The sequence below is a fragment of the Bacteroides sp. AF25-38AC genome (assembly GCF_003602995.1).
Taxonomy (GTDB): Bacteria; Bacteroidota; Bacteroidia; order Bacteroidales; family Bacteroidaceae; genus Bacteroides; species Bacteroides uniformis.
In genome coordinates this window covers 1-57,671 of record NZ_QTMD01000003.1, presented here as the reverse complement: position 1 = coordinate 57,671, position 57,671 = coordinate 1, and the positions used below count along the sequence as shown (strand labels likewise).

At 48.1% G+C, this 57,671-nt stretch carries 38 protein-coding genes and 1 pseudogene (1 of these 39 running past the window's edge); 21 read left to right on the top strand and 18 right to left on the bottom strand.

Annotated features, from left to right (window positions below):
- From DWY55_RS03085 to DWY55_RS03070, 4 genes are all read left to right on the top strand, one after another.
- A protein-coding gene (locus tag DWY55_RS03085) for a DUF2851 family protein (protein WP_005826054.1) crosses the window boundary here: on the top strand, positions 1-133 show its 3' end. Its footprint begins 1,142 nt before the window's first position; the window shows 133 of its 1,275 coding nt (coding positions 1,143-1,275); its start codon lies off the left edge, out of view; it ends in the stop codon at positions 131-133.
- Positions 134-210: 77 nt separating this feature from the next.
- Complete coding sequence (locus DWY55_RS03080) at positions 211-723, top strand: hypothetical protein (protein WP_005826053.1); 513 nt, start codon at positions 211-213, stop codon at positions 721-723.
- A 114-nt stretch (positions 724-837) separates the two neighbouring features.
- Complete coding sequence (locus DWY55_RS03075; protein WP_005826049.1) at positions 838-1,527, top strand: DUF6250 domain-containing protein; 690 nt, start codon at positions 838-840, stop codon at positions 1,525-1,527.
- A gap of 6 nt (positions 1,528-1,533) precedes the next feature.
- Complete coding sequence (locus DWY55_RS03070; protein WP_117878307.1) at positions 1,534-4,620, top strand: chondroitinase family polysaccharide lyase; 3,087 nt, start codon at positions 1,534-1,536, stop codon at positions 4,618-4,620.
- A 208-nt stretch (positions 4,621-4,828) separates the two neighbouring features.
- On the opposite strand, the gene DWY55_RS03065 is transcribed toward DWY55_RS03070, so the two are convergent.
- Both DWY55_RS03065 and DWY55_RS03060 read right to left on the bottom strand, forming a co-directional pair.
- Positions 4,829-5,797 (bottom strand): tRNA-dihydrouridine synthase family protein, encoded by a 969-nt coding sequence (locus DWY55_RS03065; RefSeq protein WP_005826046.1) that lies wholly within the window; start codon positions 5,795-5,797, stop codon positions 4,829-4,831.
- A 2-nt stretch (positions 5,798-5,799) separates the two neighbouring features.
- Entirely contained in the window at positions 5,800-6,933 is a 1,134-nt protein-coding gene (locus DWY55_RS03060) for a glycoside hydrolase family protein (RefSeq protein ID WP_008662105.1), read from the bottom strand.
- A gap of 194 nt (positions 6,934-7,127) precedes the next feature.
- Between DWY55_RS03060 and DWY55_RS03055 the strand changes: the two genes are divergently transcribed.
- Together DWY55_RS03055 and DWY55_RS03050 are read left to right on the top strand one after the other, a co-directional pair.
- Entirely contained in the window at positions 7,128-9,608 is a 2,481-nt protein-coding gene (locus tag DWY55_RS03055; RefSeq protein WP_117878305.1) for a polysaccharide lyase family 8 super-sandwich domain-containing protein, read from the top strand.
- An 8-nt stretch (positions 9,609-9,616) separates the two neighbouring features.
- Positions 9,617-12,262 (top strand): glycoside hydrolase family 2, encoded by a 2,646-nt coding sequence (locus DWY55_RS03050; RefSeq protein ID WP_005826042.1) that lies wholly within the window; start codon positions 9,617-9,619, stop codon positions 12,260-12,262.
- A 405-nt stretch (positions 12,263-12,667) separates the two neighbouring features.
- On the opposite strand, the gene DWY55_RS03045 is transcribed toward DWY55_RS03050, so the two are convergent.
- From DWY55_RS03045 to DWY55_RS03030, 4 genes are all read right to left on the bottom strand, one after another.
- Positions 12,668-14,158: a RagB/SusD family nutrient uptake outer membrane protein gene (locus DWY55_RS03045; RefSeq protein ID WP_034522898.1), complete on the bottom strand. Its 1,491-nt coding sequence runs from the start codon at positions 14,156-14,158 to the stop codon at positions 12,668-12,670.
- Between the two features lie 26 nt (positions 14,159-14,184).
- Positions 14,185-17,265 carry a SusC/RagA family TonB-linked outer membrane protein gene (locus DWY55_RS03040; RefSeq protein ID WP_005826038.1) on the bottom strand — a complete coding sequence of 1,027 codons (3,081 nt, stop codon included), beginning with the start codon at positions 17,263-17,265 and terminating at the stop codon, positions 14,185-14,187.
- A 170-nt stretch (positions 17,266-17,435) separates the two neighbouring features.
- Complete coding sequence (locus DWY55_RS03035; protein WP_034525476.1) at positions 17,436-18,995, bottom strand: sulfatase family protein; 1,560 nt, start codon at positions 18,993-18,995, stop codon at positions 17,436-17,438.
- A 129-nt stretch (positions 18,996-19,124) separates the two neighbouring features.
- Positions 19,125-23,198, bottom strand: a complete 4,074-nt coding sequence (locus tag DWY55_RS03030) for a hybrid sensor histidine kinase/response regulator transcription factor (RefSeq protein ID WP_035447654.1) — start codon at positions 23,196-23,198, stop codon at positions 19,125-19,127.
- A 189-nt stretch (positions 23,199-23,387) separates the two neighbouring features.
- Here DWY55_RS03030 and DWY55_RS03025 point away from each other — a divergent pair, with 189 nt between their 5' ends.
- Positions 23,388-24,470, top strand: coding sequence for a phosphotransferase enzyme family protein (locus DWY55_RS03025; protein WP_005826031.1), 1,083 nt, complete (start codon positions 23,388-23,390; stop codon positions 24,468-24,470).
- A complete protein-coding gene (locus DWY55_RS03020) occupies positions 24,461-25,195 on the top strand; it encodes a carbohydrate-binding family 9-like protein (RefSeq protein WP_005826029.1) in 735 nt (244 codons plus the stop codon). Before DWY55_RS03025 ends, DWY55_RS03020 begins: the two co-directional genes overlap by 10 nt.
- 563 nt (positions 25,196-25,758) lie before the next feature.
- Here the strand turns inward: DWY55_RS03020 and lpxA are convergent.
- The 4 genes from lpxA to DWY55_RS02995 all read right to left on the bottom strand — a co-directional run bounded on the left by lpxA (position 25,759) and on the right by DWY55_RS02995 (position 32,680).
- Positions 25,759-26,526 carry an acyl-ACP--UDP-N-acetylglucosamine O-acyltransferase gene (gene lpxA, locus DWY55_RS03010; protein ID WP_005833833.1) on the bottom strand — a complete coding sequence of 256 codons (768 nt, stop codon included), beginning with the start codon at positions 26,524-26,526 and terminating at the stop codon, positions 25,759-25,761.
- 99 nt (positions 26,527-26,625) lie between these two features.
- Positions 26,626-28,011, bottom strand: a complete 1,386-nt coding sequence (locus DWY55_RS03005) for a TolC family protein (protein ID WP_057097415.1) — start codon at positions 28,009-28,011, stop codon at positions 26,626-26,628.
- A 19-nt stretch (positions 28,012-28,030) separates the two neighbouring features.
- Complete coding sequence (locus tag DWY55_RS03000; protein WP_057254019.1) at positions 28,031-31,450, bottom strand: efflux RND transporter permease subunit; 3,420 nt, start codon at positions 31,448-31,450, stop codon at positions 28,031-28,033.
- A gap of 54 nt (positions 31,451-31,504) precedes the next feature.
- A complete protein-coding gene (locus tag DWY55_RS02995) occupies positions 31,505-32,680 on the bottom strand; it encodes an efflux RND transporter periplasmic adaptor subunit (RefSeq protein WP_057254017.1) in 1,176 nt (391 codons plus the stop codon).
- Positions 32,681-32,988: 308 nt separating this feature from the next.
- Between DWY55_RS02995 and DWY55_RS02990 the strand changes: the two genes are divergently transcribed.
- Together DWY55_RS02990 and DWY55_RS02985 are read left to right on the top strand one after the other, a co-directional pair.
- Positions 32,989-34,944, top strand: coding sequence for an Ig-like domain-containing domain (locus tag DWY55_RS02990; RefSeq protein ID WP_005833829.1), 1,956 nt, complete (start codon positions 32,989-32,991; stop codon positions 34,942-34,944).
- On the top strand, positions 34,859-35,773 hold the full coding sequence (locus DWY55_RS02985; protein ID WP_080545834.1) for a DUF3108 domain-containing protein: 915 nt from the start codon (positions 34,859-34,861) through the stop codon (positions 35,771-35,773). The genes DWY55_RS02990 and DWY55_RS02985 overlap by 86 nt, the downstream gene beginning before the upstream one ends.
- Here DWY55_RS02985 and DWY55_RS02980 read toward each other — a convergent pair.
- Positions 35,718-36,161, bottom strand: coding sequence for a PaaI family thioesterase (locus tag DWY55_RS02980; RefSeq protein ID WP_005826009.1), 444 nt, complete (start codon positions 36,159-36,161; stop codon positions 35,718-35,720). The genes DWY55_RS02985 and DWY55_RS02980 overlap by 56 nt on opposite strands.
- Before the next feature lie 178 nt (positions 36,162-36,339).
- On the opposite strand from DWY55_RS02980, the gene DWY55_RS02975 reads away from it, so the two are divergent.
- The 3 genes from DWY55_RS02975 to DWY55_RS02965 all read left to right on the top strand — a co-directional run bounded on the left by DWY55_RS02975 (position 36,340) and on the right by DWY55_RS02965 (position 41,256).
- Positions 36,340-37,539, top strand: coding sequence for a glycoside hydrolase family 88 protein (locus DWY55_RS02975; RefSeq protein WP_005826007.1), 1,200 nt, complete (start codon positions 36,340-36,342; stop codon positions 37,537-37,539).
- Positions 37,536-39,080, top strand: coding sequence for a sulfatase (locus tag DWY55_RS02970; RefSeq protein ID WP_016272089.1), 1,545 nt, complete (start codon positions 37,536-37,538; stop codon positions 39,078-39,080). Before DWY55_RS02975 ends, DWY55_RS02970 begins: the two co-directional genes overlap by 4 nt.
- Before the next feature lie 145 nt (positions 39,081-39,225).
- On the top strand, positions 39,226-41,256 hold the full coding sequence (locus tag DWY55_RS02965; RefSeq protein WP_057254042.1) for a patatin-like phospholipase family protein: 2,031 nt from the start codon (positions 39,226-39,228) through the stop codon (positions 41,254-41,256).
- Positions 41,257-41,412: 156 nt separating this feature from the next.
- Here DWY55_RS02965 and cysS read toward each other — a convergent pair whose 3' ends face one another.
- Positions 41,413-42,888 carry a cysteine--tRNA ligase gene (cysS, locus tag DWY55_RS02960; protein WP_008662079.1) on the bottom strand — a complete coding sequence of 492 codons (1,476 nt, stop codon included), beginning with the start codon at positions 42,886-42,888 and terminating at the stop codon, positions 41,413-41,415.
- Between the two features lie 125 nt (positions 42,889-43,013).
- Between cysS and mnmA the strand changes: the two genes are divergently transcribed.
- Together mnmA and DWY55_RS02950 are read left to right on the top strand one after the other, a co-directional pair.
- Entirely contained in the window at positions 43,014-44,066 is a 1,053-nt protein-coding gene (gene mnmA / locus DWY55_RS02955) for a tRNA 2-thiouridine(34) synthase MnmA (RefSeq protein WP_034532616.1), read from the top strand.
- Between the two features lie 99 nt (positions 44,067-44,165).
- Positions 44,166-45,047: a DUF3078 domain-containing protein gene (locus DWY55_RS02950; protein WP_005825995.1), complete on the top strand. Its 882-nt coding sequence runs from the start codon at positions 44,166-44,168 to the stop codon at positions 45,045-45,047.
- 145 nt (positions 45,048-45,192) lie between these two features.
- On the opposite strand, the gene DWY55_RS02945 is transcribed toward DWY55_RS02950, so the two are convergent.
- Positions 45,193-46,704: a GH3 auxin-responsive promoter family protein gene (locus DWY55_RS02945; protein ID WP_005825993.1), complete on the bottom strand. Its 1,512-nt coding sequence runs from the start codon at positions 46,702-46,704 to the stop codon at positions 45,193-45,195.
- Positions 46,705-46,826: 122 nt separating this feature from the next.
- On the opposite strand from DWY55_RS02945, the gene DWY55_RS02940 reads away from it, so the two are divergent.
- Positions 46,827-47,837 (top strand): ATP-dependent 6-phosphofructokinase, encoded by a 1,011-nt coding sequence (locus DWY55_RS02940; RefSeq protein WP_005833813.1) that lies wholly within the window; start codon positions 46,827-46,829, stop codon positions 47,835-47,837.
- Here DWY55_RS02940 and rnc read toward each other — a convergent pair.
- Genes rnc through DWY55_RS02925 form a run of 3 tightly spaced genes read right to left on the bottom strand, consistent with a single transcriptional unit; the run spans position 47,796 to position 50,205 of the window.
- A complete protein-coding gene (rnc, locus tag DWY55_RS02935) occupies positions 47,796-48,674 on the bottom strand; it encodes a ribonuclease III (protein ID WP_172679983.1) in 879 nt (292 codons plus the stop codon). The two genes, DWY55_RS02940 and rnc, sit on opposite strands and share 42 nt — an antisense overlap.
- A gap of 7 nt (positions 48,675-48,681) precedes the next feature.
- A complete protein-coding gene (gene fabF / locus DWY55_RS02930; protein WP_005825984.1) occupies positions 48,682-49,947 on the bottom strand; it encodes a beta-ketoacyl-ACP synthase II in 1,266 nt (421 codons plus the stop codon).
- 21 nt (positions 49,948-49,968) lie between these two features.
- Entirely contained in the window at positions 49,969-50,205 is a 237-nt protein-coding gene (locus tag DWY55_RS02925; protein WP_004291965.1) for an acyl carrier protein, read from the bottom strand.
- Positions 50,206-50,354: 149 nt separating this feature from the next.
- Here DWY55_RS02925 and purN point away from each other — a divergent pair, with 149 nt between their 5' ends.
- The gene (gene purN, locus DWY55_RS02920) at positions 50,355-50,942 is read left to right on the top strand and encodes a phosphoribosylglycinamide formyltransferase (RefSeq protein WP_008662068.1); all 588 of its coding nucleotides are present in this window, start codon (positions 50,355-50,357) and stop codon (positions 50,940-50,942) included.
- On the opposite strand, the gene DWY55_RS02915 is transcribed toward purN, so the two are convergent.
- Together DWY55_RS02915 and pdxB are read right to left on the bottom strand one after the other, a co-directional pair.
- A complete protein-coding gene (locus DWY55_RS02915) occupies positions 50,933-52,786 on the bottom strand; it encodes a sulfatase-like hydrolase/transferase (RefSeq protein WP_008662067.1) in 1,854 nt (617 codons plus the stop codon). The genes purN and DWY55_RS02915 overlap by 10 nt on opposite strands.
- A gap of 116 nt (positions 52,787-52,902) precedes the next feature.
- Complete coding sequence (gene pdxB / locus DWY55_RS02910) at positions 52,903-53,946, bottom strand: 4-phosphoerythronate dehydrogenase PdxB (RefSeq protein WP_005825977.1); 1,044 nt, start codon at positions 53,944-53,946, stop codon at positions 52,903-52,905.
- Positions 53,947-54,575: 629 nt separating this feature from the next.
- Between pdxB and DWY55_RS02900 the strand changes: the two genes are divergently transcribed.
- The 4 genes and pseudogenes from DWY55_RS02900 to DWY55_RS02885 all read left to right on the top strand — a co-directional run.
- Positions 54,576-55,721 carry a glycosyltransferase family 4 protein gene (locus DWY55_RS02900; RefSeq protein WP_005825968.1) on the top strand — a complete coding sequence of 382 codons (1,146 nt, stop codon included), beginning with the start codon at positions 54,576-54,578 and terminating at the stop codon, positions 55,719-55,721.
- A 3-nt stretch (positions 55,722-55,724) separates the two neighbouring features.
- Positions 55,725-56,762: a pyridoxal phosphate-dependent aminotransferase gene (locus DWY55_RS02895; RefSeq protein ID WP_005825966.1), complete on the top strand. Its 1,038-nt coding sequence runs from the start codon at positions 55,725-55,727 to the stop codon at positions 56,760-56,762.
- Positions 56,759-57,490, top strand: a complete 732-nt coding sequence (locus DWY55_RS02890) for an NTP transferase domain-containing protein (protein ID WP_005825963.1) — start codon at positions 56,759-56,761, stop codon at positions 57,488-57,490. The genes DWY55_RS02895 and DWY55_RS02890 overlap by 4 nt, the downstream gene beginning before the upstream one ends.
- Positions 57,491-57,507: 17 nt before the next feature.
- Positions 57,508-57,618 (top strand): annotated as a pseudogene (locus tag DWY55_RS02885) (LicD family protein); the annotation flags it as partial.
- Between the last annotated feature and the right edge of the window lie 53 nt (positions 57,619-57,671).

Sequence of the window (57,671 nt, the reverse complement as noted above, 5' to 3'; positions counted from 1 at the left end):
TTGGGATGGTGCCGGTTTGCCGGTATCTACCGCTGCCGATTCGCAGGCTCTGCTTCAACTTCAAAAGGAATATTGTGACAAGAAAGACTGCTTGCGTTGCCGGTTTGGTTACGAGTATCTGAAACATAGATGATAATAATTATCGCCCCATAGCCTTAGCATTTTATTACTTTTATATTATCTTTGCGCATTGAAAAATAATCCGAGTATATGAAGGCTATCCGCTTTGTTTTTTGTCTGTTTGCGGCACTCATGCTGACGACTCTCAATGGTCTGGCTGCCGAAGAGGAGGATTTCAAGACATTTCTCCAGAAATTCACGTCCAGTGCTTCATTCCAGTATTCCCGAATCAAGTTTCCTTTGAAGTCTCCCATCGCCCTCTTGAAGGATGACGGTGAGACGGAACAGACTTTTCCCTTCACCCGCGAGAAGTGGGCATTGCTAGACGAAGAAACGCTGAAGGAAGGACGTACTACCGAAGAGGAGGGAGGTACCTATATTTCTCACTTCACTGTCAATGAGCCTGCCCATAAAGAGTTCGAAGCAGGCTATGATGAATCAGAACCTTCCCTTCGTGTGGTCTTTGAACTGACGGATGGCAAGTGGTATGTCACCGACTGCTATAACGACTGGTACAACTTCGATCTCCCTATCAATGAACTGGAAGAAACTATTCAGGCGGTACAAGAGGAAAACAAGGCTTTCGAAGAACTTCATCCTTGATGAAGTGGGGGCAGAAATCCGCCTCAATCATTATTTTATCCTTCTTCTGTACGATTTATGCCCCTCTTTTTCCAAAAAGAGGGGTTTCTTTGTACCGTACTAATACATTGAAATATGCGGTTACAACTTCTTTTGATGCAACTTCTCTTATGTGTCCTCCCCGGTATGGAGATGGGCGCTTCCTGCCGGCTTACCGCCTGGGTCGTGGAGGATTCTTCCGGAAAAGTGGAAATTACATGTATCGGCGATACGATGGATATTGTATCTCCGGACGGGCTGTCCCTTTGGTATAAGGAACGGTTGACGGGAAACTATGAGATTACCTACCGGGTACAAGTGGTGGTTGAGAATGGTAGCTACGACCGTCTCAGTGACTTGAATTGTTTTTGGGGGGCCGATGACCCCCGGCATCCGGATGACTTCTTTGCCCGCAGTGCATGGCGCAACGGCGAGTTCAAGAATTACAATACGCTGGACCTTTACTATGTGGGCTACGGCGGTAATGATAATGGAACTACGCGTTTCCGTGAATACCATGGAGAGTATTATGGAGTGGACGATGCAAAGATTAAACCCATCTTGAAAGAGTATACCGATGCCGCCCACCTTTTGAAGCCCAACCATTGGTATGAAGTTAAAATCCGTGTGGAGAATGGAGCCACCACTTATGCCATGGATGGTGAAGAGCTTTTCAGCTTACCGGTTGCCGATGGCAAAGGAGACGGCTATTTCGCCTTACGGTTGTGGCAGAACCACGTACGTTTTGCAGATTTCCAAGTAGCAAATATCGATAACCTTAAATAAACAGACATGATGCAATTCAGTAAATGGAAAATAGGAGCGGTAGCGCTCGTTTGCATGTTGCTGCCGGGCAGTGTACATGCACAAATCGTGAAGAATGAGCGCTTGCTTTCTTTTGAGGAGAAGCAGGTTCCGGCGTTTGTCACTACGGCAGCTGGTTCGCAGTTGGGCATTAGCGACGAACATTATAGGGATGGCGACCACAGTTTGAGCTGGACTTTCGAGCCGGGTGCCGCACTGTCTATCAAAAAAGACTTGAAGTTTGAGAAGAAAGACCCGACGGGGAAAGACACCTATCTTTCGGCTTTCATCGTATGGGTGTACAATGAGCAGGCCCAGGACAAGCAGATTCGGTTCGAGTTCCTGAAGGATGGCAAGGTATGCACCTCTTTTCCTTTTGGCATCAACTTTACCGGTTGGCGCGGAGCATGGGTATGTTATGAACGCGATATGCAAGGCACCCCGGAAGAAGGGATGGACGAAATCCGCATTGTAGCCCCCGACGTGAAAGGGAAACTCTTTTTCGACCATCTGATTACTGCCAGCAAGGTAGATGCCCGCCAGCAGACTGCCGACTTGCAGGTACCGTTTGTAAATAAGGGAACCACCAACCACTGGCTGGTTATCTACGAACACTCCTTGTGGAAACCGGACATCCCTCTGACAGACGTGACCGAGGCGCAGAAGCAGGATATACGGGTTATGGAGAAGCGTTTCCGCGGCATGCTCTACACACCTTCCGCGCTTTCGGACAAGGAGATGCAGTCCATCCGTGAGAAGTATGATTTTTATCGGATTACCTACAAGAACGGCAAGGTAGCAGGACGTCCTATCTATTTCGTACGTCACTCCGAGGCATACGAACGTATGGTACCCGATTGGGACAAAGATATGTTCTCCAGACTGGGGATAGAGATAAGCGACTATTTCAACCTGATGAAACGCGTCGCCATCGCCTACAACAATGCGGAAGATGCGGCGCTGAAACACGAGTTGAAGCAGAAATTCATCGCCATGTACGATAACGCCACCGACCAGGGTATTGCCTACGGCAGTTGCTGGGGGAATATCCACCATTACGGATATAGTATGCGCGGTCTGTTTGTGGCTTATTTCTTGATGAAGGACGTGTTGCGTGAGGTAGGTAAGCTGGAAGAGGCGGTACGTACGCTCAACTGGTATGCCATCACCAATGAGGTATATCCCGAACCTGCCGTCAACGGTATTGATATAGATACGTTCAACACCAAGTTGCAAGGCCGCATAGCCAGCATTCTGATTATGGAGGATACACCGGAGAAACTGCAATACCTGCGTTCCTTCTCCCGTTGGCTGGACAAAGGCTGTCTTCCTGCGCCGGGATTGGCCGGTTCTTTCAAGCCGGACGGTGCCTGCTTCCATCATTGCAACAATTATCCTGCTTATGCAGTGGGCGGTCTGGACGGTGCCACTAATATGATTTACTTGCTGAGTGGTACCGAGTTCCGCCTGTCCGAGCAGGCACACGAGACGGTGAAGAAAGTGCTTCTCACCATGCGTTTCTATTGCAACCTGAAGCAATGGTCTCTCTCCATGTCCGGACGCCATCCCAACGGGGGAGGAAGTCTGATACCTATCCAATATGCCACGATGGCCATTGCCGGTACGCCGGATGGCAAGCAGAAGTATGACCCCGAAATGGCCGCTGCCTATTTGCGCCTGGTTGCCTATACAGAAGCTCCGGACAAGAATGCGCCCGACTATCTGCCGAAGGCTTCCACTCGCCACGAATTGGAGATGAAGAAGTTGCTTGAAGCCCAAGGCTTCCGTCCGGAACCCGACCCGCAAGGCAATCTGGCTTTGGGTTACGGTTGTGTATCCGTACAGCGTCGCAGCAACTGGGCTGCCGTAGTACGCGGACATTCCCGTTACCTCTGGGCTGCCGAGCACTATCTCCCCGCCAATTTCTATGGCCGTTATCTGGCACATGGCAGCATGCAGATTCTTACCGGAAAAACCGATGAAATGGTTACTTTTGCCACCAGTGGCTGGCAGGAGGCCGGTTTCGACTGGAATCGTATTCCGGGTGTCACGAGCATTCATTTGCCTTTCGACCAGCTGCGTGCCCGGGTATTGAATGTCGATACCTTCTCCGGCATGGAGGAGATGCTCTATTCCGACGAAGCTTTTGCCGGCGGTTTGTCCCAAGCACATCTGAACGGTAACTTCGGTATGGTGCTGCATGAACATGATAAGTATAACGGTTCTCACCGTGCCCGCAAGTCGTTCCATTTCTTCGACGGCACCATTGTATGCCTCGGTACGGACATCGAAAACCTAAATACCGAATATCCAACGGAAACCACCGTGTTCCAGCTTGCCGCCACCACTCCCGAAACCCGCCGGTACTGGGAGTCCTGTCAGAGTGACGGGCAGACTTATATAGATCCCAACGGCGTAGGTTATTACATTTCCAAAGCCTCCCGCCCTGATGCCCGCTACGAGAAGAACTTCCCGCAAGTGACCGTGGGCGAGCGTAGCACCAAGCCCACTTCCGGCGACTGGGTGTCCTTGACATTACAGCATGGCAAAGCCCCGAAAGGCGCTTCCTACGAATATGCCGTGCTACCCCACACGGATGCCGCCGCTTTGGAGGCATTCGCCAAGAAACCCACTTACAAGATTCTCCAACAAGACCGCAACGCCCACATTGTGCGTTCTCCGGCAGACGGTCTTACTTCTTACGTCTTGTTTGAGACTCCGCAAGCTCTGCCCGACGGCGGATTGTTGCAGAAAGCCGATACATCGTGCCTTGTCATGATACGCGAATATAAGGACAAGCTTCTGCTGACTGTTTCCCAGCCCGACTTGGCCTTGTATCGTGGTCCGAGTGACGAGGCTTTCGATAAAGACGGAAAACGTATTGAGCGCAGTATCTATTCACGCCCGTGGACTGACAATGAGAGTCAGGAGATTCCCGTAACCGTTACTTTGAAGGGACAGTGGAAGGTTGCCGAGACGCCCTATTGCAAGGTGTTGTCGGCAGACAAGAATCAGACTGTGCTGCGCTTTACTTGCCGGGATGCTGCAAGCTTAGAGGTAGAGCTAAAGAGGTAGGGAGAGTATAGGTTAGACATTGATACTGAATACCCACAACACCCGGATGTTTTACCCCATAACATCCGGGTGTTGTGCTATAAAACATGGGGATGTTTTGGGGTAATACATCCCCATGTTTTGGGTGAATACATCCGGGTGTTGTGGGTATTCGGTATAGGAGTCTTAGCCTTTCTCTCCTATAGAGAAAGATACTGGAAACGGTTGTTTAATATGTTCCGAGCAGATTGCTTACTGCTGACTGATAGTTTGCCAGTTTGCTGGTCTTATGAATGGTCTTTCTCGCTTTGCGGTCTCCGTCCGGCAATAGGTACTCCCAGAAACTTTTCATTTTCATTAATAGCTGTGCCTCACCGCCTTGCAGTAGCTCTTGATAGGCGTTGAAGACCTCGGTGTGTAGTTGTCCCACTTTTTTCGCCATTTCATCGGAAGAAATCGGGGTTCCTTGCTTGTATTCCAGCGCCAGGGCAGGATTGGCGAGTAGCCCGCGGCCGATGACGATACCTGCCAATCGGGGGAACCGTGTGGTGATAGAACGGATATCATTCGCGGTATGCAGGTCTCCGTTGTAGAACAGAGGGTGGGTGCACTCTTTGTAGAAAGCTTCAAATCCCTCCAGGTCTACCTCTCCTTTGTATTGCTGCTTGCCCAGACGCGGGTGCAGGATGATGTGTGCGAGGGGGAGTTCGTTGAACAGCGGTAGCAGGGCAAGACACTCCTCTGCCTGCTCCCAGCCCAGACGCAGCTTCACGGAGAAACGGATGTCGGGATGTCGGTCGATGGCTTCGGAGAGCAGCGCCTTCACTTCTTCGGGATAGGGCAGCATGCCGCAGCCATTGTGGCGCCGGGCCAGCATCGGAAAAGGACAACCCAGATTGATGTCCGCTTCCTGGTATCCTTTTTCGATGAAAAGGGACATTATGTGCTCCAGCTTGTCCGCATCCGGAGCAATGAGCTGGGGGATGAGGTGCAGGTCCGGGTTGTTGTCCGGCTCAATGTCACGGGCATCTTTCCGCCGGATTTCTCCGTGCTCCATGCGTACGAAAGGAGAGTAATAGGTCTCTATGCCGCCGAATATGCGTGCATGCGCCCGCCGGTAGACGGCATCGGTGTAGCCTTGCAGCGGGGCGAAGTGGATGGGTAATATGTTCTCGTTCATGGCTGCAAAGATACACATTTTTACTTCCGATCTTTGATGGGAATCACCATATTCCAAGAACGGGATGCATTTTCGAATCCTCCGGGCCCGTCCATCGTGGCAAAGAAGATGTAGGCAGGCTTTCCGTCCTCGAAGAGGATGAAGGGGCGTTCCAGTTGTCCTTGCTTCTCCACGCTGCCGTCTTCCCACTCCACAGTGAGCGAGTAGGCTTTCGGGTCTTTGTCCACCGTCCATTGGATGCCGTCTTTGGAATGTGCCATGACGCCTCCGCCCCGTTCGCCAGTAAACTTGGCTACATGGTCTTTGAAGATGGCATGATAACCGTTTGCATCTTTCCAGAGGAAAGGGTCTTCCGCTTCGCCCTGACCGTCTACTTCAAAGATGGGACAGTCATTGTTCAGCACTCGATAAGGGCCTTCTATGGTAGGAGCATAAGCCATTCCGAGGCTCATGGCCGAGTGCAGGTAACCGTTCGTGTAATGTCGCCCCTTGAATATCATCATCACCGAACCGTCTTCTTGAATGATAGGCGAGGGATTTGAGGTCAGAAAACTGTAGAAAGTATTGGGCTTGGTCTTCAAGATGGGCTCGTCCAAGCGTTTCCACGGACCGTAGGGCGAGTCGGCAACGGCCAGTCCCACGCGTTTGTTGGCGCGGGCAACGGTACACCAGGGGCTTTTCAGGGTGAGTTGTTCGTAAGTAGGGTCGGCAAAGGGGTGGGTGGAACCCATATAGATAAGGTAGTATTTCCCGTTCTGCCTCAAAATGCGTGGATTGTGTGTGGAGCGTCCGTCCCAGTATTGCGCACCACGGGCAGGGAGGGCCACTTCGCTGAACCGATAAGGTCCCTGCGGTATCTCGGATACGGCATGTACAATCTCCGAGGCTACCATCCATCCCGGATGGAACGGCAAGCTTTTGGGAAAGCGGGAAACGAACATATGGTACTTGCCGTCATCTCCTTTCACTACCGAACTTCCCCAGGCCCAATAGCCTTCGCACTCGAAAGCTGGTGTACGTGGAGCTTTGTCCAAGTGATGAAACAGTGGGTTTTCCGACTTCTGTTTCAGTTCTACCAGATTGTCCAGCTTCTGGGCAGAAGACGTTATAGCTATGAAAGCGGCAAAGAGAAAAAGCAGATGATGTCTTTTCATGGGGAGTGTTGTTAATAAGGTTATTATGATGAAACAAAGATAGCCAATCTTTTTATGCCTGTTGCCGCACTCAGCCAGTTCCGTACGAAAACTGCATCTGTTTTGTATGATTGCCGTCATTTCTTCCCTCTGCCTTTCATTATATTTGCTGAAAATATAATCGGACATTATACAATAACCAATACGATTCTAATATGCAGAGAAACCTTATTCTGACCATTCTCGGCCTTTGCTTGGCCGCAACCGCTTTTCCGCAGGAGAAGGAAACGCAGTTTGCTTTCAATAATTATCACCGTTACTACAACGAAGCCCGGCAGCGGGGGGATGCAGAGAAGGAGAAGTCCATCAAGGCTTTCCGCGCTTCCTTTGCGCAGCATCCTTACCGTTATCATTCCCTGGACACCCGGTTGAGTGCGCAGGAGTGTCTGGCACAACTCACTGCCGACGGTATCTTTTCTGGTTTAAGGGAGCAGGAAGAGCAATTCCGCAAAGAGAATGCCTTTCAGAAGCCTTACTCCAACCCGCAGGCCGAAATAGGCTTGTTCGTGGCGGATGCCTTCAACCGTATCTGGAAAGTAGCGGATGCCTATCGTAAAGGTGAACTGACAGAAGAGCAGGCCTTGTCCGGTAAAGTGCTGAAGGCAATCTTGCATTACGGCGATATCGAGGCAGGACGCCCCAATGACGGTCCCCGTTTCCATGCATCTTGCTTTGCCATACCTACGGCAGCGGTCAATACTTATTTCTGCTATCTGAAACAGATGGACGATGCTGAAGGTGGGAAAGGCGGCACATTGCTGCAAGAGGCGTGCGATATGTTGAAAACCATTGCCTTACAAGCTTGGACCCAACCTCTCCGCCACGACGAAACCGATGAGAATGTAGTTTCCATTTCCCGTTTCCGCAACCATGTGTGGTGGGTGGGCGGCAATGCATTGGCCTATCGTTCCCTATTGCCCGTGGCCGCCATGTACCGTTCCATTCCTATGATAGACTTGCTGGCGGAAGTTTGCCAGCGCGGTATCAGTATGACCTCCCAAACTACGTATTCCGATGCTTTCTGGACTGAGGGATTCACTGCCGACGGGGCAGGTTGGGGACATGGAAAGCAATGCCTGATTTGGGGCTATCCCATTGACGGGACTTCCAATGCACTTAAAATGCTGAATATGCTGAAAGGCTCTCCCTGGGCCAAGAATCTGGGCCGGGATAATGTGCAGGCACTTCTTAATTTCCTGCGTGGTGGTGCCTGGTATTATTATAAGGGATATCGCCTTCCTTGCCTGGACCGTGGCTCGTATGTATATAATCCCACAGAGCTTTCCATCCCTTATGCCGGAATGCTGGATAACCTTATCGGCAACTGGATGGACTCTTTCACCCCCGAAGAGCAGCGGGAACTGTTGCAATTGCAGCAAGAGGTGAAGAAGAATCGCATCACGATGGAGACGTATGCTCCGGGCGTCTATTCCGGTACCCGTTGGTTCTTCAACAACGACGACTTGATAAAGAAGACCCCCGACTATCATATCACGATTAATATGGCCTCTGTCCGTTGTGACGGACTGGAGAGTGCCGCCAGTTTTGCTGATGCCTACAATTTCTATCCGACGGATGGAATGACGTTGTTCCAGCGCAGCGGCGATGAGTATTTCCGGATTATGGGCGGTTGGGATGTCACCGCTTCCCCGGGTGTGACTGCACGCGAAGGCATGGACAAACTGGTTCCCGTAGAGAATTGGCGTGGTTATTGCAGCAGGAGTAATTTTGCTGCCGGTGCTACGGATGGCGGGAGTAATGCCGTTGCAGGATATATCTTCGAAAAGATGAACGCTTCTGCGAAAGAGGGTGTGAACGACAAGGGGAACAGTGAGGGTTTGAACGAGGTTCTTTATGGCTTCAAGGCATATAAGTCTTATTTCATTCTGGGAGATTACATGGTAGCTTTGGGTGCGGGCGTAACCAATAAGCGTCCTGAACTGGATGGGGAGATTCGCACCACCATCGACCAGACGGCTTGGACGGATGAAGTTTTCTCGATGAAAAGGGGAAAAATGGAGCTTGTCGCTTCCGGCACTCACTCGCTTTTGTCGGCAGATGGTACTCCCCTCTGGCTGGTGCAGAAAGGTAAGTTTGCCTATCGGATACTTCCTGAGTATACCCGTGAAGCATTTGTTACTTGCGAGACTCGTCCCACAGATTGGGTGAAGCGGAACAAGGTGAATGAAAAGAAACAAGGCTTGCCCTCAGAAGCCAGAATCCTCCGTCTGTGGGCAAATCATGGACAGCGTCCGGTTGATGATACCTATGGCTATGTGGTTTATGCAGGCCGGCAGATACCGTCGGATGAACTGCCGTTCCGGGTATTGCAGAACGATACCCTGGTGCAGGCGGTCTGCTCTATGGATGGAAAGGTGGTGGAAGCTGTCTTGTATCCCGGCAATAAAGGTTTGCAGGCAGAAGGTTTGTCTCTTTCCGCTTCTGCCCCGTGTGCGGTGCTGATAAGGGAAGAAGCAGGGGAGATTGTGGTTTCTGTCACCGATGCTTGCATGAATGCGGCTCTGAAAGGGATTCGGATTGTTCTCAATGGAAGGGAAATCAAAGTACCTATGCCGCAGGGGATGCTTTGTGGAAAACCGGCGGTAATACGTGTGGATAGAATGACAAATCAATGATATAGATTATGAAAAAGATTCTTTTATTAATTATTTTCTGGGCTTGCATCGGTGTACTGCAAGCACAAGAACACTTTTCTGCTGCCAGTTTTTATCCGGTGCCCAATTCCGGCCGCGAGGTATTGGACTTTAATCCCGGATGGCGTTTTCATCGGGGGGATATTCCTTTAAAAGCTGATCCTTTGCAACTGGATGACAGCAAGTGGGAGCTGGTAAACCTACCGCATACCGTACAGCTGGTTCCTTCCGAGGCGAGCGGTTCTCGCAATTATCAGGGGCCGGCCTGGTATTCCAAGCGTTTCACTGTCGATACTCGGTATCAAGGTAAGCGGTTGTCCCTCTATTTTGAGGCGGTTATGGGTAAAAGCAGCTTTTATATCAATGGTTACAAAGTAAAGGAGCACTTCGGTGGTTTTCTCCCGGTGAGTATAGATTTGACTGCTGTTGGTGTGCGTCCAGGTGATGAGGTAACCGTTGCCGTATGTGCTGATAACAGTGATGACCCTTCTTTCCCGCCGGGGCGCAAACAGTATACGATGGATTTTTGTGTATTTGGTGGCATCTACCGTGATTGTTATCTTATCTGTACCGGTGACGTGCATGTAAGCGATGCCAATGAGGCTGGCCAGGTGGCTGGGGGAGGCGTGTTTGTCAGCTATGAGGATGTGTCGGACCAAAAGGCTCGGGTGAATGTCAAGACTCATATCGTCAATGATAGAGAGAGTGGTTGCCGGGTGGTAGTGGAGTCAACCCTGCTGGATGCTGTTGGCAAGCAGGTGGCCAGTACAAGGAAAAGTCTCAGCTTGTCTGCCGGAAGTGATGGACACGTCATGCAGCAGCTCACTGTCAGAAATCCGTCTTTGTGGCATCCCGATACTCCGAATCTGTATCGGCTCCGCACCTCTGTCTATCTTAACGGCAAGCTGTGCGACGCTGTTGTTTCCCGTATCGGTATCCGAAGCATTGAGTTTCGCGGTGCCGACGGTCTCTATATCAATGGTAAGCCGTTCGGAGACAAGCTGATGGGGGTAAACCGCCATCAGGACTATGCTTATATCGGGAATGCCGTACCCAACAACCTGCATTGGCTGGACGTGAAGAAAATGCGTGATGCTGGTTTCCGGATTATACGCTCGGCACACTATCCCCAAGACCCTGCATTTATGGATGCCTGCGATGAACTGGGCATGTTCATTATTGTAGCCACTCCCGGCTGGCAGTACTGGAATCCGGAACCGGTGTTTGAAGAACGTATCCTTTCCGACATCCGTAATATGGTCCGTCGAGACCGTAATCATCCGTCTGTCCTTCTGTGGGAACCGGTACTTAATGAGACGGCTTTTCCGGAGTCTTTCGCACAGAATGCCTATCGGGCTACTCATGAAGAGTATCCGGCTCCGGGTTGCTATGCTGCCATTGATGACAAGAGCAAAGGAGCAATGGGATATGATGTAGTTTATACAGCCCCCAAGAACGAGGCGTTTTACCGGAATGCAGGCAAATCCTGCTTTACCCGGGAGTATGGTGACTGTGTGGATGACTGGAATTCCCACAATTCTTACAGCCGTGTGGCACGTGAATGGGGTGAAGAGCCACAGATTCGCCAGGCCCAGCACTATGCCCGCAAGGATTATGGCGGCTCTCTTACGGTTGATCAGTTCTACAAATCTCCTCGGGGGCATATAGGAGGTGCCTTGTGGCATTCGTTTGACCACCAGCGTGGTTATCATCCTGACCCTTTCTGGGGAGGACTGATGGATATGTTCCGTCAGCCAAAGTATTCCTATTACATGATGATGAGCCAGCGTGATCCGCACCTGCACTTGGAGCAGGCTGATAGTGGGCCGATGGTGTATATAGCTAATGCCATGACTCCTTTTTCCCCCGAGGATATAGTGGTTTATACCAACTGTGATAGTGTACGTGTCATTGTGAACGAAAAAGACACCCTTGTGCAAGTGCCGTTGCTGGAGGAGAAGGGGATTCGTCATCCTCCCGTTGTTTTTAAGGGTGCTTATAGCTTTGTGGATGTCCGGGCACTTCATCGGGCCGGGAAACCGGAACAATGTAGTATTGTGGCTGAGGGATTCCTGGATGGCAAGATTGTTGCTAGGACCAAGAATATGCCTTCCAAACGTAATGAACAGCTTGTACTGACTGTTGATTCTGGACTGCCCCTGCGTGCCAATGGTTCGGATATGGTCACGGTGATTGCTTCCATTACCGATAAGGATGGCTATGTAAAGCGCCTTTCTCAAGAAACCGTTATTTTTGAGGTGGAAGGAGAAGGAGAGTTGGTCGGTGGAAGAGAGGTAGAAGCCAATCCCCGTGTCAGTCGTTGGGGGACTGCACCTGCACTGATCCGTACAACAACGAAAGCAGGTACTATCAAAATAAAAGCACGTCTTTTGCATCCAGGTATACAGTTCCATCCCCAGGCAGTGATTGAAATAGCTACTTTGCCTGCGGAACGTGTAGCCTTGTATAGAGAGCTTCCGGTTCCGCAAAAGACGGAAATCTTTGGAAAAACTGAAGTCGGAGAGATTGACTTCAATGAAATAGAGCGCCTTGCCAGGGAAGAGCAGGAACGTATCAATGAAATGAAGCAGGTGGAACAGCAGCAACGCCACTTTGAAAGTACGGAAAAGAAATAGCATTTACTGGTATTTTTGTTTCTACACAAAAAAATAAAAACATCTGTCACGCTATCACGCAAAGGAGTATATATGTGATTATAAATTTATTAGGGTGTGATAGGTGTTTTTTCATACCTATCTATCACGCTCTAATGAGAGTATTGGAAATAGAGTGATATCGTTGTTTTATCTATTAGGGATAGTCTTATATTGTTAGTTTTCAGCATGAAGCTTTTAGTTTCCAGCTGGATGTCTTTTCCCTGATTTAGTTGGATGTTGTTTGGGTAGTATTACATTGTATTGATAAATAAAAGGGAGGAACCTCACGGCCCCTCCCTTTCGTACATATCAAATTGATTAAGGTCTATTTGATTTCTTGATAAATAAGGTTAGAAGTTTTGTGTTATTACGTTTTTATCAGTATTAGTAGCCTGCATTATTAGTCCACTGTGTCAGACGGATTTGCTGATAAGGTATGGGGAAGTAATAATGGTTGTTGCTTTGGAAAAGCGAACCATTCCAAGTCTCGGCTCTAACTTCACTTACCTTTTCCAGACGAACAAGTTCGAACCAACGTTTCATTTCTGCAAAGAATTCCCAACCGCGTTCGTTGAATACAGCTGTTGTGAAAGCTGTAGGATCAGTAGTTGTGGTCAGCTGGTCTTGTGCATAACCGGCACGTTTCTGTACTTTCTGAATGGCATCCAAAGCTTGTGCGTTTACACTGTTTGTGGCACGGGTGGAAGCTTCTGCGTACATCAGCAGGACATCGGCGTAACGGTAGATACAAGTGATACCATTAGCTTGGGCACTCTTACCGGGTGCGCCGTTGTCATAGTCATAATACTTGGAAATGGCGGGAAGCTTATCGGCACTTTCTTTATAAGTGACATGACCGTTTTTAGTTTCCCATTCTGTCATATAATTCCACTCTTTACGTGCATCATCCGGATAATTTAGAAAGAAGCTTTCGTTTGCATAGTAGTCAGACCAACCGGCATTGGGGGCAAAATCGCTGGGGTAGTAAGACTTTCCATAGTTACTTGCCGTCTTCATCTTCGCATTATGGTGGATGGCAAACATTACTTCATTGGGTTGTGCTTTATTGGCTTCTTTCCACAATTCTGCATATTCTTCGGTCAGGTACAAACCAGAGTTGTCTATGATGTCTTTAGCTGCAGCCGCTGCCAGTGAGTAATACTCTTGTCCTCTTTTCAAAGGCCAACCGGCCATTGTCATGTAAGCGTCTGCCAGACAAGCTTCGGCTGCCCATTTGGAAGGAGTAGAGCTGAAGCCGCTGCGACTTTTTGCCGGTAATATTTCTACTGCTTTTTTCAAGCTAGGAATAATCGCTTGATCATAGATTTCTGCAACAGCAGTTCTCGGCATGTACGTTGAAGCGTCTGTTTCTGCTAGAATTAGGGGTACATCACCATACATGCGTACCAAATAAAAATAAGAAAGTCCACGGAGGAAGTAAGCTTCTCCTAATACTTCTTCAAACTTCTTGGCTTGGTCTGCATTTTCCGGTAATACCGTCTTATTAATAAGTGTATTGGAGTGGTTGATAACGGCAAAAAATAGTGACCAAGTAGTATCGAAATCTGCAGTGTTGGCTGTGATATTGGGAGATAGTCTATAGTAATTGGCCAATTCATTATTTGCTTTTGCCGCACGATAAGTAATATCATCTGCACATACATTTATGCGTTGTAAACGGCAGTTAAAACCATAGTTCCCATTCCATAAATCGTTATAAAGTCCTGTTGCAGCTTGTTGAAGACCTGTTAGGTCCATGCTGGCAATGTAATCTTCATCAGTAATGAAAGACTGTGGCTCTTGGGTCAGGTCTACACAAGAAGTTGTCAGGAACATACTGCAGGCTATTGTTGCTATATATGCTAATTTTTTCATATTATTCTTGTTTAAAAGGTAAATCATTAGAATGCAAAATTTAAACCAATCAGATAATTACGGCTGTTAGGATATGAGCCCCAATCAACACCTTGTATCAGTGGGCTTCCCATTGTTGCTTCAGGATCCAGACCGGAATAGTTGGTGATATGGAACGGATTCTGGATGGAAACATAAAGTCGGAGATTGCTGATACCAAGTGATTTGCAGGCTAATTCGGGCAAAGTGTAACCCAAGGTGATACTTTTCATCTTGATAAAGCTTCCATTTTCTACAAAACGACTGCTGAATACTTTGTTTTCTGTGCCTCCTTGTACGAAACCCGGTACATCTGTATTTGTATTGGTTGGCGTCCAACGGTTCAAGAAGTCACGCATTGGAGTTACTGCAGCCATGTTCTGACCGGAAACTGTATTGAATCCCATTTGATGAGTTGCATTGTATATATCAAAGCCATGGAAACCTACCATAAAGAATGAGAAATCAAAATTCTTGTAATTGAAGCTATTGTTCCAACCCCAGTTAAATGTCGGTTGACCACAGCCGATGATACCTTGGTCTGCATCATTCAGTACTCCGTCTTTATTGGTATCTACATATTTAGAGTTACCAGCTACGACTTTATAGACTTCACCGTTTGTTTTGCCATTTGTTTGACCGTTGGCGTCTACGAATGGAGCGTTCACTTCATCTTCCTGCCAGATACCTCCGAAAGTATATCCCCAGAATGTACCTAATTTTTCACCTTCAATCATCTGGAATAATTGATTTTGGAAACTTCCGGCTTGCTGTTGGCGATGGTTAGCTGTAGGTATGCTGTTGAAAGTTCCTTTATTATGCGATAAAGTAACGTCGGTATGCCAGCTGAAGCCTTTACCGGTAAATGGGTCTGCACTGATTGTGAACTCTATACCAGTATTCTTGATTTCGCCAGAGTTCATCAACAATGAGGGAAATCCCATGTGTGTTGGTTGTGCCAGATCCAACAAAATATCTTTGGATAATTTGCTATACCAATCGGCAGTCAAGCGTATGCGACCGTTGAGTATACCAAAATCAACACCTGCATTGAACTGGTCGTTACGTTCCCATTTTAGGTAAGGAGCAGCAGGGCGGTCTACTTTATAAGAGGTGGAGCCATCACTATTTCTTATTGGAGTACGTTTGGAATAGGGGCGGTAAGCTTCTACAGCTTGGTTACCTACAGAACCATAACCGAGGCGAAGTTTCAATTGGTCGATAAAGCTGTTGTCTTTCAAAAAACTTTCTTGTTTCAAGTCCCAAGCCAAAGCTGCAGATGGGAAATAGCTCCATTTATCAACAAGACGTGAAGAACCATCTGCGCGAATAGATGCAGTAACCATGTAACGGTTCATAAATACGTAGTTTACACGTAACATACCTGACATTAATGTATTGATAACACGGTCGGAGCTATTGGTAGCAAGCTCTGCATTTGACCATGCCAAGTTGTTTATACCGATCCTATCAATATAATCCAAACCATAAGCAGTACCGGTATGATTGAAATTATTATCATAAGACTGTTCGAAAACAGCAGTTGCGTTGACACGATGATTAGCATTAAATTCTTTTACATAACTTAATGTGTTGGTGTTTAACCAGGAAGTGTTCCAGTAACTACGTGCTTGACCTTGCGATAAATTGCTATTCTTGAAAGCATAGTAACTTTTGTCATTTTGTACGGAAGTGTTTAGTCTATTGTCAAGCAGAACTCCCAGTTGTGAGCGGAAGCTCAAACCGTCCATGATGTCAAACTGGACATAACCTTGTATACGATTATTTATTGTCTTGTTGGCATTGTCTGCTTCCCAAATATGCCCCATTGGATTGTAAGTTGAACTACCCTCAAAAAATGAATTATTGTAGTTTCCATCTTCATCTTGCGGTTCAATAGTACTGGGAAAGTACATTGCTTGTTGGATTAAACCATCATATTCATTGACACGTGGAGTACTTGTTTCTCTGTAGTGACCATAGATGTTCATACCAGCTTTCAGCCACTTCTTGATTTTGGTATCTACTTTCAAACGCCAGCTGTAGATTTGGCTACTTGACTCCTTGATGATACCTTCATCGTTTTGATAGCGGAGAGATGCCAGGAAAGTAGTCTTTTCGCCACCACCTGCAATAGACATTTCATAGTTCTGTGTAACGGCAGGGCTGCGGAAGATTTCTCTTGAGTAATCATAACCTGCTTTGCCAGACTTGAAGGCTGCTAATTGCTCTGCACTATAATAGTGATTGTCGCCGTATCCAAAATATTCCTTACCATAGTCATTAACCAGGTTGGCATATTCATAGGTAGAAAGATTATCAGCATACTTGGCTACAGTCTTGATGTTGGCAAATGCATTAAAAGATACGGTCAATTTGTCTTGGGATGGGTTTTTGGTAGTAACCAAGATTACACCGTTTGCACCGCGAGAACCGTAAACAGCTGTTGCAGATGCGTCTTTCAATACTTCGATAGATTGAATATCGGAAGGATTCAACGACTGAAGGGAACCACCGATGAAACCGTCGATAACAACCAAAGGACCGGTTTCTGCTGTGATAGAGTTGATACCACGTACACGGATGGTATTGTCTTCAGTAGGATTACCGGAACCAGAGAGAACTGATACACCGGCCATACGTCCCTGCAATGCATCGGATACATTACCGGTCGGGGTATTCTTCAATGCATCTGCTGCTTTTACAGAAGCAACTGCACCGGTCAGGTCACTCTTACGTTGAACGCCGTAACCCACTACGACAACTTCCTGCAGCAATTGGCTGTCTTCTGCCAGTTTTACGTCGATTTTGGTCTTTCCGCCTACGGCAATCTTTTGTGTCTGATATCCGATATAGGAGAATACGAGAGTTGCGTTTGCCGGAACATTGGGAAGGGTGTAGTTTCCGTCAATGTCTGTGATACATCCGTTACTTGTTCCTTCCACCTGGATAGAAGCACCAATCACCGGACCTAAGTTGTCAGTCACTGTACCTGTTACTGTGAGATTCTGTGCATTGGCCTGCGTGGCAAATAGGACAGAAAGCAACATAATACCTAATGCTTTAAAGAAGCTGGATTTCTGTTTCATAAATATTAATTTAATTAGTTATTAATAAAGGTTGTTTCTTTGTTTTGTACTCACTTCAGAGTTGAATCACATCGCAAATGTAGGGGATGGAATATACAAATGCATTAGTTAATAGTTCGCAAAAAGTACGAATTCGTACAAAACTTGCGAACTATACCACTCTTGTACTTTTATTCTCTTTCACTTTGGTTCTTTGCTTCCTTCACCTCTTCCAGTAGGGCAGAGAGCGTTTTTACCTTGTCCGGATGGGCTTCTGCCACATTGTCTTTTTCGGACGGATCAATGGAAAGATTGTACAGTTGAGGCTGCGGGGCGTTGCCCATTTCTATTTTCGTCCAATACTCCAGTGCCGGCTTGTCGCTGGGCTCTATGTATTTCCAGTCTCCCTGGATAATGGAGAGTGTATTGTCCAGATTCTGTTGTACAATATAGTCACATCCGGCAGTGTCGGTTCCCAGGAAGTTGTTGAGCTGGTCGCGGCTGTCGGGAGCGATGCCTGCTTCCAGCGGATGGTCCAGCAGGGCGGCGAGTGAAGCGTATACATCAATCATGGAGAAGGGGGCTTGTTGTTTGCCGGGCTTGATGCCATTGGGCCAGCGTACAATGAAGGGAATGCGGGTACCGGCATCGAAAGCGCTGTACTTCCCACCGCGGTAGTGCTTCATGGGAGTATGGCCGTTCAGCAGTTCGCGTGCCTGGTCCTGATAGCCGTCGTCTATGACGGGACCGTTGTCACTGCAGAATACAAAAATGGTGTTGTCGGCAATGCCGAGGCTGTCCAAAGTGTGCATGATTTCACCCACGGTCCAGTCCAGCTGGAGGATGACGTCGCCACGTACGCCCAAACCACTCTTGCCGGCGAAACGCGGATGTGGCACGCGGGGAACATGTACATCTTGCGTACCCATATAAAGGAAGAAAGGTTCGTCTTTATGGGCTGTGATGAAGTTCTTGGCTTTGTCTGTAATCACGTCGGCAATGTCTTCGTCTGTCCAAAGGGCGGATTTGCCGCCGGTCATCCAGCCGATGCGGGGGATGCCGTTGATGATGGTGTTATTGTGCCCCTGGCTGGGTTTCATCTTGACGAGTTCGGGGTTTTCGAGACCGGTGGGCCAGTCACCGACCTTGTGGTCGTAGCTCACAGTGATAGGGTCGTTGGGGTCGAGGCCTACTACATGTCCGTTCTCTACAAAGACGCAGGGAACGCGGTCGACGGTAGCGGGGATGATGTATTCATAGTCAAAGCCGATGTCTTGGGTGTTCGGTTTGATGGAGTGGTTGAAGTCTGTACCGCCTTTAGGGCCCAGGCCGAGGTGCCACTTGCCCACTGCTGCAGTGGCGTAGCCTTCTTCCTTGAACATATCGGCCATAGTGACGCAGGCGGTATCGATGATGAGTTCGGAATTGCCCGGAGCGATGCCGGTATTCTTCTGTCGCCAGGGATACATGCCCGTCAGCAGGCCGAAACGGGAAGGAGTGCTGGTGGAAGAAGTGGCATAAGCGTTGGTAAACTGCATGCCTTGTCCGGCAAGGCGGTCAATGTTGGGAGTGCTTACTTTGGTGGCACCGTAACAGCTCAGGTCGCCGATACCCAGGTCATCAGCAATCAGATATACTACATTGGGCTTCTGCGGCGAGTGCTCCGAAGTCTTGTCTTTAGGTTGGCTTCCGCATCCCGCTATCAGGGCTGCACCGGGAATCAGAGACCACAAGGGGGAAAAATGCTTCATAGTTCTTTGACTTTAGATTGTAATTCTGAGGTCAAAGGTAAGAGGTTTTATGGAATCGGGTGTATAAGGAAGTACAAGGGAAGGGAGAAAAAGTACAAACCGTATCATGCGATGGCTTGATGTACAATATTAAGATGTCTCTTCACTGTCTTCCGTACTTTCCTCTCCTCCATTCTCTCCTTTGCGGTAGGCCAGTGGGCTGACATGGTAAATGTCCTTGAAGCATTTGGAGAAATAGCGTGAAGAACTGAAACCGATCCGGTCCGCAATTTCAGTGATATTCAGCTCCGGATTGTTGCGCAGCATCAGGGCACCCTTCTTCAGGCGGATAGTCAGGATAAAGTCGTTCGGAGTTTGCCCGGTGATAGCCTTCAGCTTGGTGAACAGATTGGTGCGTGCCATTGCCATTTCACGGGCAAAGACGTTGACGTTGAATTCCGTATCGTCCAGATGTTGCTCGATGACTGCCATGGCACGGTCCAGAATCTCCTTGTCTATGGGGTTGGTGGCAAGCATCTGTACAAAGGCTTGCGGCTGCTTGCTGAACTTTTCCTGCAGAAGGATGCGCGAGTTCACGAGGTTGTTGCAGCGCGAAATCAATAGATTGGTGTTGAACGGCTTGGTGATATAGTCATCCGCACCGATGCGCAGTCCCTCGATATTCTGTTCGATGGCAGTACGTGCCGTGAGCAGTACCACGGGAATATGGCAGGTGTTGAAGTCGCTCTTTATCTGTTTGCACAGTTCCGTTCCCGACATGTTGGGCATCACCACGTCGCTGACTACGATATTGGGCATTTCGCTGCGCACCAGTGCAAGTCCTTCCGCTCCGTCGGCCGCAGTCAGCACTTCGTAGAAGGGCTTGAAGATACCTGCCAGCATGTCGCGGATGGAGTCGTTGTCTTCCACTATCAGGATTTTTGCATCCGGGAGTCGTTTGATGGGAGCACTCTCTTCCAGCTCCGCCTTGAGCAGGGCATCGTTTTCCGGTTTGGGAATTTCTATTTGTTGCACACTGTCTGCATTCTTATTTATTTGCTCTTCGTCAAACTGTGCGTTCCCCAATTGCAGGTTTACGATGAAGCTGCTACCTTTGCCCAGTTCGCTTTCCACACGGATGGTGCCGTGATGGAGCTCCACGATACCCTTCGTCAATGCCAGGCCGATACCCGTACCCGTCTTGCTTGCATCTGTAGAGTCCATTTGGTCTATCTGGTAGAAGCGGTCGAATATCTTGTCCACTTCCCGGGCATCTATGCCGCTGCCGGTATCGGTCACGCGGATGACGGCATTGCTGCCTTCGGTCTTGATGCTGAGGGTGATGCTGTCTTCCGCCTTGGTATGCTTGACGGCGTTGGACAGCAGGTTGTTTATCACTTTCTGCATCTGTTTTTGGTCATACCATACTTCGAGGCTGTCTGTTTCCTTCTCGAAGTAGAGGCTGATTTGTTTGGCGCTGGCATATTCCAGGAAAAGCAGATAGTTTTCGTATAGGAAGTTCACGATGTTGTGTGGACTTACCTTTATCTTCATGTGCCCTTGTTCCTGCTTGCGGAAGTCGAGCAGCTCGGTGATGAGTTCCCGTAGCTGTATGCTGTTCTTGTAGATGCCCAGTACCTTGTTATATATGGCAGGCGTGAAGTTCTGGAGTTGCATCAGCGTTTCCACTTGGGCCACGATGAGTGTCAGCGGGGTGCGGAATTCATGGGAAATGTTGGTGAAGAAACGTAGCTTTGACTGGTTCAGGGCCTCTACGTCACGAATGTGCTTCTGTTCGTACTTCAGTGATTCACGCAACTTGATTCTGGACTTGTAGGTACGCACCAGATACCAGAGCAGGATTCCCGTCACTATCAGGTAGATAAGATAGGCAAGGGGAGTCTTGTAGTAGGGAGGCAACACGTGTATGGTAAGGTGGACTTGCGGACAAAGGCTCTCGTCTTTTCCGTTGGGCTTTATAATCAAGTTATAGGTTCCGGCGTTCAGGTTGGTATAGGTGATGTTGTGCAGTCCACGGGCACTGTTCCAGTCGTTGGAGAAGCCTTCCAGCTTATAGATGATGTCGTCTTTGTTGGCGGCTACATAGTTTGAAGTGGCGAACTCTATGCTGAACATGGACTGGTCAGCGTTGAGCGTAATCTCGGGGGTGCAGTACAAGGCTTGCTGCAGGATACCGGTCTCATCTCCCACTTGTATTTCCGTTCCGTTCACAATGAGGCGGGAGAGGATGATTTTGTAGGGTTTTGGTGTGAAGTTCAACTCCATTTCGTGGAAAGAAATCATTCCCTGCGTGCCTCCCAGGAATATTTCTCCGTCACGGGTCACGCAAAGGGCATTCTCATTGACGGCAGTCATTGGGAAACCGTTTTCGGCACTGTAGTTCAGGAATGCCTTTTGCCGGTAGTCGAAGATGGAGAAGCCTTCGTTGGTGATGAGCAGCAGTTTGCCGCTGGTGGGGGATTCCTGCGTCTCGTAGATGCAGTCGCTGGAAAGGCCGTTCTTCGCTTGGTCAAAGTTCTCGAAGTCGTTGCTGGCAGGGCGGTATAAGTCCAGTCCGCTGCCCGAAGTGGCGAACCACAGATTGCCTTTGCTGTCTTGGGTAATGTTGTTTACATTGTTGTTGCTGATGCTGTGTGGGTCGGCAGTATCATGGCGGTAGTTGGTCAGTTTGCCGGTATCGAAACGGTAGCTGAACACACCTTCGCCCGTGGCTGCAATCCAGAGCGTACCGTTGCTGTCGAAAGTGACATCTGCCACCATCTTGATTTTTTTGCCTTCTTTGCTGTCCTGGAACAGTTGTTGGCATTTCCCGTTGGCAGGGTCGAAGAGGCAGATTCCGTTTTGGGTGGCTATCACCAGGTGGTCTTGGTAAGGCGCGATATCGCGGATGATGTCGGAAGGCAAGGTCTCCGGATTACCTGCTTCCATGCGGTAGTGTGTGAATCGCCCCGAGCGTATGTCCAGTCTGTTCAGTCCGCCCAGATGGGTTCCTATCCAGATGATGTCTTTGGAGGCATCATAATAGAGAGCCTTGATGTTGTTATGGGAAATACTGTTGGGACCGATTTCCGGGCGGAACCATTTGAACTCACGGGTACGGCGGTTGTAATAGTTCAGTCCGCCCCCTTCGGTGCCAATCCACAGATTGCCGTCCTTGTCTTCGATGGTGCGGCCTACAACCGGATTGCTCAGCCCCTTCTTTTCGATGGGCGAATACATATAGCGGCTGTATATCTCGTACTCGGGGTTGAAGTAGTTGACGCCGCCAAAGTAGGTCCCCAGCCACAGCGTTCCTTGGTTGTCCTTTACGATGCACCAGATGGAAGAGTGTGTCAGTCCGTCGCTCTGGGCATCACTGGCAGTGTGGTTCTGGAAGAGTCCCGTACTTTTGTCATACCGGTTCAATCCGTTGAATGTCCCAATCCAGATGTTTCCCAGATTGTCTTCACAGCAGGCTCGCACGAAGTTGGAAGAGATGCTGTAAGGGTTCTTTGCGTCGTATTCAAAGATTTCGATGGTTCCGTCGGTCTTTACATGGTGCAGCCCTTCTTCCCAGCTGCCAATCCATAACTCGCCTTCGCTGTCTTGGTATATGCTGGTGATGTTGCCTTTCAGGATGGGGTGGGTCAGCTCGTTCTTGTCCAGTTGCAGGCGGTATGCTCCGTCGGTGGTCGTTCCAATCCACATTTGTCCTTTGTCCAGATGCATACAGCAGATTTCCAGACTTTTTCCGGGAAGCTGGTAATAGAGGTCAAAGTTCCCGGTCTGCTCGTTATAGCGGTAGATTTCATTCTGTTTTCCGATGAAAAGGGCCTCTTTGTAATATATGCTGTGTACATTTCCTTGCAGCAGGGTGGTGAATCTTTGGGTGGCAAGATTGAACTCGGCTACTCCTTCCGTACAGAGCAGGTAGATTTTTCCGTTACGGTTGCCGGCCATGCGCAGCACGGTGTTGCAGAAAAGGCTGTAAGGGTCGTTCTTCTGCAGCTTGTAAGTTTGTATGTCTTCTCCGTCATAACGGTTCAAGCCTTCTCGGGTTCCAATCCATAAGACACCGTTTTCATCGATGTAAAGGCTGTTCACGGAGAATTGTGACAGACCGTCGTCGGTTGTCAGATGGTTGAAGGTGATGTTCTGCGCCTGCAGGGTTGCAGCAATCATGCTTACTGAAACAAGAAGCAGCCGGATGATAAACGTTCGCACTTTTCGGGTAGTTTTTAAGGTTTCAGTTACAAATATAGGTATATTTTGTACAAGACTTCTTATTTATTAGGCAGTTTTTGCGGCTATGTTTGGATAAATGTATAATTTTGGAAGCGCGCCGAACGATACTTGTCTTTTGATAGATGGCAATCGGCGTATCTTTGTAAACAAATTAATTCATTTATTATCATGAAAGACCTTTTATCTATTGTATCTCATTTTCAAATGCAGGGTACGGTTCGTGAAATCAAGCCTTTAGGCTCAGGCCTGATTAACGATACGTACAAAGTGACCACCGTTGAGGCCGATGCGCCGGACTATGTTCTGCAACGTATCAATCATGCCATTTTCCAGAATGTAGAGATGTTACAGTCTAATATCGAGGCTGTGACCGGGCATATCCGTAAGAAGCTGGAAGAGAAAGGAGAGGCCGATGTCGAGCGTAAAGTGCTTCATTTCATCCCCACGGCCGAAGGGAAAACCTATTGGTATGACGGTGAGAACTACTGGCGTATCATGACTTTTATTCCCCGTGCCAAGACTTACGAGACGGTGAACCCCGAATATTCCTATTATGCGGGAACTGCCTTCGGTAATTTCCAGGCTATGCTTGCCGACATTCCAGATACATTGGGCGAGACAATTCCCGATTTCCACAACATGGAGTTCCGCCTGAAGCAACTCCGTGACGCTGTGGCTGCCGATGCTGCGGGACGTGTGCAGGAGGTGCGGTATTTTCTGGATGAGATAGAAAAACGCGCTGATGAAATGTGTAAGGCAGAACGTCTGTACCGTGAAGGCAAACTGCCCAAACGGGTATGCCACTGTGATACGAAAGTAAACAACATGATGTTCGACGAAGACGGTACGGTGCTTTGTGTCATTGACCTGGATACGGTGATGCCCAGCTTCATCTTCTCCGATTATGGCGATTTCCTTCGCTCAGGTGCCAACACGGGGTTGGAAGACGACAAGAATCTGGATAATGTGAACTTCAATATGGAAATATTCCAGGCATTTACCAAGGGTTATCTGGAATCGGGCAAATCCTTCTTGTTGCCGATAGAGATTGAGAATCTGCCTTATGCGGCTGCCTTGTTCCCATACATGCAGTGCGTACGCTTCCTGGCAGATTATATCAACGGTGATACTTATTATAAAATCCTGTATCCGGAGCACAATCTTGTGCGTACCAAGGCTCAGTTCAAACTGTTGCAGAGCGTGGAGGAGCATACACCGGAGATGAAAAAATTCATTGACTCATGTATCTGAAAAAGTTTTTAATGACGATAGCGGCAGCTCTTTGCATGTTGCCGCTATCTGCAATTAATCCCCAAAATAGTAAAATGAAAGAATTGAATGTAAAGAAAGTAAGTGCGGCCAATATACCGGTAGAGTCGGTTCCGGCTCTTCTGGATGAAGAGAAGGTGGCGTTTCAGCCCGTAAACACAGTGAATTGGGCTGCTTTTCCTTATACTCCCGATGTGGAATTCCGCATAGCGCATACGGAAGATGCCATTCTGCTGCATTTCAAGGTAAGGGAAGCGAGTGTACGCGCAGTTGCAGGCCACGATAACGGTCCGGTTTGGGAAGATGCGTGTGTAGAGTTCTTCTCTGTGCCTGCCGATGACGGAGTGTACTACAATATGGAGTGTAATTGTGCCGGGACTCTGCTTATTGGGGCAGGTGCCGGACGTGGAAACCGCCAGCATGCCCCGCAAGAGGTGCTCGATAAAGTACAGCGTTGGGCTTCTTTGGGACGTGAGGCTTTCGACGAAAGAGTAGGTGAGTGTGCCTGGGAAGTGGCCCTGGTCATCCCTTATTCCGCTTTCTTCCTGCATGACATCACTTCGTTGGATGGAAAGACGCTCCGTGCCAATTTTTATAAATGCGGTGACAAGCTCCAGACTCCCCATTTCCTTTCCTGGAATCCGATAGGTCTGGAGAAGCCGAACTTCCATTGCCCGGAGTTCTTCGGTACCCTGCATTTCGAGTAGTAGTAGAACAAAAAATTACTCAACCTGCCCTCACCACTATCACCGCTTTTCTGAAACTCCCTATTCATCGCCCTTTCAAGGGTGAGTGAGAGCAAATAAAAAGGGTGAGGGCAAATTTTACCCTCACCCTTCCGAGCGTACCCGGTTGCTTCCTGCTTCTTTCCCCGTCTTTTATAGGACAAGACAGACCATTGTCTACAGAAACAGTATAATAAATACCCTTTATATACTTAATCCGTTAGTTCACAACACTGAACAGTTTGTTCCAGCATTAGAGAACACTTTGTTTCAGTATAGAAAAACACTTTGTTTTCATATAATGGAACGAACTGTTTTGTTAAGGGAAACAAAGTGTTCTCTATAAGGAAACAAAATGTTTAGTTAAAGGAAACAGTTTGTTTTACTTAGCATACTGCCTGGAATGAATGTGCATCAAAAAATAGTAAAAGATAATGCAGGAACTATTGTAGAGGAATATAGAAAAGGGCACGAACTACGCAGACTTACAGAAAAGAATTTATTCATCCGTATTGTCTGCGTGATTCGTGCCCGAAGAAGGGTGTTTACTTCACGATTCCTTTGGAATTCTTGATGAAGTTGATGATATTGTGTATCTCGTCACTCATCGGTACTTGGTCTTCAATCTTCTGCAAGGCATCCTGCACGCTGAAGTTTCCCTGGTATACCAGACGGTAGGCATTTACGATATGGCGCAATACACGTTCGGTCACCTGGTGTTTGTGTTGAAGCACAGCAGCGTTGATACCGTGGTATTCTGCCGGATTACCGTTCATGATGATATAGGGCGGCACATCCTTTGATATGCGGCAGCCTGCCTGAATCAGTACCCAACTTCCAATGTGGCAGTATTGGTGCAGAATGACGTTGCTGCTCAGAATGGTGCAGTCGTCTATCTGACATTCTCCGGCTACGGTAGTCTTGATACCCAGTACACAATGGTTGCCTATCTGCACGTCGTGGCAGAGGTGTACACCATCCATCAGGTAGTTTTCATTGCCGATGCGGGTGGCGCTTCCTGCATGGGTAGCACGGCTGACAACCACGTTCTCGCGGATGTCGTTATTATCACCGATAATCAGCATGCTGTTCTCTCCCGTATAATGGAAGTCTTGCGGTTCGGCACCCAGAACGGCATTGTGATGCACCTTGTTCCCTTTTCCCATGCGGGTACCGTGCAGAATTTTTGCCCCCGACATAATAATACAGTCATCACCGATTTCCACGTTCCCTTCGATAAATGCAAAGGGCTGGATGGTTACATTCTTGCCGATTTTTGCGGCAGAATCTACATAAGCTAACGGACTTATCATAGTAATTAGCGATTAATGATTAATGATTAGTGATAAATGGTTAGTGATTAGGATTTACTATTTCATTAATCGCTAATCACTAATCACTTATCGCTCATTTTATTCTCTTCCTCCTCCAAGCGCTTGATACAGACTGATGACTGCCTGCATGCTGCTGAAGGTGTCGGATACTTCTGCAAGCTGTGCGCTGAGGTAAGACTGCTCGGCAGACAAGACTTCCAGATAGGTCGACGTGCCTAAGTTAAACAATTCTTTTGTATCTGAGGCAGCTTGGCGGGCAGAATTTACTTGAATAGTGCGTGAAACGGCTTTGTCCTTCTCCATTTGATACAGGTGCAGGGCGTTGCTCACTTCATTTCCGGCATTCAGCAGGGCGGTTTGGAACTGAATCTTAGCCTGCTCCTCTTGTGCCTTGGCTTGTTTCAGACGGGCAATGTTGGCACCGCGATAGAACAAGGGTTGCGTCAGCGAACCGATGGCGGAAGCCAGCAGTTTACCCGGGTTGACGATACCTGCACCGGAGTTATTGGTCCAGCCTCCCGAACCGCTCAATGTAATCTGCGGGTAGAAAGCGGCACGGGCGCTGTTGGTATTATAGTAGCTGGCAGCCAGTGACATCTCGGCAGCTTTCACGTCCGGACGGTTGGATAGCAACTGCAAGGGGATACCTACTGAAAATTCCGTAGGCAGCTGTTGCTCTTCCAGCACACCGCGTGCGATGCTCTGTGCCGGTTGGTGCAACATCAGGCAGAGGGCGTTTTCGGTTTCGCGTATGCTCTGGCGTATGTCGGGCAGTGATGCCATGACTTGAGCGTAGGCAGTGCGGCTCTGCTCTACGGCAGCAGAAGTGGTTCCGTAGATGCCTGCATCTTTCATGGCTTGCACGGTCTCCAGGTTCTTTTTCAGAATCTCGACGGTGCCTTCGGTGATTTGCAGTTGGCGGTCCAGCATCAGCAGGGTGTAGTACATGTTGGCTACGCCGGCGATGACTTGCGTCTGAACGGCTTGTTCGTAGAATTGCGTCTGCTTCAAGCTAACCTTTGCTTGTCGCTTCGGGTTCAGCAGTTGACCGAAGAGGTCGACTTGCCAGCTTGCGGTGACGGGCAGGGAGTAGATTTGTGTAGCCTTTCCCTTGTCCCAGCTGCTGACGGTTCCTTGCGGAGACAAGGCAAGCATCGGAGCATAGGCAAGACGGGCAGACATCAGTGCGGCTTGTGCTTGTTTCACGTTCAAGGCGGCACTGCGCAGGTCACCGTTGTTGGTGAGTGCTTGCTCGATAAGTGTCTGCAGCTGCGGGTCTGTGAACACTTCTCTCCAAGGCAGATTACCGAAGTTGGCCGTATCTGCGGCTAATGTATCGTTCACGGACGCCGTGTCGCGATACAGTCCGGCAGTTGTTATGTCTTCGGGTCTGTCGTATGATTTGTAGATGTGGCAACTGCTCAATAAAGCAGTTGCGCACATCAGGCATATTATTTTCTTCATAATCGCTAATCGTTAATCACTATTTTGTATATTGTTCAATCTCCGGTTCTGCATCCGAGTTGTCCACATCTTCCCATTCCATCGGCTTGAATTTCTCCTGCAGGTACTGGAATGCCACGAACAGTGCGGGCACTATGAAGATTTGCAGAATCATACCGATTAACATACCGCCGATGGCAGACGTACCCAGCGTACGGTTACCGTTGGCACCCGCACCGGAAGCAAACATCAGCGGGAGCAGACCGACAATCATTGCCAACGACGTCATCAAGATAGGACGCAGACGGGCTGCGGCACCCAATACGGCTGCCCAGGTGATACTCATACCCATTCTGCGGCGTTCGAGGGCAAACTCTACAATCAAGATGGCATTCTTGGCCAACAGACCCATCAACATGATGAGGGCAATCTGCATATAGATGTCATTGGACATCGTACCCAGAATCATTTTCAGTGCCGGGATGCTGCCCAATGCGCCTATACCGCCTACAAAGAGGAAGCTACCCAGCAGACCGAACGGCACGGACAGCAATACGGATAAAGGCAGGATGTAGCTTTCGTACTGGGCACTCAGCAACAGATAAACGAATACGAAGCACAATATGAAGATGAGTCCCGTAGTGCTGCCACTCGTTTCGGCCTCTTCACGCGCCATACCTCCCAACTCATAACCGAAACCGGCAGGCAGGTTTTCCTGCGCCACTTCGGCAATGGCTTGCAGAGCCTGACCGGAAGTGTAGCCTGATGCGGGAGCCACCATCACCTTCATGGAGGTGTAGAGGTTGAAACGGCTGATGACGTCAGGACCATATACTTTCTTGATGGAGATGAACTGCGTGATAGGTGCCATCTCGTTGCCGTTGCGCACCTTGATGCTTTGCAGTGTTTCCATATTCTTGGTAGCATCAGGTTCGGCTTGTACCATTACGCGGTACATCTTACCGAAGCTGTTGAAGTTGGAAGCATACAAACCACCGTAATATCCCTGCAAGGTAGTCAAGATATCATTGGGGCTGATGCCTGCTTTCTTACAAGCGGCAGCATCAATGTCCAGCTGGTATTGCGGGAAGTGGGGGTTGAAGGAGGTCTTGGCGGAGTTGATTTCCGGACGCGCTTCCAGGGCAGCAGTATAGTTGTTCACCACGTCGAAGAAGTGGTCCAAATCACCACCCGTCTTGTCCTGCATGTTCAACTCGATGTCGCTTGAAGCCGAGTAACCCGGAATCATAGGCGGCGCGAAGAACAATACCTGCGCTTCCTTGATAATCTTTTGGGCGCGCATGTACAAAGTAGCGTACACAATCGTGGAGTTCTGCATCGTGGAACGTTCTTCCCAGTTCTTCAGCTTGATGATGAGTGAACCGTAGGAGGGGCCTTGACCGCCCAAGAAGCTATAACCTGAGATAACGGTACGTGACTGTACGGCAGGGTCTGCAGCAACCAAGCTGTCCACACGGTTCAAAATCTCTTGTGCGCGTTCTTGTGAAGTGCCCGGAGGCAGTGTCACAGCGCCCATGATGGTACCGGTGTCTTCGTTGGGCACCATACCGGTCGGGGTTATCTGCATGAATACGCCCAACAGTACAATAGAGCCGATAACCAGTCCTGCCGATATCCAGCGTTTCTGGATGAAGAACAGCACTTGTTTCTTATACTTGCCCAGGATACCGTTGTATGAGTCATTGAAGGATTGTTTGAACTTGTCGGTAGTCATACCTGCCAACGCCAGCACACTGATGATAATCATCAAGCTACACAGAATGGGGTGTTCGCTGAAGCTGAACAGACCGAAAATCATGCCCAGGATAGCTACCGTCACGAAGAGCAGTGTAATGCCGGGACGCATCAACCGGCCTATAGAGTCGGCATAACGTGCAATCATAATTTTGCGCGCTTCCTTGGCGGCAACGCCTACACGCTCTTTCAGACTTTCGTGTCCTCCATTATGAGGTTTCAAGAAGATGGCACACAGCGCAGGACTCAAGGTCAGGGCGTTCAGAGCCGAGAAACCGATGGCAATCGCCATGGTCAAACCGAACTGACGGTAGAAAGTACCTGCCGTACCTCCCATGAAGCTCACGGGAACGAATACGGACATCATCACCAACGTAATGGAGACGATGGCACCACCCAGTTCACTCATGGCGTCGATGGAAGCTGTACGGGCCGATTTGTAGCCCTGGTCCAGCTTGGCATGGACGCCCTCGACGACGACGATGGCATCATCGACCACAATCGCAATGGCAAGCACCATGGCCGAAAGGGTCAGCAAGTTGATACTGAAGCCAATCAGTTTCAATACAAAGAAGGTGGCAATCAACGCCACGGGAATGGCGATGGCGGGAATCAACGTGGAGCGCATATCCTGCAGGAAGATATACACTACGATGAACACCAGGATAAAGGCCTCGATCAATGTCTTGATTACCTCATGTATGGAAGCGAAGAGGAAGTCGTTGGCACTCTGTGCAATGTTTATCTTCAAGCCGGCGGGCAGTTTGCTGGAATAGTCGTCCAGTAGGGCCTCGATATCCGAGATGGTCTGCGTGGCATTACTGCCTGCCATCTGGAAAATGATACAACTCACGGCTTTATGTCCGTTTACCATATTGTTGAATCCGTATGACAGACGACCCAGTTCTACACTTGCTACGTCCTTCAAACGGAGTATTTCACCGTTCTCCAAAGCCTTGATGACAATGTTCTCAAACTCCGTAGTTTGTTGCAGACGTCCTTTGTAACGCAGAGTATACTGGTAGGTTTGGTTACCGCGCTCACCCAACTGGCCGGGAGCCGCTTCGATGTTCTGTTCGCTCAAGGCGGCAACCACATCGTTGGGGATAAGTTTGTATTGGGCCATTACATCAGGTTTCAGCCAGATACGCATGGAGTAGTCTTGTCCCAATACCATGGCATCGCCCACACCGTTGACACGTTTCACCTCAGGGATAAGGTTGATGTTGGCGTAGTTTTCCAGGAACTCGATGTTGTACTGGTCTTTTTCATCATAGATGGAGAATACCATCAACATGGAAGTCTGGCGCTTACGGGTGGTTACACCGATTTTGGTAACTTCGGCAGGCAGCAAGCCTTGCGCCATGGAAACGCGGTTCTGTACGTTCACCGCTGCCATATCGGGGTCGGTACCTTGCTTGAAGTAGATGGAGATGTCGCCCGAACCGCTGTTGGTGGCGCTCGAACTCATATACATCATATTTTCCACACCGTTAATCTGGTCCTCCAGCGGAGCGATAACGGAGTTAAGCACCGTTTGGGCATTGGCACCTTGGTAAGTCGCACTTACCGATACGGTGGGAGGTGCAATGTCCGGGTATTGGGTGATAGGCAAGGTAGCCAGACCAATAACTCCTAAGATTACTATCAGGATGGAAATTACCGTTGATAGTACCGGACGGTTAATAAATCTATCTAATTTCATTTCATGAACAATTAAGGAATTAAAAATTGAAGAATTTTTTTATTTTTCATTCTTTCATTGAAACGCAGTCTGAATATTGCCTTCTTTCTGGTCTTTTAGGGCCTTCTGGTATTCGGCTTCCTTTTCAGCAGGCGTGATGGGCGTGATGGACTGTCCGTCCTTCAGGTTCTGTACCCCTTCGATAACGATTTTTTCGCCTGCTTTCAAACCTTCCGTCACGTAATAATACTTGCCGTCGTCTAAGCTGAACACTTTAACTTCGGTATTTTTCAGCGTGTTGTCCGGTTGCAGTACGAATACGAACTGCTTGTCCTGGATTTCGGTAGTGGCAGACTGTGGAATCATGATGACATCATGCAGCGGGTTGGGGAATACCACATTGCCGGTGCTTCCACTACGCAGCACGTTGTGCTTGTTGGGGAAGAGGGCACGCATGGTTACCGAACCGGTAGTCTGGTCAATGACTCCGCTGATTGTCTCCACGCGGCCACTGTCGGCATACATGGTCCCGTCGATGAGCTGCAACTGTACATCCGGCATCTTTTCCAGAATTTCCTTGGTGCTACCGCCTTCACGAATCTGTGACAAGAGTTGGCGTTCGGTCATGGAGAAGTAGGCGTACATTTCGGAGATGTCGGCAACGGTAGTCAGCGGGCTGGCTACGGAAGGACTAACCAAGCTACCTACGCGGTAGGGAATGCTACCTACTACACCGTCACTGGGGCTGGTTACACTGGTGTATGACAAATTGTTCTTGGCATTGACCAATTGGGCATTGGCTTGTGCCAGTTGTGCCTTTGTCTGTGCCAGCTGGTTTTCGGCCATTTGCAAATCGTAGTCACTGATGATGTTTTTCTTGTTCAGTTCACGTTTGTTGTTTACAGTCAGTTCTTGTGTGTTTACGGCAGCTTTGGCTGTTTCAACAGCAGCTTTGGCCGAATTTACGGCTGCCTGATACTGTACGGGGTCGATGCTGAACAACACTTGTCCTTTGCGCACTGTTGCGCCTTCATCCACGTGCAATTTTGTGATGAACCCACTCACCATCGGGCGGATTTCTACATCTTGTTTACCCTTGATAGTAGCAGGGTAGCTGTTTGTCAAGTTGGCAGTGGTGGTCTTTGCCTCAATCACTGCAAATTCGGGAGCTTTACCCGTTCCTTTGTCGCCTTGTCCGCAACTGCTGAGCAGTGCCAGGCAACATGCCAATAATACTAATCTACTCTTCATACTCTTTTTTGTTCTCTGTATAATTTTATATTCTTCTTTTTTTCGATTCTTGAAAGGCGTTTTTGTGTGTAATTCATGATTTAGAAATAAGGTAGGAAAAAGAAAACTGAATACTCCTATTCAGTTTTCGTCTGCAAAAATATTCTTTTCTTAGTATATAAGGTGTGAAACACTTCCTTTTTTAACTATGTTTCATACATAGATGAGAACGAAAGGACATTTTTTGATTAAAATACTGTAAAGCATACCGCTAATTGGCAGATAACCTTTATTTTTGCAGCATGTTAGAACGTAAACGCCATACTAAAATGAAGCCGCTTTTCCGCAGGTTGTTGGGGGGTGTTGCCATAGCTGCCGCACTGTATTCTTGTGCCAGTGTGGGCCGTATTGAAGGAGGACCTTATGATGAGACTCCTCCGCGTTTTATTTCCGGTACTCCCACGCCCGGCGCACTCCATCACAATAAAAATAAACTTTCCATTGAGTTCGATGAATTTATCAAGCTTGACAAGCCGAATGAGAAGATTGTAATATCCCCTCCGCAGGTGCAGCAGCCCGAAATTAAGTCTAATGGGAAGAAGGTGGTCATCACTCTGCAGGATACATTGAAACCCAATACTACTTATACATTCGATTTTGGTGATGCCATCCAGGATAATAATGAGGGGAATCCCTTGGAGAATTTCTTCTATTCTTTCTCTACGGGCGACCGTCTCGACTCTATGGCTGTGGCCGGTACAGTACTGAATGCGGCCAATCTTGAACCGGTGAAAGGAATGCTGGTCGGTCTGCATGCCAATCTGGCCGACTCCGCTTTTACCAAACTTCCTTTTGAGCGGGTGGGGCGTACGGACAGTCGCGGACGCTTCTCTATCCGTGGAGTGGCTCCCGGCAAGTATCGCATTTATGCCTTGCAGGATGCCGACCAGAATTTTGCCTATTCCCAGCCGACGGAAGTGATAGCTTTTAATGACTCTATCATCATTCCTTCCATGGAAGAGCGCATGCGCCAGGATACGACCTGGATAGACTCGCTGACAGTAGATACGATTGTAGAACGTCAATATACCCACTACCTTCCGGATGATGTTCTGCTGCGTGCTTTCAAGGAGCTTTCCTTCTCGCAACGTTTTTTGAAGGCCGAACGGTTGACTCCGGAGAAGTTTTCGCTCTATTTCACTGCTCCGGCAGACACGTTGCCTTTATTGAAAGGATTGAACTTTAATGAGGAAGATGCGTTTGTTATAGAACAGCCTACCGGCCGGAACGATACGATTCATTATTGGATAAAGGATTCTCTGCTCTATAAGCAGGATTCCCTGAAAATGAGTATCACCTATTTGTATACGGATAGCCTGAAACGATTGGTACCCCGTACCGATACTTTGAATGTGCTGGCGAAGTTGACATACGACAAGCAGCAGAAGCAGAAGCAGGAAGCGAAGGAAAAGGAACAGAAAGAGCGTGAGAAGAAAAAGAAGAAGTTGAAGGAAGGTGAGGTGGAAGAGCCCGAGCCGACGGAATTCCTGGCTGTAGATGTGTATGCCCCTTCTGCAATCGATGTATATGATTATCTTACTCTGTCGTTTACGGAGCCGGTGGCAAGCATAGATACCACCGCTTTCCATCTGAAACTGAAAGTGGACTCGTTGTGGCAGGATATCCCGTTCGACTTTATGCGCGACTCTTTGGACTTGAAGCGTTATAATCTGTTTGCCGAATGGGCACCCGGCGAAAGCTATACATTTGAAGTGGATTCTGCTGCCATACGCGGATTGTACGGGTTGTTCTCCGACAAGATAAAGAAGGACTTCAAGGCCAAGAAGCTGGAAGAGTACGGGCAGATATTCTTTAATGTGCATGGAGCGGACTCTCTGGCTTTTGTGGAACTACTGGACGGTCAGGACAAAGTGCTGCGCACGGTGCCGGTGGTGGATGGGAAAGCCGATTTCTATTTCCTCAATCCGGGCAAATATGGAGCGCGGCTGATAAATGATACGAATGGGAATGGCGTCTGGGATACGGGAAACTATGCCGAGAAGCGCCAGCCTGAAATGGTTTACTATTATCCGATGGTTCTGGAGCTTAAAGCGAACTTTGATTTGACCCAGGAATGGGATATTAAGGCCAAGTCCCTGGATAGGCAGAAGCCGGACGAACTAAAAAAACAAAAACCAGATGAAGACAAGAAAAAGCAAAACAGGAACAAAAATAACCGCAGTGGCAATAGCAGCCGCAACAGTGGTAGAGGCCATAGCTATTAGGCGGAAGCAATTGTTCATTCTATTAATGGTGGGAGCGGTCTGTTTGGGAACCTCCCAGTCTGTTCAGGCCCAATGTACTGCAAAGAATGAAGCTTTCCAGTCGGGCGAGCATGTCATGTACGATTTATATTTCAATTGGAAGTTCATTTGGAAGAAGGTGGGTCTGGCAAGCCTCACTACCAATGCCACGACTTACCATTCCGAGCCTGCATTTCGCTTTAACTTGCTTTGTGTAGGCAGTAAAAAGACCGATTTTTTCTTCAAGATGCGTGATACGTTGACTTGTTATGTCAGCGATAGGTTGGAGCCGCTCTACTTCCGTAAAGCGGCGGAGGAGGGAAGCCGCCATACGGTGGACGAGGCTTGGTTCTCCTACTCGGACGGACTGGCGAATGTAAAGCAGAGACGCACCTGGCACAATCCCGTGCGTGAGGCTCAGGAGATGGAATACAGTGATAGTCGCTGTATCTTCGATATGTTGAGCATTTTGGCGCAGGCGCGCTCTTATGACCCTAAAGACTACAAGGTAGGGCAGAAGATACTCTTTCCCATGGCCACAGGACGCAGGGTGGAAGAGCAGACGTTGATTTACCGCGGCAAGGAGGAGGTCAAGGCGAATAACGACACCGTTTACCGCTGCTTGGTATTCTCTTTCGTAGAGTACAAGAAAGGTAAGGAGAAGGAGGTCATCACCTTCTTCGTATCCGATGATAAGAACCACCTTCCCATTCGCTTGGACATGTATTTGAATTTCGGTTCGGCCAAGGCATTCTTCAAGAGTGTCCGGGGCAACCGCTATCCGATGACGTCTGTGGTAAGGAAAAAGTGATGTTATCCCCTTTTCTAAATACACTGGATTCGAAAGTGGCAATCAGTTTTCCCTCCTGGTTGGTGACGTCGATCTGGTAATATCCGGTGGTGCGGCCGATGTAGCGTTCGCGTGCTTCGGCATACAGTACATCGCCCGGTCCGCTGCTGCGCAGGAAGGTGATATTGGACGAAAGAGAGAAGGCCAATGTTCCGTGGGAGTTGGCTGCTGCTGCCAGTGCCAGGTCGGCAAGGGTGAAGATGGCACCCCCTTGCGTACGGCCTCCCGCATTGAGATGCTCTGCCGTGATAACCAGGCGTGCCTTGCTGTATCCTTCCTTTATTTCTATCAGTTCTACACCTGCATTCGTGGCGAAGCGGTCGTTCTTAAAAAACTCTTGTGCGGTCATGGGGAGTAATGATTAATGTTTAGTGATTAATGATTAATGGGTGGAAAATATGTGCTTCCGGACGCAAAAGTAACGATTTTAGCCATTAATTGAATTATTTAGGCGGGTCAAATCTGTACACTTGCTCTACTTTTGCAGCAGGAAAAATCATAAACTCTTAATAAATAAATCCCTTATTATGAAAACAGTCCTCACTACATTGGGAATCTCCCTCCTTGTATTGGCAGGTTGCGCAGGGCAAAAGCAGGCTGAAAGCAACTTTATCCAAGAAAACATTGATAATGCTGTGGCTCAGGAGACAATTCAGACAGACATTATCGAAAAATCCGGTAAAATCCTTAATCCCCGTACCATTGATAAGGATGGGAACATTGTCTATGTACCTATCGACGATTGGTGTTCCGGCTTCTTCCCCGGTAATATCTGGCATATGTACGAGTTGACCGGTGACCAGAAGTGGCTGCCGCTGGCAGAGAAGTATACCGAGGATTTGGATTCGGTACAATACCTTACCTGGCACCATGATGTGGGCTTTATGATTGGCAGCAGCTACCTGAACGGATACCGTTTTGCGGGTAAGGAGGAGTACAAGCCGGTCATCATACAGACAGCCAAATCATTGTCTACCCGTTTCCGCCCTGCAGCAGGCGTACTTCAGTCATGGGATGCAGACAAGGGGTGGCAGGCTGAACGTGGCTGGAAATGTCCCGTTATCATTGATAATATGATGAACCTCGAACTGCTGTTCGAAGCTTCCAAGCTGTCCGGCGACTCCACTTTCTATAACATAGCCCGGAAGCACGCCGATACGACTATGGCTAACCATTTCCGTGAGGACAACAGCTGCTATCATGTGGTGGATTATGACCCCGAAACCGGTGAAGTCCGTAAGAGACAGACTGCACAAGGCTATGCCGACGAGTCTGCTTGGGCACGTGGACAAGCGTGGGCCTTGTACGGCTATACCATGTGCTATCGCTATACACACGATGCCAAATACCTGGAACAGGCTGAAAAGGTCTACAACTTTATCTTCAACAACAAGAATCTTCCGGAAGACTTGGTTCCCTACTGGGATTTCGATGCTCCCAATATCCCGAATGAACCTCGCGATGCTTCGGCAGCTGCCTGCACGGCGTCCGCCCTTTACGAGCTGAGTACTTATCTGCCGGATAAGGGATACAAGGAAACCGCCGACCGGATTATGGAAAGCCTCGCTTCTCCTTCCTACCGTGCCAAGGTGGGTACCAACGGCAACTTCATCCTGATGCACTCTGTGGGCAGTATTCCTCACGGTGCGGAGATTGATGTACCGCTGAATTATGCCGACTATTACTTCCTGGAAGGATTGATGCGTAAAAGAGACTTGGAAAAATGAAAACTCAATTAAATATTTTGTTAGGTGGTTTAGGTTTGTTCGCCTTGCAGGGCTGTAAAGCCCCGCAGGCGGAACAATCCGTCCAGCCGAATGTCATTTACGTTTTTCCCGACCAATACCGTAATCAGGCGATGGAGTTCTGGGGCCAGGAAGGTTTTCGCGAGAAAGTGAACTTTCGGAATGACCCGGTGCATACCCCACGCTTGAATGATTTTGCCCGGGAGTCGGTGGTATTGACATCTGCCATGAGCAACTGCCCGTTGAGCAGTCCCCACCGTGGTTCTCTGTTGACGGGAATGTATCCTAATAAGAGTGGTATTCCATTGAATTGCAATTCGAGCCGTCCCATCAGCTCCCTGCGTGAGGATGCTGTGTGTGTGAGTGATGTTTTCTGCAATGCCGGATATGACTGTGCCTACTTTGGCAAACTGCATGCCGACTTTCCTACCCCCAACGACCCCGAACGTCCCGGACAGTATGTGGAAGACCGTGTACCTGCATGGGATGCCTATACGCCGAAAGAACGTCGTCATGGGTTCAATTACTGGTATTCTTACGGTACCTTTGACGAACACAAGAATCCGCATTACTGGGATACGGAAGGCCGTCGCCACGACCCGCGCGAGTGGTCACCGTTACACGAATCGGGCAAGGTGGTGTCTTATCTGAAGAACGAGGGGAATGTACGCGACCCGAAGAAACCTTTCTTCATTATGGTAGGCATGAATCCTCCCCATAGTCCGTACCGTTCTTTGGACGACTGTATGGAGGAAGATTTCAATCTCTATAAAAACCAGCCTCTGGACAGCTTGCTCGTCCGTCCGAATGCCGACTCCAAGATGCTCAAGGCAGAGAGTGCACGCTACTACTTTGCTTCTGTGACGGGTGTCGACCGTGCTTTCGGTCAGATACTTGATGCCTTGAAGGAACTCGGGCTGGACAAGAATACCATTGTCGTGTTTGCCTCCGACCATGGAGAGACCATGTGTAGCCAGCATACGGAAGACCCGAAGAATTCCCCGTACTCCGAGTCCATGAACGTTCCTTTCTTGGTGCGTTTTCCCGATAAGATTAAGCCTCGCGTGGACGACTTGATGCTTTCCTCGCCGGACATCATGCCTACCTTGTTGGGGCTTGCCGGTCTTGCCGACTCCATTCCGGCCGAGGTGCAGGGGCGCAACTATGCACCGCTTTTCTTCGATGAAAAGGCGGATATTGTACGTCCCACCGGCGCTCTCTACATCCAGAACCTGGACGGTGAGAAGGATGCGGAAGGCATGGTCCGTTCCTACTTCCCTTCGTCGCGCGGCTTTAAATCGGCGCGCTACACGCTGGCGCTCTACATTGACCGCGAAAACCATAAGCTGGTCAAAAGTTTGTTGTTTGACGATGAAAAGGACCCGTATCAGATGAATAACCTTTCTTTGGAAGAAAACCAAGAAGTCGTAAAAGACCTTTGCGCAGAGATGGGCAAAGTGTTGAAAGAGATTGATGATCCTTGGTATAAGGAAGGTATCTTGAAGGATATGATACCTTATTGATTGGAAATGGGTTATAGATAATCCTCCATAAATTGCTTGAACGTTTTTTGCGACCCGCTTCGACTGATAGTGAACTATTTGTCGGAGCGGGTTGTTTGATTCAGAGTGGAATAAATTACCAATACGTATTAAGTAAATGATGGAGATGAAGTATAGACTATGGGCTTGTTTGTTGTTTTTGCCGATGGTCCTTTGGGCGTCCGGGCGTCCGAAAGTGGCTGTCGTACTCAGTGGGGGTGGCGCCAAAGGGACGGCGCATATCGGTGCTCTGAAAGTAATTGAAGAAGCGGGTATCCCTATAGATTATGTGGTGGGCACTAGTATGGGGGCCATTGTGGGCGGTTTGTATTCTATCGGATATACCCCACAGCAATTGGACAGTATGGTGAATGCCCAGAACTGGAAATTCTTGCTCTCGGATGCCCCCAATCCTAAGGATGTGTTGCTGGATGACCGGTTGAAGTCGGAGCGCTATGTACTCTCCATTCCGTTTTCTTTGAAATCTGCCGCTGTTTCGGATGCGGGTATCATAAAAGGGAAGAACCTGGCACGTTTGTTCTCCACATTGACAGAAGGTTACCAGGATTCTGTGGATTTTAGCCGTCTGCCTATTCCGTTTGCCTGCGTGTCGGAAAATCTGGTGAATGGCAGCGAAGTAGTGTTCCATGAGGGAATACTGGCTACTGCCATGCGTTCCAGCATGTCCATTCCCGGTGTGTTTGCTCCGGTAGACCTGGATGGAATGGTGTTGGTGGACGGTGGAATGGTGAATAACTATCCGGTAGATGTGGCGCTTGCCATGGGGGCCGACTACATTATCGGGGTGGATGTGCAGAGTCCGCTGCTTAAGGCTTCCGAGCTGAAATCGGTGAAAGACATCTTCGGGCAAATCATCAATCTGCAAGGAGAGAAGAAATACCGTGAGAATCTGCGTAATACCGACGTATTGATAAAGGTGGATGTCACCGGCTATTCGGCTGCAAGTTTCACCAAAGAGGCCATCGACACTTTGATGGTGCGGGGAGAGCGTGCTGCCATGGACAGTTGGGACGGACTGCTTGCCCTGAAACGGAAGCTGGGACTTGCAGAAGATTATCAGCCTCGCCGTCCGGGACCTTTCCGCTTGCCTGGCGCGGCTGTTGATAGGGAGATTCCCGTTGATTCCCAAATAGCCGTCCCTGCTGTACGGGAGAACAAGTTGAATGTCGGTTTTCGTTTTGATACGGAAGAACTGGCGGCGTTGCAGGCAAATACGGACTTCTATTTCGGCCGGCAGCGGGAGTCGCTGGTCAGCCTCACCGCCCGTCTGGGCAAGCGTACACTGGCACGACTTGGATATGGTTATCAATGGGACGGTGGATGGCAGGCAGGACTTGCCTATCAGTTCGACTATAAAGATATGAATATTTATAATGAAGGCAAACGGGCGCTGGATTTGACTTTTACACATCAGCTGGTCCGTATGGGGGCGGCGAAGGACTGGAACAATATCCAGGTCAGTCTGGGCATTGACTTTGATTACTACCACTATCATGATTTGCTGTCGCTCGACCCGTTGGCTTCGGCACTGTTTGAGAATTCGTCCTTATTCAGTTACTTTGCCGGACTTGTGTTCAACAACTTGAATGAGAGGAGCGCCCCTACAAAAGGTATGTCGTGGGCGGTATCCTATCATCTCTATACGGATAACTTCTTCCAGTATAAGGACAACAATCCTATTTCTGTTTTCGATGCCCGTTGGCAGGGATGTTTCTCTCCCTCGAGTAAGTTCACTGTCACTCCTTCGTTTTATGGACGCGTATTGTCCGGAAGCGGTAATTATCCTTTTGCCATCATTAATATGGTGGGGGGAACCATACCGGGGCGCTATATGCCACAGCAGATACCGTTTACGGGCATCAACCGTGCGGAACTGTCACAAGCCGCATTGCTGGTTGCAGGGCTGAACCTCAGACAGCGTATCTTGAAAAACCAGTATATATCAGTGATGGGCAGTTATGGGCGAAACTCCGGGAGGTTTCATCAGATTCTTGACTCTTCCGAATCGGTTGATATGGCAGGGGTAGGCATCGGCTATATGTACAAGAGTTTTCTGGGACCAGTGGAGATACAATTGAATTGGTCCAACCAGACGAAGAAAGTAGGGTGGTATGCCGGGTTCGGATTCGTATTCTAACAGGGATGTATCAAAATACACAATCACCATAGGATTATACAGATTTTATTTTTCAGTTAAAAGAACAGAAGAACAAGAGAAAAATATGTTCTTTTGTTCTTCTGCCTAAAACTTACCCCAATCTGTATGATTCTGTGGTGAGTTATGATACCTTCGTTATTTATTCAGCTTCCATTCGCTTCCGTCCTTACCGTCCTTAATCTCGAAACCGAGCGCGGTGAGTTCATTGCGGATTTTGTCGGATGTAGCCCAATCTTTGTTGGCTTTTGCCTTTGAACGCTCTTCCAATAGCATGTCCACTACTTTGCCGAAGGCAGCTTCACGCTCTTCGTTGGAGGCGTTGTCTTCTTGTAATCCTAAGATGTCGAAGCAGAAGAGGTGGAAGGTTTCCTTCAATTCTTTCAGGTCTTCGGCTGTGATGGAATCGTTTCCAGCCAGGATATTGTTTACCATCTTGGCGCCGTCGAAGAGGTGGGCGATGACAATCGGTGAGTTCAAGTCATCATTCATGGCTTCGTAACACTTGGCACGCAGGGATTTCACGTCTATGGTGGAGGTTGCAGCAGGGGTAATCTTGTCCAGTCCATGTACAGCATCCATCAGTCTTGCCAATCCCTTTTCGGCGGCTTGCAGAGCTTCGTTGCTGAAGTCTACCGTACTGCGGTAGTGGGCTTGCAGGGTGAAGAAGCGGATGGTCATTGGGCTGTAGGCTTGCTCCAGCATGGGGTGTGTGCCTTTGAAGAGCTCTTCCAATGTGATGAAGTTACCGTAAGACTTACCCATTTTCTGTCCGTTCACGGTCAGCATGTTGTTGTGCATCCAATAATGTACCATATCTTCTCCTTGGGAAGCTACGGATTGTGCAATCTCGCATTCGTGATGCGGGAAGATAAGGTCCATACCGCCACCATGAATGTCGAAGTGCTCGCCCAAGTATTTCTTTCCCATGGCTGTACATTCGGCGTGCCAGCCGGGGAAGCCGTCGCTCCACGGGGAAGGCCAACGCATGATGTGTTCCGGTTGCGCACATTTCCAGAGGGCAAAGTCTGCGGGATTGTGCTTCTCGCTCTGTCCGTCCAGTTCGCGGGTGGTGTTGAGAACATCATCCAGGTTGCGTCCGGAGAGCTTGCCGTAGTGATGGTCCTTGTTGTATTTTTCTACATCGAAATAAACGGAACCTTCACTTTCATAGGCATATCCGTTCTTCAATATCTCCTTTACAAGTTCTATCTGTTCGATGATGTGGCCGCTGGCATGTGGCTCGATACTGGGAGACAGCACATTCAATGCATCCATCGCCTTATGATAGCGGTTGATGTAGTACTGTGCCACTTCCATTGGCTCCAGTTGTTCCAGACGGGCTTTTTTCGCAATCTTGTCTTCACCTTCGTCGGCATCGTGCTCCAGATGGCCCACGTCGGTAATGTTGCGGACATAGCGCACCTTGTAGCCGATGTGCGTCAGGTAGCGGAACAGCAGGTCGAAAGTGATGGCAGGGCGTGCATGTCCCAAGTGCGGGTCACCGTACACGGTCGGTCCGCAGACATACATGCCTACATGCGGTGCATGCAGCGGTACGAACAGCTCTTTTTTTCTATTTAAAGTGTTGTAAATGGTCAGTTGATGTTCCATAACAGTTGATTATTAGTTCTTTTAGGAGTACAAAGGTATAATAAATCTGTGAAAATCTATAATGATATTCTGTTTTATAAGAGTAAATGCAACGGATTTCACCTTCGTTTATTACTTTTGTATCCATGAAGTCAGATAAACGTGTATTGCTTGGCATGAGTGGCGGCACGGATAGTTCCGTGGCCGCCATGAGGTTGCAGGAAGCCGGTTATGAGGTGACTGGCGTGACTTTCCGTTTCTATGAGGCAGGAGATGAGACCGGGTATTTGGAAGATGCACGGGCTCTGGCCCTGAAGCTGGGGATGAAACACATTACCTATGATGCACGCGAGCTTTTCCGTTCGCGTATTATCCGCTATTTTGTGGAAGAGTATCTAAGGGGACGCACTCCCGTTCCTTGCACGGTCTGCAATAATGAGCTGAAGTGGGCACTGTTGGCTAAAATAGCCGATGAAAAGGGGATTTATTGGATTTCTACCGGACATTATGTGCGTAAAGTCTTGTCCGGAGGAAAGTATTATATAGCTCCTGCTGCAGATAAGGACAAAGACCAGACTTTCTTTCTGTGGGGATTGAAGCAGGACATCCTGCAGCGTATGTTGCTTCCGATGGGAGATATTACGAAAAATGAGGCGCGCTCGTATGCGGCGGAGCGTGGTTTCGGGCAGGTGGCTGCGAAGAAAGACAGTATAGGTGTGTGCTTTTGCCCTTTGGATTACCGTTCCTTTTTGAAGCGTGAGGTTCCTGAAACACTATTACCCGGTAAAGGTAGATTCGTCGATGAAAAGGGGGATTTCTTGGGATGGCATGAGGGCTATCCGTTTTATACCGTAGGGCAACGTAGGGGCTTGGGTATCCATCTGAACAAGGCTGTTTTTGTGAAAGAGACAAGAGTGGAAAGCAATGAAGTCGTTTTAGCTCCGCTCTCTTCCCTCTACAGGCAGGAAATGTGGCTGGGAGACTGGAACCTGGTGGAGAATAGTCGTGTGCTGGGTGCAAACGAGGTTATTGTGAAGATACGCTACCGTAAGCAGGCAAACCGGTGCAGGGTGACTCTTACGGTGGAAGGTCTGTTACGTGTCCGTCTGATAGAGCCGCTGGAATCCATTGCACCCGGGCAGGCAGCGGCTTTCTATGATAAGGACGGATACTTGTTGGGCGGTGGAATTATTCTCTGAACCTTACATTCGTTTTATAGCTTCTCGAACAAAAGATAGTAAATGTTGTTAATTTTATGAGACGTCTTTTTATGAGAAACTTTTAAAACGAACTGTAATATGAAAAGGATATATATTGTAATGTTGTTTGCTGCTTTAGCAACCATAACTTATGCTCAGACGGATGATAAAGGTTATCAGGAGGGAGCTTGGGTATTGAAAGGAGTGACTGGTCTTAATATGTCACAGACTGCCATGGCCAACTGGTCGGCAGGAGGTGAGAATTCCATTGCTGGAAATGCCTACTTGAATGCATCACTGACACACAAGAAAGGAAACTGGCTCTGGGTCACCAACATGGTGCTGGACTATGGCTTGTCGAAAACCAAATCTCAGGGGATGAGGAAAAGTAGTGATAAAATAGGGCTTTCCACTCAGTTGGGATATTCTACAGACAACGTCTGGTTCTATACACTGATGGGTGATTTGAATACCCAGTTTGCCAAAGGATATGACTATCCTGACAAAGAGCACCAGATTTCCAATTTCTTTGCTCCTGCCTATTCGAATATCGCCCTGGGTATGGAATGGAGGCCTAAGAGTAACTATTCTCTACTGCTTTCACCCGTTTCCACCAAGATGACTTTCGTGACTGATGACTATCTTTCCGATTTGGGCGCTTTTGGTGTAGACCCGGGTGACCACTTCAAGATAGAGGGTGGCGCTTTTGTGAAAGCCCGTGCTGAATTGCCCGTGATGGAGAATGTGAATCTGATTACTACGGCTGATTTCTTTACTCCTTACAGCAAAGATTTTGGAAACATAGATGTGAATTGGGATGTACTTATCAGCATGAAAATCAATAAAGTATTGTCGGCTACCATCAATACAACTCTGAAGTATGACAATGATGTGAAAACGTTTGATGACAATGGAGTGAAGAAGGGCGCCAAGGTGCAGTTTAAGGAAGTGCTGGGAATTGGGCTGGCATATAATTTCTAATCCTTGAGGCTGATTGTTGAAATGAAAAAGTAAAGTCAAAACGTACTGACTGATTTGTAAAACGCGGATTACGCAGATTACATGGATTTATTAATTTATCCGCGTAATTTGCGTAATCCGCGCTTGATTTTTATGATATAGTAATTTACCGGTTCAGTTCCAGCATTTCCTCTATATACTCCCTCGTGTTGCTGAGCCGGGGCACCTTATGCTGTCCGCCGAGTTTCCCCTTGCTATCCAGCCAGTTATGGAAGAGGTTGGGACGGGCGACGATGATTTCCAGCGGTTGCAGCGCCAGGTTATTCTGCCTTTTAGCTTCATAGTCGGAGTTCACCTCTTTCAGGGTGTCGTCCAATACTTTGGCGAACTTCTCCAGGCTGTCCGGCATTTGTGCAAACTCTATCAGCCACTGGTGGCGGCATTTGGCATGCTTGTCCATAAACACGGGAGCAGCAGAGTAATCTACTACTTGTGCACCGGTCTCGGCACATGCCCTGGCAAGTCCTCTTTCCGCGTTATCCACAATCAGTTCTTCGCCGAACGCGTTGATAAAGTGCTTGGTACGTCCGGTGATGACGAACTTATAGGGGTTCTTCGATGTGAACTTCACCGTATCTCCAATCATATATCGCCACAAACCGGCAGAAGTGGAGATTACCATGGCGTAGTTTTTGTTCAGCTCCACCTCCTCGAGGCAGAAGGTACGCGGATTCTCCTTGCCTACATCTTCAAGCGGGATGAACTCGTAGAAGATACCGTAGTCAATCATCAGCAACATGGCAGGGTCGGCAGGGTCGTTCTGCGTGCCGAAGTAGCCTTCGGAGGCGTTATAAGTCTCTACATAATGCATCTTGCTGCTGCGGATCACGTCTTTGTATTGCTCGCGGTAGGGAGTGAAGGCAACGCCGCCGTGGAAGAATACCTCCAGGTTGGGCCATATCTCCTCAAGGCTCTGCTTTCCCGTCTTTTCCAGTATATGTTTGATGAGTACAAGCATCCAGGACGGTACACCGGAAAGGTTGCTTACATTTGCATGGATGGTTTCGCGGGCAATGGCCTCCATTTTGGGCTCGAAGTGCTCCATCAAGGCTGTCTGCTTGCTGGGTACGCGGACAAAGTTTACCAGCGGGTTGATATTTTCTATGAGGATGGCGGAGAGGTCGCCTACAAGACTGTGGTTGGTGTTCAGGTTGGGAGCGTGGCTGCCTCCAAGGATAAGCCCTTTACCGGAAAAGAAACGGCTTTCGGGATTCTGTCCCAGATAGATGGCAACGGCATCCCGGCCTCCCTTGTAATGCGTGTCGTGCAAGGACTCCCGGCTGACGGGCAGGAACTTGCTCTTGTCGTTGGTGGTACCCGATGATTTGGCAAACCAACGTATTTCCGAAGGCCAAAGCAGATTTTGCTCACCGGCACGCAGGCGGGTTACATAAGGTTTTACTTCTTCATAAGTTTGTATGGGAAGGCGCTTCTTGAAATCTTCATAAGTACGGATAGAGGCATAGTCATGCTTCTTTCCCCATTCCGTGTTTGCCGCTGTCCGGACGAGGCGCTGCAGTACAAGCTGTTGCAATTCACCGGCATGGCTGGTGTATTGTTCGATTTCTTTCAGACGGGGAGCAAAATATACCTTATTCAGAAACTTTGTAATATTCATCGTTCTTTGTGAAATCTTATTTTAAACCGCAAAAATAATCTTATTTATCGGCATCTCTATCTTTTTTCTCTTTTTTTTCTATCTTTACGGACCTATAGAACAATAATTCAAACAAAAATATCATGAGAATAGGTATTTTGACTTCAGGAGGCGACTGTCCCGGCATCAACGCTACCATTCGCGGTGTATGTAAAACAGCTATCAACCATTATGGAATGGAAGTAATTGGCATTCACAGCGGTTTTCAGGGGCTGCTGACCAAGGATGTGGAGTCGTTTACCGAAAAATCCTTATCCGGTTTGCTGAACTTGGGAGGTACGATGCTCGGTACTTCGCGCGAGAAGCCCTTTAAGAAGAACGGCGTGATGTCCGGCGTGGACAAACCGGCACTGATAGCGCGGAATATCGAAGAGATGGGGCTTGATTGTGTAGTCTGTATCGGCGGGAACGGTACGCAGAAGACAGCCGCCAAACTCTCTGCTATGGGGCTGAACATTGTGTCTGTACCTAAAACCATAGACAACGATATTTGGGGAACTGATTTCTCCTTCGGATTCGATTCTGCCGTCAGCATTGCTACGGATGCCATCGACCGGTTGCACAGCACGGCCAGCTCGCACAAGCGGGTGATGGTGATTGAGGTGATGGGGCACAAGGCAGGTTGGATAGCCTTATACTCCGGTATGGCAGGCGGTGGTGACGTGATTCTGATTCCGGAGATTCCCTATAATATCCACCGTATCGGAGAAACGATTCTGAATCGGCTGAAGAAAGGAAAGCCTTACTCCATCGTGGTGGTAGCCGAAGGTATACAGACGGACGGGCGGAAGCGTGCCGCCGAGTATATAGCTCAGGAGATAGAGTATGAGACGGGTATCGAGACCCGTGAGACTGTGTTGGGTTATATTCAGCGGGGCGGCTCACCCACACCTTTTGACCGTAACCTTTCCACACGTATGGGTGGACATGCCACGGAACTGATTGCCAACGGGCAGTTCGGGCGGATGATTACCTTGAAGGGGAATGAAATAGCTTCTGCACCGCTGGAGGAGATTGCGGGCAAGTTGAAGCTGGTGACGGAAGACAATGACTTAGTTGTCCAGGGACGTCGGATGGGAATCTGTTTCGGCTAATTTTTCTTGTGGGGATTCTTCAACAGCTTCTGCCATGGGATTTTCTTCTGTGGAGGTTTCTGTTGCATGGTTTCGCTCCTTGGCTGCCTGGACTTCCTCCTTGAAAGCGGCATCCTTAATTTTTTTCAATGCCATCTGTGCCGCATTTTGTTGCGACTCCTTCTTGGAATAACCGGTGCCGGTACCTGCCGATATCCCTTCGATGCGGACTTCGGTGTGGAACATCGGATTGTATTCTTCGTCGAGAAACTGCTCGATAAGCTCGAATGACACCTCCATTTTGTTCTTCTGGCTCCATTCGATGAGTTTTGACTTGAAGTTGACCTCTTTGCGAGACATCTTGTCGAGGTCGATATAGTTTTTGAAAATCTTCTCTTCCATGAACTGCTTGCAGCGGTCGTAGCCCTGGTCCAGATAAATGGCGCCGATGAAGGCTTCGAATGCATTGCCGTACATGTAGCTGTTGTGGGATGAGGAGCGGGTGGAGTATTTCACCAGTTTGTCCAGTCCGATTTCCACGGCCAGTTTGTTGAGTGTTTCCCGCTGTACAATTTTGGAACGGGTATTGGTAAGGAAACCTTCGCGGCGTCCTTCGAAATGGCGGTAGACAATATCTCCTACAATGGCGTCGAGGATAGCATCGCCCAAGAATTCCAGCCGTTCGTTGTTGATGGGACGTCCTTTTTCGGAGCGCATGGAGATGGATTTATGCAGCAAAGCCTGCTGATAGACCTTGATGTCACGTGGAAAGAAGCCGAGAATTCTGTAAAAACAAAAATAAGACTCTCTATCCTTGCGGAACAAGAGCCTTATTTTATCTATTTGGTTACGTAACACGACCTTATTATTCTGCGTATTTCTTGAAAATGACACACGCATTATGACCACCGAATCCAAAAGTATTGGACAAAGCTACGTTCACTTCGCGCTTTTGTGCTTTGTTGAACGTGAAGTTCAGGTCATAGTCGATGTTTTCGTCGTTATCACCCTCTTCGTGGTTGATGGTCGGAGGAACAATGCCATTCTTGATGGCGAGGATGCTTGCAATGGATTCTACCGCACCGGCAGCGCCCAGCAAGTGGCCGGTCATGGATTTTGTCGAACTGATGTTCAACTCATACGCATGCTGTCCGAATACCTCTTTGATTGCTTTTGCTTCCGAAATATCACCTACGGGAGTAGATGTACCGTGAACATTGATATAATCTACTTCTTCGGGTTTCATTTCTGCATCTTCCAACGCATTCAGCATCACTAACTTGGCTCCCAAACCTTCGGGGTGAGAGGCTGTCAGGTGATGAGCGTCGGCAGACATTCCTACGCCGGCAACTTCCGCATAGATTTTGGCACCGCGTGCCTTGGCGTGTTCCAGTTCCTCGAGAACGAGACAACCGCCACCTTCACCCATGATGAATCCGTCACGGCTTGCGCTGAACGGACGGGATGCAGTTTCGGGAGAATCATTGCGGGTTGACAATGCATGCATGGCATTGAAACCACCTACACCGCAAGCGGCGATGGCAGCTTCCGAACCACCGGACACGATAACATTTGCCTTACCCAAACGGATGAGGTTAAACGCATCGGCAATAGCATTTGTGGAAGTGGCACATGCAGAACAAGTTGCGTAGTTGGGACCATGGAAACCATACATGATGGAAATTTGTCCGGCAGCAATGTCCGAAATCATCTTGGGGATGAAGAACGGATTGAATTTGGGGCCGTTTTCCTTACCGGTCAGGGCATAGTTGCCCGCCTCTTCTTCGAATGTACGGATGCCACCGATACCGGCGCCGAAGATGACACCGATTCTGTTTAAATCCTCATTTTCGACGTCAAGCCCAGAGTCACCTACCGCTTCTTTGGCTACTGCAATGGCATATTGTGTGTACAAGTCCATCTTGCGGGCCTCTTTGCGGTCTATATATTTGGTAGCATCGAAGCCTTTTACTTCGCATGCAAACTGAGTCTTGAAAAGCGATGCATCGAAATGAGTAATAGGTCCTGCTCCACTAACCCCATTCACAAGATTTTCCCAGAATTCGGGAACACTGTTGCCAATGGGAGTAATGGCGCCGAGACCTGTTACTACAACTCTTTTTAATTCCATGTTATAAACGAATGGATAAGATTACTTAGCGTGTTCTTCGATGTAAGATACAGCATCACCTACAGTACCAATCTTTTCAGCCTGGTCATCGGGAATAGAGATACCGAATTCCTTTTCGAATTCCATGATAAGTTCTACAGTGTCAAGAGAATCAGCTCCCAGGTCGTTAGTGAAGCTAGCTTCGTTAGTAACTTCTGATTCTTCTACGCCTAATTTATCGACGATAATCGCTTTCACTCTTGATGCAATTTCAGACATAACTTTAAGTTTTTAATTAATAATTAGTTTTATTTCTTTAAATTTGCGGTGCAAAGGAATGAATATTTATCATTCCTCGCAAATATTTGATGAATTAAATGCACCTTTTTGCACATTTTTCACGGTTTTGTGCAGTAATTGGAGGGATTATGGGAAAAAATATCGCAGTTTTAGCGTCGGGAAGTGGTACGAATGCCGAGAATATCATCCGTTATTTCCGGGAAAAAGGTTCGGCATGTGTGGCTCTGGTTTTGACTAACCGGCAGAATGCGTTTGTTTTAGAGCGTGCCAAGGGGCTGGGAGTGCCTTGTGTCTGGTTTGCCAAGAGCGATTGGGAAAGTGGAGAGCTTGTTTTGTCGACGCTTCGAGAGCATGATATTGATTTTGTGGTATTGGCAGGATTCCTGGCACGTGTGCCGGACAATATTCTGCATGCTTATCCCAATAAAATGATAAATATACATCCTTCGTTGCTGCCCAAGTTCGGTGGAAAGGGAATGTACGGCGACCGTGTGCACGAGGCAGTGATTGCTTCCGGCGAAAAGGAAAGCGGTATTACCATCCATTATACGAATGAGCATTATGACGAAGGCGGCATTATCTGCCAGCAGAAATGCCCCGTATTGCCGGGCGATACGCCGGAGGAGCTGGCGCAACGCATCCACCGGCTGGAGTATGAATACTATCCGAAGGTGATAGAGGAGTTGGTGGAAGGCCTCTCTCCCAGTTATTTATAGAATCGGTTAAGGGAGAGGATGGCCTCGTTCAGCTTACGGTTGTCTATCTTGTAGTTTTCCAGGGGATTCAATGCACTGTCGCTGATTTCTATATATCCGGAAGGGTGTTTTTCCAGAATAGTATGATTTTCTACGATAAAGGCATAATTGAGATTGTCGCCCACGATATGCCAGTTCCGTGGACAAGTATCGGTTATTAAATGCCCCATACTGTAATCGGAAGGCGGATTGGTTACACCCAGCACTTTATTCATTAGGGTTGGTGCAAAATCATAGTGCGTGGTACGGTGATGGTAGGTATGTGGCTGTTCTCCCGGTTCATATAATAGGAAGGGGATATGTGTTTGTACCGGTGAATAATTACTGCCGTGGCCCCAATAATTTTTATGATTCTCATTGAATTCTTGTCCATGGTCTCCGGTAATGATGACCAGGGTATTGTCTAGCAGTTTCTTTTCCTCAAGTTTGTGGAGGACGCATCCCACCAGTGAGTCGGCTTCCGCCACGCAGTTGTAGTAGAGGTTCAGGAAAGGAGTAGGGTCTATGTCGTTGTTCAGTTTCATATAGTCGGCGAACTCCCAGGACGGTTGGAAACGATAAAGCTTGTCCTTCGGCACTTCATATCCGTGTGCCAAATCATAGAAGAGAAAGGAAAAGAAAGGTTTTGTACCGCTGCCCAGCGTATCGAGTGCTTGCAGATAATCTGCTGTAATACGGCAGTCGCGGTCATAAACGGTTTTTCCTTCGGTATGGGTACGCAAGTCGGGTACCTTTGAGAAAAGTATTTTGGCAAATGGCGGGTTGACGATTGTAGCACTGGGATAAATACCTATCTGATAATTCTGCTTCAATAGTTCTTCTATGAGCAGGGGCTGTATGCCCGATACCTCAAAATCAGTCCAGTAGATGGATGAGAGACTGAAGAAAAGCCCGAAGATACTTCCACGTGTGCCATTGCTGCTGCTTAGATGGGAGGTGAATCTGCTGCAACTGTCGGCAAAGTGGCTGATATGAGGTGTAATGTCCTGGTTAAAGGCGCGGTAGTTCCATGAGTCTATGGCTATCAGCACTACATTCTTGGGGTTGGAATGGACTTCGTATTTCAAAGAATCTATCGGATAGTTGAGGTCAGCAGACTGCTTTTTGTTGTTGAAGTTCATTTTAATGACATCCTTGGATGAGACCACTCCTAACTTCATCATCAGGCGGGTTGCCGTAAGCGGGAAGTAATAGGGCAGGCAGGGGGCGCTGCGAATCACTGAAGTCTTTTGCGCTACGGCGGCATAGGCATGATAAAAGTTAGAGAATAGTGCAAACAAAATCAGAGTGGCAAGTATAGGACGGAAGCCACAGCGGTGAAAGCGGGTATAACAATGGCCTGCAAGTATTCTTAGCAAAGTATTGGCGGCAAATATACCCACTAATACTCCTGCAATCTTCAGATAAAGCCAGAAGCTGAATGTGAAAATCTCACTGTTGCCCTCTCCAACCAGGAGATTCAGTACAAAACCATTGATATGGAACTTGTAAAGACTGTACACACTGCCGTCTATGTAAGCAAGTATATTGAGTAATGATACAAGAATAATGTGTGTGATGGCGGCGGCTTGATGGCGCCGGACGGTAATGGCTACGATTAAGGATATGATGTAAGGAATAAGTGCCCACAAGGCGGCATGTGAGCAAGCGGCCGTTATATAAAACATCCAGCCTCCCACGTCCATCATGGCGAGCCGGGGACTGTGAATCAGATAAAACAGAAATTGTATGGCAATCGTCAGAGTTGAAATTGCATAAAAAATAAATCCTTCACTGAGTGATTTCTCTAACTGTATTTTTTGCATTGATATTGTAATGTTTTGCCTATAGTTTCCTCTGATTCGGCATTGATAGTAAAGGCGTGAGGAGCTTATATAGTGACGTCTTTTGTATTATCGGGCTGTATCTCTAAATGTATGTGCTACTTTGGGATATAAGTGTAAGCATCTTTTTCTCTTCGTAGCGGGTAGTCTCCCCGCAATTTTTCAAATTGTTCGGGATGTGTTTTCAGTGTTTCGCTGTCCCTTCTCGGGTCATACATTTGCAGATATGCTTCTGCCAGGCTGTCGGCGGTAATAATCGGGTTCCGGGGTTGGGGGGGAGCGATGCGGTAGTCGGCTTTGATGTGAAAGAAACGGCAAAGGGCATCCAGGGACATACGGGTGGCATTGGCTTTTCCGTCGGCTGAATAACCGGCTATATGGGGAGTTCCAAGGAACACTCTATTTAATAAGGTAAGATTGATATCAGGCTCGTTCTCCCATACATCAATGATGGCATCGGAAATCAGTCCGTCTTCTAAGGCATTCAGGAGCGCATTGGTTTCAATCACCTCTCCACGTGAGGTATTGATAATGACGGGACAGCGTTTTAATGACCGGAAGAAAGTATGGTCTGCCAAATGGAATGTTTTGTATGGCCCTTCCTTATATAAAGGTACGTGGAAGGTGAGGATATCACATTCTGCTGCGAGTGCTTGCAAGGAACTGAAATCTCTCTCTCCTTCCTTGTCTTGCCGGGGCAGGTCATTCTTCAGGACACGCATGCCTAGTTCTTGCCCTACTTGGGCTATTTTGCTACCCACATTGCCTACGCCGATGATGCCTAATGTCAATTCGGACAGTTGTACTCCTTTGAGTTGTTGCAATAATAGTAAGGCTGATTGCACGTATTGGGCTACGGATGCTGAATTGCATCCGGGGGCATTGGTCCAAGCGATGCCTGCTTCACGGCAATATTCCGTATCTATATGGTCGAAGCCTATGGTGGCGGTAGCAATGAAGCGGACTTTACTGCCTTCCAGCAATTCCTTGTTGCAGCGGGTGCGGGTACGTATAATCAGTGCATCGGCATCTTTTACCAACTCCGGAGTGAAGTCTCTGCCGGGAGTATAAATCACGCTGTCGGCTATTTTTTCGATGGCTTCTTTAATGAAAGGTATTTTGTTGTCAACAATGACTCTCATAATGCTGCTGTTCTTTTCGACGATTTTCCATCGTGCGAAGATACGACTAATCCGTCAAAGTGGCTAAGTAATGCCCGGAAAATAATTTGACTCTTTCCGTTTTTAAGTTTGCATTTCTGCCCTCACCGCTCTCACTCTTTTCTTCAACTTCCCTATTCAACGGCATTGCAGGGGTGGGTGAGAGCAATCGAAAAGGGTGAGGGTAAATTTTGCTCTCACCCGTGTTTTCTTCCGTTCCGCATCCTTCTTTCTTCTGTTACATCCTTTTCATTCTTTCGTTTTACTTTTGGATTCTTCAGCAGCCCACGTTAGTGAGCCGTGATGTTCACTTGAGTGAACTAAACAGCTCACTAGTGTGGTTGAATTGGTTCATAACAGTGGGCCGATGATGAATAAAGTAGTTTTCGGGAAGGAGATAAGGTGTTTGAAGGATAAAACAATGGGCCAGTACGGATTGAACAATGGGGATGTGCCCGATTCCGTACTTGGTTTTTGTAACAGACAGCAAGTGATTGCTCATCTCTATCTTATGTTTTATAGGTGAATTTGTGTTTTTGTCAAAAAAGGAAAGCGAAATAGACTGCTATATGAGGATTATCTTGTACATTTGCAGCTGAAACTTTTTAGAGATGAGAATAGGATACGACGGAAAACGGGCTGTGCAGAATTTTACGGGATTGGGCAATTACAGCCGGTATGTGGTGCAGTCATTGTCAGCCTTTGCTCCGGAAAACGAGTATTGGTTGTATGCTCCGGTACACCGTGAAAATCAGCAACTCTCGTCGATGGTGGCCGAAAGCCGGGGAACGGTATCGGTACATTATCCATCTTATTGGCTCTGGAGAGGAATGACTTCGTTGTGGCGCGTGGGAGGTATACGCAGGACTTTGAAACGGGACAACATACGGCTGTTCCACGGATTGAGTAACGAACTTCCCCTGACCATCCATCGGGTACGGGAAGTAAAGAGTGTGGTGACTGTTCACGACCTTATTTTCCTGAGACTTTCACATTGTTTTTCGTTGGTCGACCGCTTGATTTATAACTACAAATGCCGCTATGCATGCAAGCATGCAGACCACATCATTGCTGTGAGTGAGTGTACCAAGCGTGACATCATACATTATTATGGAATTCCTGCGGATAAAATTTCCGTTATTTACCAAGGGTGTAGTTCTCTGTATGCCTGTCGTGTCGGTAAGGATAAGCGCAAGGAGGTGATGCGGAGTTATCGGTTGCCCGAACGCTATATCTTGTCGGTGGGCACCATTGAGGAGCGTAAAAATGCGCTGGCCATTGTGAAGGCTTTGGAGTATCTGCCCGATGAACTGCATTTTGTTCTGGTAGGGAGACCCACAGCCTATATCCATCAGCTGAAAGAGTTTATGACAAAAGCCGGATTGCAAGACAGAGTACATTTTCTGCATGGTATCCCTTCGGACGATTTACCTGCCATTTATCAGTCGGCCGAGACTTTTGTATACCCATCCGTTTACGAAGGTTTTGGCATCCCTATTCTTGAGGCTTTGCATTCCGGCATTCCGGTGGTAGCAGCAACCGGCTCTTGTCTTGAAGAAGCGGGGGGGGAGCATTCATTGTATGTGCGTCCCTATGATGTGGAGGGATTGGCGGCAGCGATTGCCCGTACACAAGAGCCTTCTTTGCGTGCCACCATGATTGAGGAGGGGCTGAAGTGGGCACAGCGTTTCACGGAGGAGCAGATGGCGCGTGAGACGATGGAGTGTTATCGGAAAGTATTAACAAAAGAAACCTAAGATATGAATTATTTGGACCGCAATGAGTTTAACTACGCACCTTCGCAAGAGGTGGTGGAGGCTCTAAAGAATTTTGATATAAACAAACTCTGTTTCTATACCCGTATCTACGACGAAGGCAAGAAGAGTATTCTGTCTGTTTATCTATCTGAATCTTACGGAATTGATGAACCGCAGGTACTGTTGGGTTATGGTGGAGAAGATATATTGAAACAAGCAGTCCACTATTTCCTGACCCAAGAGGATGGGAACAAGACGATGCTCATTCCTAAATTCTCGTGGTGGTACTATAAATCCATTGCTGATGAAGTGGACGGGCATACGTTGCAGTATCCATTGTATGAGGATGGCAATACCTTTAAATATGATTTCGCTGCCATGAAAGAGATGGTACAGCGTGAGAATCCCAAGGTCTTATTAATCGCTTCGCCCAATAATCCCACCGGTAACGGTCTGACCCCCGCAGAATTGGACGCTTTGTTGGCTGAGTTGCCCGTAACAACCATCGTTTTGGTGGACGAAGCCTATGCCTCTTTCGTATCTACTGATACGGACTATATTAAAATGCTGGTTGATAAATATCCCAACCTGATTATTTCACGCACGCTTTCCAAGTTCTACGGATTGCCCGGATTGCGCATGGGGTTTGGGTTTATGAGTAAGGAGTTGGCCAGCTTTGGCAAATACAGCAACAAATATCTGGGTTATAACCGTATCTCTGAGGATATTGCTATTGCCGCACTGAAATCGGATGCGCATTACCGGAATATAGCACGGCTGATGAATGAGAGTCGCGCCTGCTTTGAAGCGGAGATAGGGACGTTGCCTGGTTTCAAGGTATATGAGTCGGTGGCGAACTTTGTCCTTATAAAATATCCGATTGTCTTGAAAGAACGCTTACAGAAAGCTTTTGCCGACGAGGATTATAAGGTGAAGTTCATGAATGAACCAGACATCAATACCCATTTGCGTATTACCTTGGGGCGTCCTGAACAGAACCGTATTGTCATTGACACCATTAAAAAAATTGCATTACAATGAAAGCGGTTATATTGGCTGCAGGGATAGCTTCGCGTTTGCGTCCGTTGACTGATACCACTCCAAAATGTCTGTTGAAAGTTGGAGAGCGTTGTTTGCTGCAAAGAGCCTTTGATGCATTGCTGCAGAATGGCTTTCGGGAGTTTGTCATTGTCACCGGTTATAGACAGCAGCAGATTGTGAACTTTCTGGAAGCTCATTATCCGGCATTGGAGGTTACGTTTATCTATAATGAGAAATATGCTTCTACCAATAATATCTACTCTTTATGGCTTACACGGCCTTATGTAGATAAAGAGGACATTCTGTTGCTGGACAGCGATATCCTTTTTGACCCGCAGATTGTAGCCAAGTTGCTTGGATATGGTCAAGCGGATGCGTTGGCTCTGAACCATCATACATTGGGGGAAGAGGAAATCAAGGTAATAGCGGACAATGATGGCAAGGTGTTGGAAATCAGTAAGACGTGCTCCATATCCCGAGCTATTGGCGAGTCTATTGGCATCGAGAAGATGTCTGCCGCTTATACAGAAGCGCTTTTCCGGGAATTGGAGGTTATGATTACCAAAGAAGGTTTGGATAATATCTTCTATGAACGTGCTTTTGAGCGTCTCATACCGCAAGGACACTCTTTCTATGCGCTTGACACTACCGAATATTTTTCTGTGGAGCTTGATACGGTGAATGACTTTGAACAAGCACAGCGGTTGATTCCTTCACAACTTTATTAATTAATGGGCTGATTTTTATGGCAGATTATGATATACGTCCTTTGCAGCTTCGTATTTTGAAGATATTGCTTGCTGTGGATAAAGTTTGTAAAGAACATGGTTTGCGCTATTATATAATGGCCGGCACTACTGTCCAAAGAAATTTTCTTGGACGTATTTTAAATTATTAAATATCAATGTT

Excerpts from the sequence above, each read along its gene's own strand:
- DWY55_RS02900 (WP_005825968.1), top strand. The coding sequence starts at position 54,576 with ATGAGAATAGGATACGACGGAAAACGGGCTGTGCAGAATTTTACGGGA.
- DWY55_RS02895 (WP_005825966.1), top strand. The coding sequence starts at position 55,725 with ATGAATTATTTGGACCGCAATGAGTTTAACTACGCACCTTCGCAAGAG.
- pdxB (WP_005825977.1), bottom strand. The coding sequence starts at position 53,946 with ATGAGAGTCATTGTTGACAACAAAATACCTTTCATTAAAGAAGCCATC.
- DWY55_RS02980 (WP_005826009.1), bottom strand. The coding sequence starts at position 36,161 with ATGACCGCACAAGAGTTTTTTAAGAACGACCGCTTCGCCACGAATGCA.
- purN (WP_008662068.1), top strand. The coding sequence starts at position 50,355 with ATGGGAAAAAATATCGCAGTTTTAGCGTCGGGAAGTGGTACGAATGCC.
- DWY55_RS03020 (WP_005826029.1), top strand. The coding sequence starts at position 24,461 with ATGTATCTGAAAAAGTTTTTAATGACGATAGCGGCAGCTCTTTGCATG.
- DWY55_RS03070 (WP_117878307.1), top strand. The coding sequence starts at position 1,534 with ATGATGCAATTCAGTAAATGGAAAATAGGAGCGGTAGCGCTCGTTTGC.
- DWY55_RS02975 (WP_005826007.1), top strand. The coding sequence starts at position 36,340 with ATGAAAACAGTCCTCACTACATTGGGAATCTCCCTCCTTGTATTGGCA.
- DWY55_RS02965 (WP_057254042.1), top strand. The coding sequence starts at position 39,226 with ATGAAGTATAGACTATGGGCTTGTTTGTTGTTTTTGCCGATGGTCCTT.
- DWY55_RS03000 (WP_057254019.1), bottom strand. The coding sequence starts at position 31,450 with ATGAAATTAGATAGATTTATTAACCGTCCGGTACTATCAACGGTAATT.
- DWY55_RS03080 (WP_005826053.1), top strand. The coding sequence starts at position 211 with ATGAAGGCTATCCGCTTTGTTTTTTGTCTGTTTGCGGCACTCATGCTG.
- DWY55_RS02970 (WP_016272089.1), top strand. The coding sequence starts at position 37,536 with ATGAAAACTCAATTAAATATTTTGTTAGGTGGTTTAGGTTTGTTCGCC.
- cysS (WP_008662079.1), bottom strand. The coding sequence starts at position 42,888 with ATGGAACATCAACTGACCATTTACAACACTTTAAATAGAAAAAAAGAG.
- DWY55_RS03050 (WP_005826042.1), top strand. The coding sequence starts at position 9,617 with ATGAAAAAGATTCTTTTATTAATTATTTTCTGGGCTTGCATCGGTGTA.
- DWY55_RS03035 (WP_034525476.1), bottom strand. The coding sequence starts at position 18,995 with ATGAAGCATTTTTCCCCCTTGTGGTCTCTGATTCCCGGTGCAGCCCTG.
- DWY55_RS02985 (WP_080545834.1), top strand. The coding sequence starts at position 34,859 with ATGAAGACAAGAAAAAGCAAAACAGGAACAAAAATAACCGCAGTGGCA.
- DWY55_RS03055 (WP_117878305.1), top strand. The coding sequence starts at position 7,128 with ATGCAGAGAAACCTTATTCTGACCATTCTCGGCCTTTGCTTGGCCGCA.
- DWY55_RS02940 (WP_005833813.1), top strand. The coding sequence starts at position 46,827 with ATGAGAATAGGTATTTTGACTTCAGGAGGCGACTGTCCCGGCATCAAC.
- lpxA (WP_005833833.1), bottom strand. The coding sequence starts at position 26,526 with ATGATAAGTCCGTTAGCTTATGTAGATTCTGCCGCAAAAATCGGCAAG.
- DWY55_RS03065 (WP_005826046.1), bottom strand. The coding sequence starts at position 5,797 with ATGTGTATCTTTGCAGCCATGAACGAGAACATATTACCCATCCACTTC.
- DWY55_RS02950 (WP_005825995.1), top strand. The coding sequence starts at position 44,166 with ATGAAAAGGATATATATTGTAATGTTGTTTGCTGCTTTAGCAACCATA.
- DWY55_RS03005 (WP_057097415.1), bottom strand. The coding sequence starts at position 28,011 with ATGAAGAAAATAATATGCCTGATGTGCGCAACTGCTTTATTGAGCAGT.
- DWY55_RS02995 (WP_057254017.1), bottom strand. The coding sequence starts at position 32,680 with ATGAAGAGTAGATTAGTATTATTGGCATGTTGCCTGGCACTGCTCAGC.
- DWY55_RS03025 (WP_005826031.1), top strand. The coding sequence starts at position 23,388 with ATGAAAGACCTTTTATCTATTGTATCTCATTTTCAAATGCAGGGTACG.
- DWY55_RS02990 (WP_005833829.1), top strand. The coding sequence starts at position 32,989 with ATGAAGCCGCTTTTCCGCAGGTTGTTGGGGGGTGTTGCCATAGCTGCC.
- DWY55_RS03045 (WP_034522898.1), bottom strand. The coding sequence starts at position 14,158 with ATGAAAAAATTAGCATATATAGCAACAATAGCCTGCAGTATGTTCCTG.
- mnmA (WP_034532616.1), top strand. The coding sequence starts at position 43,014 with ATGAAGTCAGATAAACGTGTATTGCTTGGCATGAGTGGCGGCACGGAT.
- DWY55_RS02925 (WP_004291965.1), bottom strand. The coding sequence starts at position 50,205 with ATGTCTGAAATTGCATCAAGAGTGAAAGCGATTATCGTCGATAAATTA.
- DWY55_RS02915 (WP_008662067.1), bottom strand. The coding sequence starts at position 52,786 with ATGCAAAAAATACAGTTAGAGAAATCACTCAGTGAAGGATTTATTTTT.
- fabF (WP_005825984.1), bottom strand. The coding sequence starts at position 49,947 with ATGGAATTAAAAAGAGTTGTAGTAACAGGTCTCGGCGCCATTACTCCC.
- DWY55_RS03040 (WP_005826038.1), bottom strand. The coding sequence starts at position 17,265 with ATGAAACAGAAATCCAGCTTCTTTAAAGCATTAGGTATTATGTTGCTT.
- DWY55_RS02890 (WP_005825963.1), top strand. The coding sequence starts at position 56,759 with ATGAAAGCGGTTATATTGGCTGCAGGGATAGCTTCGCGTTTGCGTCCG.
- DWY55_RS02945 (WP_005825993.1), bottom strand. The coding sequence starts at position 46,704 with ATGAATATTACAAAGTTTCTGAATAAGGTATATTTTGCTCCCCGTCTG.
- DWY55_RS03060 (WP_008662105.1), bottom strand. The coding sequence starts at position 6,933 with ATGAAAAGACATCATCTGCTTTTTCTCTTTGCCGCTTTCATAGCTATA.
- DWY55_RS03075 (WP_005826049.1), top strand. The coding sequence starts at position 838 with ATGCGGTTACAACTTCTTTTGATGCAACTTCTCTTATGTGTCCTCCCC.